General features: G+C 48.5%; 47 protein-coding genes and 1 pseudogene. 29 read left to right on the top strand and 19 right to left on the bottom strand.

Annotated features, from left to right (window positions below; all coding sequences use genetic code 11):
• The 15 genes and pseudogenes from GMA8713_RS27440 to torT form a co-directional block, all read right to left on the bottom strand.
• Window positions 1–113, bottom strand: a pseudogene (locus tag GMA8713_RS27440) (IS630 family transposase); the annotation flags it as partial.
• Between the two features lie 1431 nt (window positions 114–1544).
• Entirely contained in the window at window positions 1545–2630 is a 1086-nt protein-coding gene (locus GMA8713_RS18905) for a hypothetical protein (RefSeq protein WP_062713167.1), read from the bottom strand.
• A 249-nt stretch (window positions 2631–2879) separates the two neighbouring features.
• Window positions 2880–3149, bottom strand: coding sequence for a P-loop NTPase fold protein (locus tag GMA8713_RS18900; RefSeq protein WP_062713165.1), 270 nt, complete (start codon window positions 3147–3149; stop codon window positions 2880–2882).
• A 64-nt stretch (window positions 3150–3213) separates the two neighbouring features.
• Complete coding sequence (locus GMA8713_RS27430) at window positions 3214–3567, bottom strand: hypothetical protein (RefSeq protein ID WP_157515683.1); 354 nt, start codon at window positions 3565–3567, stop codon at window positions 3214–3216.
• An 858-nt stretch (window positions 3568–4425) separates the two neighbouring features.
• On the bottom strand, window positions 4426–6249 hold the full coding sequence (locus tag GMA8713_RS18890) for an FG-GAP repeat protein (protein WP_084387778.1): 1824 nt from the start codon (window positions 6247–6249) through the stop codon (window positions 4426–4428).
• 818 nt (window positions 6250–7067) lie between these two features.
• Window positions 7068–8336, bottom strand: a complete 1269-nt coding sequence (gabT, locus tag GMA8713_RS18885) for a 4-aminobutyrate--2-oxoglutarate transaminase (RefSeq protein ID WP_062713154.1) — start codon at window positions 8334–8336, stop codon at window positions 7068–7070.
• A gap of 16 nt (window positions 8337–8352) precedes the next feature.
• On the bottom strand, window positions 8353–8517 hold the full coding sequence (locus tag GMA8713_RS27425) for a hypothetical protein (RefSeq protein WP_157515681.1): 165 nt from the start codon (window positions 8515–8517) through the stop codon (window positions 8353–8355).
• On the bottom strand, window positions 8514–9497 hold the full coding sequence (locus tag GMA8713_RS18880) for a 5-oxoprolinase subunit C family protein (RefSeq protein ID WP_062713152.1): 984 nt from the start codon (window positions 9495–9497) through the stop codon (window positions 8514–8516). The genes GMA8713_RS27425 and GMA8713_RS18880 overlap by 4 nt, the downstream gene beginning before the upstream one ends.
• On the bottom strand, window positions 9487–10362 hold the full coding sequence (locus tag GMA8713_RS18875) for a 5-oxoprolinase subunit B family protein (protein WP_062713150.1): 876 nt from the start codon (window positions 10360–10362) through the stop codon (window positions 9487–9489). The genes GMA8713_RS18880 and GMA8713_RS18875 overlap by 11 nt, the downstream gene beginning before the upstream one ends.
• Window positions 10363–10371: 9 nt before the next feature.
• Window positions 10372–11784: an acetyl-CoA carboxylase biotin carboxylase subunit gene (locus GMA8713_RS18870; RefSeq protein ID WP_062713149.1), complete on the bottom strand. Its 1413-nt coding sequence runs from the start codon at window positions 11782–11784 to the stop codon at window positions 10372–10374.
• A gap of 28 nt (window positions 11785–11812) precedes the next feature.
• Window positions 11813–12052, bottom strand: coding sequence for an acetyl-CoA carboxylase (locus GMA8713_RS18865; protein ID WP_062713147.1), 240 nt, complete (start codon window positions 12050–12052; stop codon window positions 11813–11815).
• Between the two features lie 19 nt (window positions 12053–12071).
• Window positions 12072–12827 (bottom strand): 5-oxoprolinase subunit PxpA, encoded by a 756-nt coding sequence (gene pxpA / locus GMA8713_RS18860; protein WP_062713173.1) that lies wholly within the window; start codon window positions 12825–12827, stop codon window positions 12072–12074.
• A gap of 40 nt (window positions 12828–12867) precedes the next feature.
• Window positions 12868–13920, bottom strand: a complete 1053-nt coding sequence (locus GMA8713_RS18855; RefSeq protein ID WP_198159543.1) for an ABC transporter permease — start codon at window positions 13918–13920, stop codon at window positions 12868–12870.
• The gene (locus GMA8713_RS18850) at window positions 13910–15430 is read right to left on the bottom strand and encodes a sugar ABC transporter ATP-binding protein (RefSeq protein ID WP_062713145.1); all 1521 of its coding nucleotides are present in this window, start codon (window positions 15428–15430) and stop codon (window positions 13910–13912) included. Before GMA8713_RS18850 ends, GMA8713_RS18855 begins: the two co-directional genes overlap by 11 nt.
• Window positions 15430–16518, bottom strand: a complete 1089-nt coding sequence (torT, locus tag GMA8713_RS18845; protein ID WP_062713143.1) for a TMAO reductase system periplasmic protein TorT — start codon at window positions 16516–16518, stop codon at window positions 15430–15432. The genes GMA8713_RS18850 and torT overlap by 1 nt, the downstream gene beginning before the upstream one ends.
• A gap of 299 nt (window positions 16519–16817) precedes the next feature.
• Here torT and GMA8713_RS18840 point away from each other — a divergent pair, with 299 nt between their 5' ends.
• The 18 genes from GMA8713_RS18840 to GMA8713_RS18755 all read left to right on the top strand — a co-directional run bounded on the left by GMA8713_RS18840 (window position 16818) and on the right by GMA8713_RS18755 (window position 31792).
• On the top strand, window positions 16818–17741 hold the full coding sequence (locus GMA8713_RS18840; protein WP_062713142.1) for a LysR substrate-binding domain-containing protein: 924 nt from the start codon (window positions 16818–16820) through the stop codon (window positions 17739–17741).
• A 203-nt stretch (window positions 17742–17944) separates the two neighbouring features.
• Entirely contained in the window at window positions 17945–18463 is a 519-nt protein-coding gene (locus GMA8713_RS18835) for an Hcp family type VI secretion system effector (protein WP_002540653.1), read from the top strand.
• Window positions 18464–18549: 86 nt separating this feature from the next.
• The gene (locus GMA8713_RS18830; RefSeq protein ID WP_002540654.1) at window positions 18550–20556 is read left to right on the top strand and encodes a type VI secretion system Vgr family protein; all 2007 of its coding nucleotides are present in this window, start codon (window positions 18550–18552) and stop codon (window positions 20554–20556) included.
• Window positions 20556–21545, top strand: a complete 990-nt coding sequence (locus GMA8713_RS18825; RefSeq protein ID WP_062713140.1) for a DUF4123 domain-containing protein — start codon at window positions 20556–20558, stop codon at window positions 21543–21545. Before GMA8713_RS18830 ends, GMA8713_RS18825 begins: the two co-directional genes overlap by 1 nt.
• Window positions 21542–22393, top strand: coding sequence for an HNH endonuclease (locus tag GMA8713_RS18820; protein WP_002540656.1), 852 nt, complete (start codon window positions 21542–21544; stop codon window positions 22391–22393). Before GMA8713_RS18825 ends, GMA8713_RS18820 begins: the two co-directional genes overlap by 4 nt.
• Before the next feature lie 22 nt (window positions 22394–22415).
• Window positions 22416–22940 carry an SMI1/KNR4 family protein gene (locus GMA8713_RS18815; protein WP_062713138.1) on the top strand — a complete coding sequence of 175 codons (525 nt, stop codon included), beginning with the start codon at window positions 22416–22418 and terminating at the stop codon, window positions 22938–22940.
• A 38-nt stretch (window positions 22941–22978) separates the two neighbouring features.
• Window positions 22979–23557, top strand: coding sequence for an SMI1/KNR4 family protein (locus GMA8713_RS18810; protein ID WP_062713136.1), 579 nt, complete (start codon window positions 22979–22981; stop codon window positions 23555–23557).
• Window positions 23550–24107, top strand: coding sequence for an SMI1/KNR4 family protein (locus tag GMA8713_RS18805; RefSeq protein WP_232314488.1), 558 nt, complete (start codon window positions 23550–23552; stop codon window positions 24105–24107). The genes GMA8713_RS18810 and GMA8713_RS18805 overlap by 8 nt, the downstream gene beginning before the upstream one ends.
• On the top strand, window positions 24104–24778 hold the full coding sequence (locus tag GMA8713_RS18800; protein WP_039850300.1) for a hypothetical protein: 675 nt from the start codon (window positions 24104–24106) through the stop codon (window positions 24776–24778). Before GMA8713_RS18805 ends, GMA8713_RS18800 begins: the two co-directional genes overlap by 4 nt.
• A gap of 9 nt (window positions 24779–24787) precedes the next feature.
• Complete coding sequence (locus GMA8713_RS18795) at window positions 24788–25087, top strand: PAAR domain-containing protein (protein WP_002540662.1); 300 nt, start codon at window positions 24788–24790, stop codon at window positions 25085–25087.
• A 180-nt stretch (window positions 25088–25267) separates the two neighbouring features.
• Window positions 25268–26056, top strand: coding sequence for an ABC transporter ATP-binding protein (locus GMA8713_RS18790; protein WP_157515686.1), 789 nt, complete (start codon window positions 25268–25270; stop codon window positions 26054–26056).
• A 26-nt stretch (window positions 26057–26082) separates the two neighbouring features.
• Window positions 26083–27042, top strand: coding sequence for an ABC transporter substrate-binding protein (locus tag GMA8713_RS18785; protein WP_062713133.1), 960 nt, complete (start codon window positions 26083–26085; stop codon window positions 27040–27042).
• A gap of 71 nt (window positions 27043–27113) precedes the next feature.
• On the top strand, window positions 27114–28070 hold the full coding sequence (locus GMA8713_RS18780) for a FecCD family ABC transporter permease (protein ID WP_062713131.1): 957 nt from the start codon (window positions 27114–27116) through the stop codon (window positions 28068–28070).
• A gap of 193 nt (window positions 28071–28263) precedes the next feature.
• Entirely contained in the window at window positions 28264–28968 is a 705-nt protein-coding gene (locus GMA8713_RS18775; RefSeq protein WP_062713129.1) for a HupE/UreJ family protein, read from the top strand.
• Window positions 28969–28983: 15 nt separating this feature from the next.
• On the top strand, window positions 28984–29598 hold the full coding sequence (locus tag GMA8713_RS18770) for a hypothetical protein (protein ID WP_062713127.1): 615 nt from the start codon (window positions 28984–28986) through the stop codon (window positions 29596–29598).
• Window positions 29599–29694: 96 nt separating this feature from the next.
• The gene (locus GMA8713_RS18765) at window positions 29695–30054 is read left to right on the top strand and encodes a YciI family protein (protein WP_002540669.1); all 360 of its coding nucleotides are present in this window, start codon (window positions 29695–29697) and stop codon (window positions 30052–30054) included.
• A 3-nt stretch (window positions 30055–30057) separates the two neighbouring features.
• The gene (locus GMA8713_RS18760; protein ID WP_062713125.1) at window positions 30058–31302 is read left to right on the top strand and encodes an RNA polymerase sigma factor; all 1245 of its coding nucleotides are present in this window, start codon (window positions 30058–30060) and stop codon (window positions 31300–31302) included.
• Window positions 31303–31408: 106 nt separating this feature from the next.
• Complete coding sequence (locus GMA8713_RS18755) at window positions 31409–31792, top strand: DUF2541 family protein (protein WP_062713123.1); 384 nt, start codon at window positions 31409–31411, stop codon at window positions 31790–31792.
• A 71-nt stretch (window positions 31793–31863) separates the two neighbouring features.
• Here the strand turns inward: GMA8713_RS18755 and GMA8713_RS18750 are convergent, their stop codons facing one another.
• From GMA8713_RS18750 to GMA8713_RS18735, 4 genes are all read right to left on the bottom strand, one after another.
• Window positions 31864–32727, bottom strand: coding sequence for an ABC transporter permease (locus GMA8713_RS18750; RefSeq protein WP_062713115.1), 864 nt, complete (start codon window positions 32725–32727; stop codon window positions 31864–31866).
• A gap of 3 nt (window positions 32728–32730) precedes the next feature.
• Entirely contained in the window at window positions 32731–33591 is an 861-nt protein-coding gene (locus GMA8713_RS18745; RefSeq protein WP_062713113.1) for an ABC transporter permease, read from the bottom strand.
• 8 nt (window positions 33592–33599) lie between these two features.
• Window positions 33600–34706: an ABC transporter ATP-binding protein gene (locus GMA8713_RS18740; RefSeq protein ID WP_062713111.1), complete on the bottom strand. Its 1107-nt coding sequence runs from the start codon at window positions 34704–34706 to the stop codon at window positions 33600–33602.
• Window positions 34707–34781: 75 nt separating this feature from the next.
• A complete protein-coding gene (locus GMA8713_RS18735) occupies window positions 34782–35843 on the bottom strand; it encodes an extracellular solute-binding protein (protein ID WP_062713109.1) in 1062 nt (353 codons plus the stop codon).
• A gap of 561 nt (window positions 35844–36404) precedes the next feature.
• Here GMA8713_RS18735 and GMA8713_RS18730 point away from each other — a divergent pair.
• The 11 genes from GMA8713_RS18730 to GMA8713_RS18685 all read left to right on the top strand — a co-directional run.
• On the top strand, window positions 36405–36620 hold the full coding sequence (locus GMA8713_RS18730; RefSeq protein ID WP_062713107.1) for a hypothetical protein: 216 nt from the start codon (window positions 36405–36407) through the stop codon (window positions 36618–36620).
• 94 nt (window positions 36621–36714) lie between these two features.
• Complete coding sequence (locus tag GMA8713_RS27420; protein ID WP_157515679.1) at window positions 36715–36885, top strand: hypothetical protein; 171 nt, start codon at window positions 36715–36717, stop codon at window positions 36883–36885.
• Window positions 36886–37135: 250 nt separating this feature from the next.
• Window positions 37136–37492 (top strand): hypothetical protein, encoded by a 357-nt coding sequence (locus GMA8713_RS18725; RefSeq protein WP_062713105.1) that lies wholly within the window; start codon window positions 37136–37138, stop codon window positions 37490–37492.
• 26 nt (window positions 37493–37518) lie between these two features.
• Window positions 37519–37941: a GNAT family N-acetyltransferase gene (locus GMA8713_RS18720; protein ID WP_062713102.1), complete on the top strand. Its 423-nt coding sequence runs from the start codon at window positions 37519–37521 to the stop codon at window positions 37939–37941.
• Between the two features lie 3 nt (window positions 37942–37944).
• Window positions 37945–38343: a fosfomycin resistance glutathione transferase gene (gene fos, locus GMA8713_RS18715; protein WP_062713101.1), complete on the top strand. Its 399-nt coding sequence runs from the start codon at window positions 37945–37947 to the stop codon at window positions 38341–38343.
• A gap of 343 nt (window positions 38344–38686) precedes the next feature.
• Window positions 38687–39208, top strand: a complete 522-nt coding sequence (locus GMA8713_RS18710) for a transcription termination/antitermination NusG family protein (RefSeq protein ID WP_084387777.1) — start codon at window positions 38687–38689, stop codon at window positions 39206–39208.
• 187 nt (window positions 39209–39395) lie between these two features.
• Window positions 39396–39707, top strand: a complete 312-nt coding sequence (locus tag GMA8713_RS18705; protein WP_062713096.1) for a cupin domain-containing protein — start codon at window positions 39396–39398, stop codon at window positions 39705–39707.
• A gap of 190 nt (window positions 39708–39897) precedes the next feature.
• The gene (locus tag GMA8713_RS18700) at window positions 39898–40371 is read left to right on the top strand and encodes a 2TM domain-containing protein (protein WP_062713094.1); all 474 of its coding nucleotides are present in this window, start codon (window positions 39898–39900) and stop codon (window positions 40369–40371) included.
• 130 nt (window positions 40372–40501) lie between these two features.
• The gene (locus tag GMA8713_RS28530; RefSeq protein ID WP_306456060.1) at window positions 40502–40828 is read left to right on the top strand and encodes a TOBE domain-containing protein; all 327 of its coding nucleotides are present in this window, start codon (window positions 40502–40504) and stop codon (window positions 40826–40828) included.
• 271 nt (window positions 40829–41099) lie between these two features.
• The gene (locus GMA8713_RS18690; RefSeq protein WP_062713090.1) at window positions 41100–41435 is read left to right on the top strand and encodes a hypothetical protein; all 336 of its coding nucleotides are present in this window, start codon (window positions 41100–41102) and stop codon (window positions 41433–41435) included.
• Between the two features lie 100 nt (window positions 41436–41535).
• Window positions 41536–42169 (top strand): IS630 family transposase (locus GMA8713_RS18685; protein ID WP_157515677.1); only part of this gene is annotated, 634 nt, incomplete at its 3' end.

The following is a 42169-nucleotide window of genomic DNA, read 5'->3' as shown; positions in this document are numbered from 1 at the left end:
TGGAGTTGCATGAGAGCAATAAGTCTGCGGGCATAATCCTTGTCCTTGGTAGTCTGTATCGCTTTTTTCATCCTACGACGTTCGCCACGAGGTATCGGTGCTATGATGGCCATCACTCAGTCCTTTTTGTGGTTTTTTTCTGTTTGGCGATAGATCAGATCGCGCAAACTGGACTGAGTTTCTCTTACCTATGAGATCTACTATTAGGAACAGCTATTTAGATATATCTTCGTTAAATACTTGATTGAAAATATCAACAAAACCTTGATTTATACGCTGAGATGACATAGCAACTCCTCTTAACCGTAAGAAGAAAAACATAGCCTAGTAAATTTTCTAACGTGGCCTGAGTAGGCTCTAAATCAATACGGTTAGTAATTATGTTTTACATTCTAGATTTTAAGTTAGAAATATATTATCTATGAATGTATCTTAATACGAAATTGAATAAATATTATGAGTCATCAATTTCAATAGCGAATGTATCAGCAATGAAAAAATAGTATTAATTTGTCATGATTCAGGTGGGTTTTATGATGCAAAAGTCATTAAGATTCGTGCTAAAGTCAACTCGCCCTAAGGGAGGCCATCAATGCGCCCACTTCATCGTTAAATTCCAAGGAAATAGAACGACTATTCCTCGCGAAATTTGCCTCGAATTGAACGCATTGATGACCTCTGAATGTGAGCATCTTCAGGTTGTTTGTGTATAAGTATTCGAATTCGCAATGGTAACCGCTCGCGCCTCACTCATCTCTATCCAATACCAGTCCACAGAGCTTTACAACTCCTGCATAAGGTATAACTCGCTATCCCAATGGAAGGTGACGGGATAATGATCATTTGATAGCTTACCTACGGTCGGTTTGGCCAAATTCATTGCCTCCGGTGCCGGGATTGGTGCAGTAGATGCGGTGGACGGAGGAAATGTCGAATATGTACTATTGAAGTCCAACCACAAAAAAGCGGTGAGTCCGAGCGCCAATATGTGTACTACCCAGATGGCTTTATTTAATAAATTCATCATATATCCTTAAAGAACGAATTCACGTTACCGTGAATTGTGTTAAATCCTTTAGCCCAATCAGTACGAAACCGCGCAGGCGTGAAAAATTTGTATCGAAAAAATAAGCTAGTCGGGATATAGATAAATTCAATGGTGAAAATTGTGTATCATTGGTAATACTGAGACTCCGAAGGAATCAGATTGATATCTAAAGCAGACAGTTACAGAAATATAGCTGGTGAATTCATAAGTAAATTTTCATATGTGAAACACATGTGTCCTTTTAAAAATTGCGATCGACTTCAATACAATGATTTTCAACTTGTTAACAATCGCATCCGTGATGTTGGGACAGCATGTTATTGATGGCATTGAACAAGGCTTTGATGATGGGGTTATTGAGGCTGAGGGCGTCGTTGTTGGTTATATACGTATGCCTTTTAACTCGGGGTTGAGGTACTTGGGCTAAGAATATGATAACGCTTTTCGAGAAGGTAACCTCCCTTTGATATGGGAAGGTAAGCATAAAGGTTCAAAATCATATACCGACTGGCCATCTATCACTGACATGAGCGGCAAAATCTTCAAACATCAATGGATGAAACGTGCACTTCAATGTAAGGCCTTTTAAACGAGAATACTGATCGTATATTTCAAAATAATCACCTCTTGTATTATATTCGAAGAAATACCATCTCACGTATTCGTTTTGACGTATGTCAACATTTATCTGCATTATGTTTGGAGGGAGTATGTGTTTCAAGTTTTCTATCTGTCCCTCTTCACATGTGGCTTCAATACCAAGCATTCCAGATTGCCAAAGCCAGGAAAAAGCGTCCTGTTGGTTTATATTTGAATCAAATCTTTCATAAATATCTTCAGGTTTACAAGGAATCTTTAGTCCTTTTAGGCTAGCTGTTACCTCTTCCAATTTTCGAAAACGTCGATAAGATTCAATTTTTCTATCTCTGGAAGTTCCATCAACATAATCCGTAACCGCAGCGCGTATGTGACTACCACTAACTCTAATTCCCCCTACTCCTTTTAAAACGTCGTCATAATTTCTCCCGGTTTTATCTGCACATATCTCAACAGCCTTTCTCGCTATTCTCTGTACTTCTCTGGGTCTATAATTAGTATGCCGTAAAACATACGAAAAAGAGTCTTCATTAAATGCCACACGTGGATAATTATTATGTACCACTGATTCGAAAAGTAATTTCCAGGACTCCCCATGACGAGATGAATGTTGCCTTCCAACTCTTTTAAACTCCCATTGGATACGATTTTCGATAAAAATTTTTAATTTTTCTTTGGTCCACTGAACAAACGAAACATACTGTCGAACTTTTTGAGGAAGATTTACCTGAGAATTATGTGAAAATCTATGCCAAGGAACAGAAATTATTATATCTAATAGTTGGTTGTCGTCTGGCTGAAATTCTTGCTGAAATATATTTATGAGTTCACTGATCACTTCTTGTGCAAGGCTATTCTCCTCTAAATCTGAGAAAGGGGTCTCTATTGGCTCAATAGCAATGATAGGTAAAATATTTTCATTTTTGATATCTCGTAAACACTGCTGAACAAGATCCTGAATACGATCGCTGAAAATTTCTTTCATACCACTTTGTATACTAGTCAGATCTTCTTTTTTATTATCGTCAATTAACTTTAGAAGTGATAGTGCAGCTGGAAGTTGCTTCCAGATAGATTTTCCAGCAGTACTAGATGTGGCTATGCCTTTGATTTCTTGCCAGTGTAGCCCTTTTGCTTTTTCACCATAATGATCTTTTAAAGATGAAATAACAATTGAAGCTCGCCTATATATTTCAGCTTTCCAAATACTTTTTAAATATCTTTTAAATCTTTTTTAATCCAGATGGGAGTATGCTTCAACAATCTGGTCTGAATCTAAATCAGATTCGCTTACGTACCATAATTTTTTATGTTCTCGATGACTTTTCTCTAAAGTCTTTGCGAGTTCTTTAGTCGCATTAAACATGAATGCAGTTTTTCCAACACCCCACCTTCCTGTGATTATCTGAATTCCATTCGACATATTATCTACATAGCAATCTAAGACCAATGGATCTACTTCTGCATTTTCGTTTCCAAATATCTTTCTTCTATCACGAGGCATACCGTATCCTGACTATAATTGATAGTATTTCATTTTTTAAAGTGACCCCGAAGTATCCTCTGGGTCATGAATAAACGAAGAGTAGAGTGCCACATTCTTTTTTTCGCTTACTTCTTAGACGGGCGGCGACCTGCATCATCCTTTGTGGAGAGTGACTATGAGAGAGGATATCGCCGTTATAGGTAAATGCTCTGCCAGGGTGGTCAAGAAAAACCACTTTTCCCTCTTCAATTTTACGGAGAAGCCTGTCTTGTTGAACGTCTATATAACAAAACACGCTGCAGTATTGTTTAGTGCCCCGCGGTATATCGTGGGAGAACAGGAATTTCTGCTTAGCGATACTGACCCCAAAAAAAGGCGGAACGACGTTTGGCTGGTCTTCTACATAAAGCTCGGAATGTTGTCTGGCAATATACATGTTGGCTTCCCTAGGGTCTGTTGACCTTTGGTGGTTAAATTTTGTTCTCGCTATAAGCGTTTTAGGCGCGGCGAGGTGTGTGCCGCCTATTCATTCTAAGCAAATACACCTCAACAAAGCATAAAACGCTTAGAGTACGGGACGCGTAATCGAACCCTTCGGGCAGCGTTTGTGGGGAATTTCTGCGGCGTTATCGGCTTCTCATGTAGGCTAGCTACACCTCGAAGCCTCTGCCTTGCATAAAATCCCCACAAACTGCTGCAAAAATCATCACCAAAGGTCAACAGACCCTAGCACTTATTTTTGTCCTCTTGTCTATTTCAACGGATAAAGACGAGTAGAAAAAGCCAACCTTTGAGACAGAAGGAAGAAAACTATTCTGAGGAAGTTGAATGCGAACCTGTATGGCAGCGAAAAAGGAGTTGCCATCGGTAGAAAGAGTGTTGTTTCAGTAAGTCACCGCATAAAGGCAGATGAGTGTGATATACCCAAACAACCTGAAGATGCTCGCATTCAGAGGAACGCCGCGATCGCAACGCCAGTCAAACTCGCTGAATCCTGCATCTTCAGGTCATCTGGGTATATATGGACGTGCATCCGGCATTGATCTGCGCTTTGGTACTCCACCACAACGGTCGCCGATGACTGCTAGAAAAAGTCATCACTGATGACGCCTCCATTCACAATGAAAAGCAGGCGGGGGTGTTCACCTGTACCAAAAGCTAGAAACGTGTTCTTGGCGACATCAAACGTCAGAGTTTCAGAGCATCACTGACGCTCCCGATTAACGGTTTTCACCCTCTTGGTTTGGTGCAGATCGCTGTATTTGGACGCGTTGATCGTGAGTAATGGTATTGGCTAGAAGACGTACACCGCGCCGGAATTCTCTGCACCCGTATCATTATATTGTGCATTGTTGATGCCCCTGACATTTGAATCTTCTCCAGTCGCCCCCACCGCGAGGGTGTTGCCATCCCCTGACACCGATACCGAGAAGCCAAAATAGTCATCCTTTGCAGTGTTCGAGGCCTTGATGTAGATATCCTGTTCCCATTGACTATTGGCAAAGCGGTAAAGATATACTGCGCCGGAAGCAGATGCCTTGTTGTTGTCTGCACCGTCGATGCCAGTGGCATCTGAATCTTCCCAATGAGCTCCTACTGCGAGGGTGTTACCATCCCCCGACAAAGATACAGACCTACCAAAATAGTTATTTGCTCCGATATTTGAGGCCTTGATGTAGGCTGGCTCCTTCCAGCTACCATTGGCAAAACGGTACACATACACCGCGCCAGCACTGGATGCTTTGTTGTTGCTCTGGTCGCTAGGAGAATTTGACGCTTCCTTGTAAGCTCCTACCGCGAGGGTGTTGCCATCGCCTGATACTGATACCGAGGTGCCAAAATAGTCATCTTTTTCTGTATTCGAGGCCTTGATGTAGGCATCTTGCTTCCATTGGTTGTCGGCAAAGCGGTACACATATACCGCGCCGGAATAAGGTGCCTCGTTGTTGTCTGCACCGTTGGTGCCGATGGAATCTGAATCTTCCCAATGAGCCCCCACTGCAAGGGTATTGCTATCCCCCGACAAAGATACCGACCAGCCAAATTCGTCATGTTGCCCGACATTCGAGGCCTTGATGTAGGTGGGCGCCCCCCATTGCTTATGCTCATTGTCAAAGCGGTACACATACGCCGCGCCAGCACGAATTAAACTGTTGTTGTCTGGATCACCAGCTGAATTTGAAGCTTCTCCATGAGCCCCCACCGCAAGGGTGTTGCCATCCCCTGACAAAGATACTGAGGCGCCAAAATAGTCACTTCCTCCTATATTCGAGGCTTTTATGTAGACTGGCGCTCCCCAGATACCATTGTCAAAGCGGTATACATACACCGCGCCAGCATCAGGTGCGCTGTTATTACCCGGGTCTCTAGCGGAATCTGAATCTTCGTTAGGCGCCCCCACTGCGAGAGTGTTGCCATCCTCAGACATAGATACTGAGTAGCCGAAATAGTCACTTGCATCGATATTCGAGGCCTTGATATAGGCTGACATTTTCCAACGGCCTTTGGCAAAGCGATAGACATACACCGCGCCTGCATTAGGTGCTTTGTTGTCGTTCTTATTAATCGTGGAATTTGAATCTTCCCCATTAGCCCCCACTGCGAGGGTTTTGCCATCCCCTGACATAGATACCGCGTAGCCAAAATAGTCACCTGCCCCGGTATTCGAGGCCTTGACATAGCTTATCAAGCTGGCCAGGTCTTGTGGCGTTAAGGCTTTCTCATTAGACGCCGTTGAGCCTCCACTGTTAGTGGCTAACACAAAAAAATCAGCCAGATGTTTTTTTAGTGGACCACCCAAATTCAGAGTAAGAGACGCGCCAGACGTATTGCCCAGTGATTCACAACTATTGGGGCGTGTTTCATCTTTTCTACACAAGGTATAGCCTGTCGCATTCGCGGAGCTATCCCAACTGAAGGTAACGGGATAATGACCGTTTTTGAGCTTACCCACACTTGGTTGCGCTAAGTTCAGTGGCCCTGGTGGGGTAGTAGATGAAATATTCGCATACCTTTTTACAGAAGCGCCTGTCGTATTAGTATCCTCCTCCCCACATGCGGTGAGTCCTAGCGACAACACGGGCACCATCCAGATGGCTTTCTTAAATAAGTACATCATGTGTCCTCAAAAAACGACTTCAAATTACCTTGAGGTGTGTTGAATCCTTGAACTCAATCAACACGGCATGAAACCGGGTCAGCCCAAAAATTTCGTATCGAAAAATAAGTTAGTAGGGATAGAGGGAAATTCAATGACGAGAAATATGATTCACTAATAAGACTGAGACGCTAGGGAAATCAAATTAATATTTAAAGCAGACAGTTACCGAAATTTATCTAGCTAATGGAAAAGAAAGTTTCACATGTGAAACACACTTCTCTTTCAAAGAATGCGGCCCACTTCAAAATAATTCCTTTCGCTTTATTAATGATCGTATCAGCGCCATCAAATACTGCCTTTTAAAAAAACGGTGTGGGCGAGTAGGGTGGTCATAGCAGATATTGAATAAAACTTGCATTTCGTAAGCTGATAAAGCAATCGATTTAGTGGGAGTTACCCACAGATTCTGTGTGTAAAAAATGTGCAAAGCGCCGTGACGCTAAAGCCTGCGCACCGCATTTGAAACGTCACAAAGGCCTTGTGGCAGAGTGCAGGGGAGCGCAAGCTTATTTTTATCAGAAGGGTAGAGGGATACTCGAGCTAACCAGTCACTAGATTTTGCATCAAAGCTCTGTAAATCTTATAAACGGGGACAGTACAAAATAGGCGGGAGAGCGTTGTTTGATATGATTACGTTTGGCATCCCGGATTTGCTTTTCCTGTCAGGTTGACAAGTTCCAGAAAGCTCAACAGATAAAAGAGCGTGCACTTCAGGAGGGCCAATTGAGTGCTATTGAATCAGAAAGCCACCCCGCGGAGTGGCTCTCTGTTTTCCGTTAACGCAAAGAGAGTAGCGCTTTTCTCATGATGTCTATCGCTTCTTCAACGATGTGATTTTCCACGGTTAGCGGCGGCAGTAATCTAATCGCGTTGCCGAATTGCCCACAAGGCAGCAAGATAAGCCCTTTGTTACGACAGGCTTTCACAAAAGGTTGTACATGGCTGGGATCCGGCTTTCCGTTACAGACAAAGTCAAACGCGATCATGGCACCTTTGTGGCGGATGTGATCGATAGGTAGCTCTGGATTCAGCACTTTCATCTCGGAAAAAGCCTGATGTAGACGGTTTCCTAAGGACTCGGCACGGTCATTAAGGCATTTGGATTCCAATTCATCCAGCACAGCTAAAGCGGCAGCGCATCCCACTGGGCTGCCGCCATAGGTACCGCCAAGGCCGCCCGGCGTTGGGCTATCCATGATCTCGCGTTTGCCGATAATACCAGAAAGTGGATAGCCACCTGCCAGCGCTTTTGCCACTGTGATCAAATCTGGCTGCACATCGAAATGCTCGCTCGCGAGCGTTTTTCCTGTGCGGCCGAAGCCGGTCTGCACTTCATCGAAAATCAGCACGATGCCGTGTTCATCGCAAAGGGCACGAAGGTGCTCCATTAGTTCATTTGGCGCGGCATAAAAACCACCTTCACCCTGAACTGGTTCCAGCACAATGGCCGCAACGGAAGAGGGAGCAATGTCCGTTTTGAACAGTTTCTCCAGTTGTTGCAGCGAATAAGCGGTATCTATGCCCTGATAAGGCACAGGGAAAGGAATGTGGTAGATGTCATTCGGAAACGGACCGAAGCCTTCTTTGTAAGGAGCAATTTTTCCGGTCATGCCCATGGTTAAAAGCGTGCGGCCATGAAACCCACCGTGAAAGCCGATAACCCCACTTCGTTTAGTGTAATGACGGGCGATTTTCACTGCGTTTTCCAATGCCTCAGCACCTGTGGTCATTAAGATGGTTTTGGCATCTTCAATTGGGGCAATGGCGTTTAGCCTCTCAGCAAGTTCGATATAATTCTCATAGCCAGCAACCTGAAAGGCGGTATGGCTAAAATTCTTGATTTGCTCAGTGACTGCCTGTGTGACAGCGCGGTTGTTGTGACCGGTATTGACCACTGCAATTCCTGCCGCGAAGTCGATATACCGCTTGTCTTCCACATCCCAAAATTCTGCATTTTTGGCGCGTTTTACAAACAGAGGGGTAGCCGAAGCCACGCCTCTGGGAACCGCCGCATTGCGGCGTTCCATCAGTGACTGGTTGTTCATTTTGAACCCTTATTTGTTAGGAGAGTCCACCAAAGCAGACGTATTTGGTTTCGTTTTTACCCATCTCTGGCACATGGGCGATGATGTTCGTGTAGGCAGGGTCGAAAACGGGGTAGGTTTTCCCGCTTTCACTGTCGACCCAATCGCCACCAATGAATGCCTTATCTCGAATCAACGTCATCGTGCGGCCCCGCTTTTCTCGATATGCTGTTTGGCATATTTCAACAGCGCGTCATATTCCTTGCGGGCTTTCAGCGCATCTTCCAGCGAGACTTGCACAAACTGGGTTTGTGAATTGGGCTGCATCTGACCGATAAGGTCCATGTCTACCGACACCACAGTGCCAATCATGAAGTAGCCTCCGCCTGAAACGGCGTCTCGGTGCAACACAATGGGTTCTTTCCCTGCTGGCACCTGAATTGAGCCATAGGGATAGCAGCCGTCGACAATGTTGGAAGGGTCGGATCCGGCGCCAAACGGCTGCTCGCGCTCGACAAACTCTAATGGCGTGCCGTTTTTGAACCGGTAGCCAATGCGGTCTGCTTCCGGTGCTACCTGCCAGGTATCGTTGAAAAACTGCTCGCCAGCCGCTTTGGTGATCCGGTGCCAGTAAAGGCCGGGAACCACCCGCAACTGATTCAACCTTGGTCTGCGTAGAAAGTCGGGTAAATAGCGTTCTTCAAACGGCGCTTCATCGCTGCCGACAGGCAGTTCGTCCCCGGCTTGTAACAATCTGCCTTCAAATCCGCCCAGCGCTCCGAGCGTATAGGTCGAACGGCTTCCGAGTACCTCAGGCACATCAATGCCTCCAGCAATGGCGATATAAATCCGCGCGCCGCCTGTCAGATGTGAGAAGGAAAGAATCTGACCGGCTTTCACCTCAAAGCTTGCCCAATTGACCTGCTCTTCCCCATCAAGGATGGGGGTCATATCTGCTCCTGTAACGGCCACGGTGGCGTCCTGATTGAACGTCAGTTTGGGCCCCATAAACACCGCTTCCAACACTGCCGCGTTTTCGTCGTTACCAACCAGCCAGTTGGCGCAGCGACACGCGAATCTGTCCATCGCACCTGAGACCGGAATGCCAAGATGAAAATACCCTTTGCGGCCCAAATCCTGCACAGAGGTGGCGAGCCCGGGGTGGATAACATTAATGCTCATACAGCGCCTCCTGCATTGCTGCGTTATAGCCCGCCATGTCTTTTTCAAACTCAGACAGTGAGAATCGAACCGATTTTGTGCGAGGTTGGTAGGTACCGTCTTCGACCTGTTTGACAATCTCGTGATACTCACTTTCTGAGATAGGTTTGAACTTCACGATGTCGCCCGGTTGGAAGAACACCAGAAAATCCTTCAGGTGTGCCGCGTTTTGCGCCGGGTCGTAAATAGGGACAGGGGTGACACCAAACATCTGGTAGCCACCAGCACCCCGCACAGAGTAAATACAGGAGAAACAGCCGCCGTAGCCGACCGTCAACTTGGGTGTGTCGGTTCTGGGCCTGACGTATTTCGGTACTTGTATCTGTTTGTCGCGTTCAACCATTTGGAACATAAACGGCAGACCGGAAACGAACCCCACCATGGTGACAAACCAGGGGGCGTCGGAATGCGCCTGAATAAAGGCGTCAACAGAGTCATAGCCATTGATTCTGGCTGCGTAAGAGAGATCGGTGCCGTCTGGATCCTGATGGCGGTCACGAAACCGCATCAGGGTTTCATGGGTCCAGGGGTCTTGGTAGAAAACCGGCACCTCAACGATGCGGGTATCGATCTCTGCTTTTCCTGCTGCTTGCGCTTTTTCGATGTCCTGAATGGCGGCGAGCATGGTTTCGGGCGAACAAATGTCTGGGTTGTATTTCACCTGAAACGAGGCGTTTGCCGGACAGATTTCTTCTACGCCGGGCAGGTTCGCTTCACGGATGGCCTGGGTAATCGACAGGCTTTTGAAAAAGGCAGCGAGCGACATTTCTTCGCTGACTTCGACGAAAATATGCTCGTCGCCGCCGTATGAGTAGCGTGTTTTCATTGTCCTTCCTTAGCTTGCTTGTGGTAGCGAGCAATCCTTTTTGTTGTCGGGTTGAGCTTGTTCAGGCTTTGGGGTGTCGAGTGTCTCCAGCCATTGTTCAAGCCATGCCGTATGGAAATTGCCGTTAATTACGTCAGGCGCTTCACACAGCTTTTGAAATAGCGGTTGTGTGGTTTTCACCCCTTCAATCGACAGTTCGTCCAGTGCCCTTGCCATGCGGTGAATCGCGCTTTCCCTATCCTCGTCCCAGACAATCAGCTTGCCGAGTAAGGAATCGTAATAAGGGGGAATGGCAAAGCCGGAGTAGATGAGCCCGTCAAAGCGCACACCGCTGCCCAATGGCGGGGTGAATGATGTGATGACGCCTGGGAAAGGGAGGAAACCGTTGAATGGGTCTTCTGCATTCAGGCGGATTTCAATGGCATGGCCGCGACGGCGAATGTCCTCCTGTGCGAAAGATAGGTGCTGACCCGACGCGATCTGAATCATTTCTCGAATCAGGTCAACACCCGTGATGGCTTCGGTGATCGGGTGTTCTACCTGAATACGGGTGTTCATCTCGATGAAATAGAAAGACTCAGATTCATCATCGTAGAGAAACTCAATGGTGCCCGCGCCCTTATAGTTGACGCTTTTTGCCAGAGACACCGCTGATTGACACATGGCTTCACGCACCAAATCCGGCAAAACGGCGCAGGGCGCTTCTTCCCAGACTTTCTGGCGGCGGCGTTGCAGCGAGCACTCGCGCTCAAACAGGTGAACCGCATTGAGGCCATCCGCAAGGATTTGTACTTCCACGTGTCGGGATTGGCGAATGAATTTTTCGAGATAAAGCGTACCATCACCAAACGCAGACTGCGCTTCAGAAGATGCCTGATGGTATTGGGTCAGGAACTCGCTTTCGTCTTCAATCACACGAATACCACGCCCACCTCCGCCCGCTGAAGCTTTGATCATTACCGGGAAGCCGATGAGTTTAGCCTGTTCAAGTGCCGCTTCCGGGTTATCAGAGGGTGCACTTCCCGGTACCACGGGTACACCGGCTGCCATCGCGGTTTCACGGGCGCGGGCTTTATCCGCCATCTTGGTCATGGTTTGGCCTGATGGGCCGACAAAGATAATGCCTGCTTTACGCACGTCATCTGAGAAGCTGGCGTTTTCAGAAAGAAAGCCGTAGCCAGGATGGATAGCATCCGCGCCAGACTGCTTTGCCGCCTGAATGACTTTATCACCGCATAGATAAGATTGGTTTGCCATCGGGGCACCGATACAAATGGCTTCATCAGCCAGTTTTACTGCAAGGGACTCTGTATCCGCCTCGCTGTAGATCTGCACGGTATGGATACCCATTTCCTTGGCCGCGCGGATAATGCGTACCGCTATCTCACCGCGATTGGCGATGAGTAATTTTTCGATTGTCATACTGACTCCTTGTGTGCATTCAGAGCGCTTACTTCAGGCGGACAATAGGTTGTCCTGCGTTGACCGGGCTTTCGTTCTCAATCAGAAAGTCGTCAATCACACCGGATGTTTCCGCTTTGACTTCATGGAAGGATTTCATCACTTCCACCAGTCCAATTACGTCACCCGGTTCGATAGCGTCTCCCGGCTCTTTGTATCGGGGCTGCTCGGGAGAAGCCGAGCGGTAAAAAATGCCAGGTAATGGGCAGATAATTTCTTTGTCAGACATGGTTCACTCCTTCGAACGTCTATTCTTTTTCGGCGGTGCAGACATCGCTTTGGCGGGAAAGGTGAGGCTGTAACACCGCATTGACTGCTTTGGCGATATCCACCGCATTCGGGGTATCTGAATGCACACAGATGGTCTGGGCGACGACTGGGATCTCTTGACCATTGTTAGCCGTGACCTTGCCGTGTTCGACAGCCTTCAAAACGCGCTTGGCGGCATGGACAGGATCAGTGGCGTCATGGGTTTGGGTGATCACCAGATGCCCATCTTGATCGTAGTCGAGATCGGTAAAAAACTCGGGGATGAAGCCCGCACCGTGTGCGCTGTAAATGGTTTCGTGGCAGGTGCCGGAAAGCCCGAACACTGGCACTTGGTAATGGTGTGCGATGCGGGCAATGGTTTCAGCAATGTTCGGATCGGATGCTGCCATACCGTAGAGCGCACCATGCGGTTTGAGGTGGTTCAGCGGCATGCCGAGCATATCGAGGAAGCCTTTCAGCGCACCGATCTGGTACACAATCATGTTGTGCAGCTCGCCTTGACTGAGATGCATTTTCCGGCGTCCAAATCCCTGCAAATCTGGTAGCGAAAAATGTGCACCGACTTTCACGCCGTATTGCTTGGCAAGCTCTACGGTACGTTTCATATGATTGGGGTCAGAGGCATGAAACCCGCAGGCGACATTGGCTTCAGTGATGTAAGGCATGAGCGCTTCATCGTCACTGAGTTTGTAAATGCCAAAGCCTTCACCCATGTCGCTGTTGATGTTGATCATAGTGAGACCTTCCTTTTGAAATTTGTTTGCAGAGCACATATCAGTGGGCTCCCAGCTTGGCGCGCAATCGAATACGAACTTGGTCGACGATGACGGCAAATATCAGCAGCGCACCGATCACCACGGTTTGTAGGTAAGATTCCACGCGGGTCAGGTTCATGCCGTTTTGCACCAAACTGATAAACACTGCGCCCAAGACGACGTGTTCCACACGTCCGATCCCACCGCGAAGACTGACACCAGCGATGACGCAGGCTGCAATGGACTCAAGGGGCATGGCTGCACCTATGTTGGCCTCGCCAGTATCAAGACGGGCGGTGATCAGCATCCCTGCCATGGCAGCGAAGGACGCGCAGAGTAGGTATGCCAGAATCAGCGTTTTGTGGGTGTTGATCCCTGAGAGACGGGCGGCATTGATGTTTCCACCTACTGCATAGAAATAGCGGCCCAGACGGGTACGGTTGACGATGATCATCGCAAAAACCGTCATCAGTAAGGCAACCAGTATGGGGGTGGGTAAGCCAAAAATGTTGCCAAAGCCAAAGGTGTTGCCGAATTCCATCGGCATCCCATACACTGGCGATCCGCCTGTCATATAGAGGGCGATACCAAAACCAATGGAGGAGATGCCCAGCGTCATCACAAAGGGGGAAACCTGAAAATGCGCGACGCCGATGCCATTGATAAATCCGACGACCAAGCCAACGGCGACACCGGCTGCTATCCCCACAAGAATGGCGAGATACACAGATTCCGGGAAAGCCGCATAGGTTGCTGCCATGGTGGTGGCCCCAACCACCGATGAGAGGGCGATAATGGTACCGACGGAGAGATCAAATCCCGCGGTGAGTAACACAAACATCTGTCCGATGGAGACCATCACCAGATACGAAGACTGGCGAAGTAGATTCAGAAGGTTGCGCGCGGTCAGGAAGTTCTCTGATGCCGACGCAAAGATGGTCACGGCGATCACTACCAGAATAGGCAGCACACCCACCTTCACAAATAGCCGTGTCACGCGGTCTGCAAACTTCCTTTTTGAAGCGCCCAGTTCGGCGCCTTGGGAACTGGCCTTCACTGGCTCACTGTTCATTTTCTTCATACTCCATTGATTCAAAAAAGTGGCAGAGCGCCTCTGTTTCAGTGATCTCTTCGCCCTCCAGGTGGGCGGCGATTTGTCCTTCTCGCATGACGTAGAGCCGGTGGGAGAGGTGCACGACCTCGGGCAGGTCGGAAGAAATGATGACGACCGCTGCCCCTTGCTCGCATAAACCGGCAATAAAGCGGTAGATCTCCGCGCGTGTCCCGACATCTACACCCACGGTAGGCTCGTCGAATACATACAGCGAGACTTCGCGGGTCAGGCATTTCGCCAGTAGCACTTTCTGTTGATTGCCGCCGCTAAACTGGCCAACATCGCGCTCGGTTTGCATTGGGTAGAGCTTGAGCCTTGTTGCTAGGTGGCGGGTTTGCTCGCGTTCGTAGGCTAGATTCAGCGCGCCATGACGATGGGAAAAAGAGGAAGAACCCAAAGAAGGCAAGCTGATGTTTTCCCGGCAACTGCGGTTGAGCACCAAGCCTTCGTCTTTGCGGTCACGGGAGTTATAAAAAAAGCCCCGTTCTAGCATCTCGCGGATGCTGAGTCCTGTGACATTTTCACCGTTAAACACCACGCACCCGGCAGTGACCTCCTCGACACCAAAACACGCTCTAAGCGCTTCGGATTTGCCGCAGCCAACCAACCCGGCAAAGCCAACAATTTCACCGGCTCTGATGTGGAAAGAGAGGTCTTCGACCAGTCGGTTGTCAGTGGTCAGTGATTGCACCTCTAACACCGTTTCGGTGGGTAAAAAGGGTATGTGCGGGTAGATGTTGTCGATTTCCCTACCTGTCATCATGGTGATGAGGTCTTGTTCTTCGACCGTTTCTACCTCGCGTGTGCCTATGTATTTACCATCCCGCAGCACCGTAATTCGGTCTGCAATCTGGCGGATTTCGCCCATGCGGTGAGAGATATAGATGATGCCGACATCCTGTGCTTTGAGCTGATCGATTAGTGAAAATAACTGATTGGTTTCCTGGTGCGTCAAGGATGCTGTCGGCTCATCAAGGATCAGCACAGACAACTCGCTACGCAGCGCTTTAGCAATCTCTACCATTTGCTTTTCAGCGCGCGAAAGCTCGCTGACTGGCAGGTTTGCATCAAGGGCAAACCCCATTTTATCGAGCAGCGCCTGCGCTTCGGTGTGCAGGGTGGCGTTATCCAGAAAGCGTCCGCTCAACGGCTCTTCACCCAGAAACAGGTTTTGGGCAATGGAGAGGGTGTCGACCAGAGAAAACTCCTGAAACACGGCGCTTATTCCTTTTCGCCTCGCGTCGTAAACGCTTTTAAAGCGCACGGTGTCTTCGAAAAAGCGCATCTCTCCGGCCGTTGGCTGGTTGGCACCGGAGATAATGGAAATCAGTGTCGATTTTCCCGCGCCATTCTCGCCGAACAACACGTGAACTTCGCCGGGCTCTAGGGTGAAATCCACCCCGTCGAGCGCTTTTACACCGGGATACTGTTTGTGTATCCCGTGTAGGCTGAGAATCGGTGCGTCCATCACTGCGGCTTCACTGTAAACGTCGGTTTAAAGTTCGCTGGTGCGAGGGAGCTGTTACGATCAAAGCTGTTGATGTTGGTGTCATCAATGACATAAAGCTGCGGTCCCACATGTTTGGTGTAGGGCTTGCCTTCGAGGATACGGATAGCCTGATCAATCGCGACACGGCCTTGGATAACCGCTGAATCGGTTGGCGCTGCAACGATAAGATTACGTTTGATCCCCTGATGAACACCGGGGGTGAAGTAGTAGGAAAGGACACCGATTTGGTCAGTGAGACCACGGGCACGAAGCAGGCTGGTGGCGGCTTCAGCGGTCACTGCTGTACCGACGATGTAATCCAGATCCGGATGTGCCTCGAGGGTATCTTCCACCAGTTTTAGCTGCACTTCCTTACCGGTATCGCCGTATTTGGTTTCTACTACGTCAATGTTTGACCCTTCTACGGCAGACTGAAAACCCTTGTTTCCGGCTTCAACCCAACCTGCACCCGGAGGTCCGGGGAACCAGCCAACTTTGACTTTATCTTTATCATTCTGGTGGCGCTCCGCAAGATACTGTCCGGTCTTCGCACCCATCTCGCCAAATGAGACCAGAGACTTCGCTGAGATATCTGGCGATGACATGCCGTTGACGATGTCGATAACCGGGACACCGGACTGGGTGATATTCTTCACCAGATTATTGAGACCATCGTAAGAAATGGCGCCCACTATCACGGCGTCTGCACCGGAAGCCACACAGTCTTCAATCTGTGAAAGCTGAGTATTAAGGTTGGTGTAACCGCCTGCCTCCACCAACTGCATTCCGACACCAGCACGTTTTGCCTCATCCACAACGCCGTAGTTCACTGCGGTCCAATAGGCATCTTTGAGGTGCGGGAAGGAGACGCAGATATCCCACGCCTTGCTGGCCTTTTCGACGGGCTGATATTGCATCACTTTGCGGGCACTGCTCATGTCGAACGGTGTAGTCCAGACATCAACCGTGTACGGGTACCAGTTTTCGCTGTTTGCAGCGTTGCTTTGAGCCAGCGCCATTGCACCGACCAAGGTTAACCATGGGACAGCAGAAGGTTTGCCGTTCATGTTTCTTCTCCCTGTTACTTCAACCAATGTTTGCAATGGTCATGACGGTAAACGCCGGATTTGACTATTGCTCGATGTGTTAATAACAGGTTAAATTTGCATCACTGGTATGTAAATTATAGAGTTTTGTCTAGTGTTATCAGAAAAACAGATAATAAAAAGCGATGTGATATCACTTAGTGAAACTTAGTTATTTCATTGATATATAAATTTTAAATAGGTTGGTGTGGTTCTTTTTCAAACATATCATCAGCCCTTGATATCAGAAGAACGGATACGAGGCTTAAGGAAAACAGAATATGCTCCCAACCATGAAACAGATTCGCTATTTCATCGCGACGGCGGACACCGGACAGGTCTCTCAAGCGGCCAATGCTATGCACGTTTCCCAGTCGGCGATCACCACCGCCATTAAGCAGTTGGAGGAGATGCTGAATGTGAACCTGTTTGTGCGTCAGCCTCATGGCATGTTGCTGACCTATGAGGGGAACCAGTTTTACCAACATGCCACGCACATTGTGAAGGAGCTGGAAGAAGCCATGTTACTTTCGCACCGCTCCGCCAATCAGGTTGAAGGCACAATTACCGTCGCCATGTCTTACACCGTGGCGGGATACTTTGTGCCACCCTACCTCACCCGGTTTCAGCGCAGCTACCCCAATGTGAACCTGAAGCTGGTGGAAGCCACCCGGGGGGATATCGAAGAAGGCGTGGTGTCAGGGGAATTTGATGTTGCCTTTATGCTGACGTCCAACCTAATTAACCAGGAAGACATCAGTTTCCAAACCCTGTTGAGTTCCCAGCGTCGATTGTGGCTCAGCTCCAGTCATCCTCTGCTGGAAAACAAAATGGTGACCTTCCACGATGTCGCTCAATATCCCTACATTATGCTAACGGTCGATGAGGCAAGTAATACCGCTCTGCGCTATTGGAACCAAACGCCCTATCAGCCCAATACCATTTTCCGCACCTCTTCCGTGGAATCCGTGCGCAGTCTCGTCGCCAATGATTACGGCATCACCATTCTGTCAGACATGGTTTACCGGCCCTGGTCATTGGAAGGGAGAAGGGTGGAAGTGCGTCCACTGGCTGATCATGTACCGCCGATGGATGTTGGTTTGGTTTGGTCGAGAAAGCGCGAGCGTAGTGATGCGGTCACCGCATTCTGTGAATTTATGGAGCTTTCAGTGACGCCGGATAGCGGTTTTTCGCAACGGTACTGATCAGTTTCTAAGGATTAATCTGGTTTCACCTTTCAGGCCAAAAATTACCCAACGGGCAAGAATTGCGTAAATTTTGAGCGGTTTTTTGCCCGGGTATTTGGTTGAAATTCTCAAGTGTCTGTTTATCTGAAAAAACCTAATTGGCATATGTGTTGCTTGTGTGTATTGGTCGATACATACACTCGCTGCAGAAGGAATACGTAATGCCAACTCCATGCTATATCGCGATTGAAGGTCAAACCCAAGGCAATATCACTGCCGGTGCATTTACCGCCGATTCTGTCGGTAACATCTATGTTGAAGGTCATGAAGATGAAATGCTGGTTCAGGCATTTGATCACATCGTGACCGTTCCCACCGACCCACAAAGTGGTCAGCCGTCAGGTCAACGTGTCCACAAACCATTCAAGTTCACCGTGGCGCTGAATAAAGCGGTTCCCCTCATGTATAACGCGTTGTCATCGGGTGAAATGCTGCCGAAGATTGAACTCAAGTGGTACAGGACATCAGTAGAAGGTAAGCAGGAACACTTTTTCTCGACCATTTTGACAGACGGCACCATCATCGATATTGACTGCAATATGCCGCACTGTCAGGACTTAGAGAAAAAAGAGTTTACTCAGCTAGTGACCGTGTCCGTGGCTTACCGAAAAATCGATTGGGAACATACCGTCGCAGGCACATCAGGTGCCGACGACTGGAGAGCGCCAATCGAAGGGTAAAAAAACTGGGTAAGCGTCTACTCAGTTGATGCTTACCCGTTATCCATCGAACAGATACCGCACAAGCGTCTAGGGATGGTTTAACGATGGCGAACGCGACAGGGCTACAGTTCACTTTTCAGACCAGCAGTCTGGATCTTTCATTGTTTGGTGTTCTTGGCTTTTCCGTTGAGGAGGGGCTTTCGACGCCCTTCGTGGCAAAAGTTGAGCTGGTAAGCCGTGAAGCAGGCGTTTCGCCTGACCAACTGGTAGACAAAGACGGCTTACTTTGCGTATGGAAAGACGGTGTGCTGTACCGGCAATTCCATGGCATCGTCAGCCGTTTTACCCGCGGGGACACCGGTCATTCGCAAACCTACTACTTTCTGGAGCTGGTTCCTGCGCTGAAGCGGTTGAGCTTGCGCCAGAATAGCAGGATCTTCCAAAGTGCAGATGCCGTTCAAATCATCTCTACGCTGCTGGAGGAGATGGGCGTTGATGATTTCGCATTCTCACTGACACACACGCCCGCTACCCGCGAGTATTGTGTTCAATATCGAGAGTCTGATTTAGATTTTGTCGAACGCTTGGCAGCTGAAGAGGGCATGTTTTACTTCTTTGAGCAATCAGGCGGTAAGCATTCTCTGGTGTTTGCGGACGACAGCTCCGTACTATCTGCTATATCTACCCCACTGACTTACGAGCCAAACATTGGCGGCGTGGCTGAATATCCCTATATCCGTAGCTTCAAACCCTCCAGCGAAATGGGGGCGTCCAGTGCAACTCTCAAAGATTACAGTTTTAAAAAACCCGACTATGGGTTGGTGCACAGCCACACAGGGACAGATCTCAGCTTTCAGCGGGCGAGTTATGAACACTACGACTATCCCGGACGGTTTAAAGACGACGGTTCGGGGAAACCTTTCACTCAGTTCCGGCTTGAATCTCTGAGGCGCGAAAGTCTGTCCGCTTCTTTGCTAAGCAATATTCCCGCCATCTCACCGGGTCTGAAAATGACGGTTGAAGGGCCTGAAGAAGCGTCTGACGTCAACATGGAATGGCTTGGTGTCAGGGTTATTCATATAGGTACCCAGCCTCAGGCAGCACAGGAATCGGGGGGCGAAGGCCAAACGACCTACAACAACGAGGCTTTGGTGATTCCGGCAACCAGAACCTGGCGTCCGATGCCGAATATCAAACCCCGTGTTGATGGTCCTCAAATTGCGATTGTCGTGGGGCCAGCCAATGAAGAAATCTTCTGTGATGAACATGGGCGGGTCAAAGTCCAGTTTCCTTGGGACCGAGTGGGGGAATGGAACGAAAACTCCAGTTGCTGGGTGCGTGTGGCACAGGGTTGGGCAGGGGCGAGCTATGGCGCTGTGAGTGTACCGAGGATCGGTCACGAAGTGATTGTCAGTTTTCTAGAAGGAGACCCGGACCAGCCGATTGTAACGGGAAGAACCTATCACGCTGCCAACCTTGTTCCACAGTCATTGCCAGCACATAAAACACAGACTGTGTTGCGGACGCAAACCCACAAAGGTGATGGCTTTAACGAGCTGCGCTTCGAAGATGAGTCAGGCAAAGAAGAGATTTATGTCCATGCTCAGAAGGATGTTAATCGTGTTATCGAAAACAACGAAGGTGACATTGTTGGTAATGACAGGCAAAGGGACGTTAAGAATAACGAAACGGTAAAAATCGGTGATACCCAGAAGATCAGTGTCGGCAATGATCAACACATCAAGGTCAACCGCTTCTTGACTGAAACGGTCGGGATAGCCAGCACACTTACGGTGGGCGGTGCGTATCAAGTGACCGTCGGAGGGGCAAAAAATGAATCGGTCGCGTTGGTTAGCGCAGAGCAAGTTGGGACGATTAAATCCATAGTTGCGGGTAAATCGATTCACTCCAACACCAAGAAATACGTCGTTCAAGCGGAGAAAATCGTGCTCAGTACAAAGGGTGCCATGATTGAAATGGATGCATCCGGCATTTTGATTAAGGGCAATCAAGTCAAAATCAAAGGCAACGCAATTGATTTTTCGAGTGCGGGCGGTGGCGACAAAGAGGACAAGCCATTTAAAGAAAAATGCACCAAGGGGAAAGGGTAATGACAGTAACAGAAACCCTCAGCGCATCCTTACTCAAAGCCAAAAATCAAAGTGAAGAATGTCGCCTTTATGTCCTTCTCGACCCTTCACACAACGAGCAGCTCATCGCCGCGGTTCAGGGCATGTCGACGCGTCATCGTTGCCTGTTTGTCGGGGAAGATTTAGAAGAATTTCAGGAAGAATCTCCCTGGATAGCTGAAATTCTTCATGGAGAGCCGCTTTTTGACTGGCTACTCAAAGAAACCTTTGGCAAACAGCAGGCACTGTACTTTGTTAGCAATCAGGGGGTAGACAGCCTCTTCACCAAACTTCAAAGGGTCAAAGAGGTCGTCGAGCCGAGTGGGGAGTTGGTTTATTTCCGGTTTTACGATGCCAATACGCTGAACCGTTATTTACCTGTGTTTTCAGAAGGACAGCGACGTGAGTTTTTCAGCGCCATGAACAGTGTTTACGCTGAGGAAGGGGAAGAGGGCTTCTTCACGTACACGCTGAATGCGGACGCGACCATGAACTGGTCGGTATCTGGCAACATTGAAGATTCAGGCATTTACCCACTTCCGGGATTAAAAACCGAAGAACATGACCCGTCTCTACCTTGGTTTTTCACCGAGGAGCAGCTTCAGTATCCGTTGTTCGCCCATCGCGACGAACTGATCGATGACTTGATTGAATACCTGGAGTATGAAGAAGTCGAAACGGTGCGCTTCTATCCAAAAGGGTTTGTCCGAGCCATGGTTAATCAGGGCATAGGGCACTGTTTTACTTACAAAGTTCTGGACCTTATCCATATGCGGCTTTTCATTAACCTGATGTGGACGATCAACCCCCAGTTTCATCTACAACCCTCCATACATCAGGTGTTATCCCAATCATCCAGCACAGAAGAAAAGTTCGATACGCTGCTGTCTGATGACTTTGAGGAAGTCTGGATACGTGCTGGCGCAGAAAAATACAAGGATTGGTGGCCTGAGGGTGAGGGGGCGTCATGAGTAACGAATATACGCGTTTGTTAGAAGAAGCCAGAGACAAAAAGCTATGGGAAGAAGCGGGAGAGATTGCCAAAAACAACCCGCAGATCATCACAGATATCACAGGGATTTTTGACCCGACACCGGCAAGTGATGGGATTTCTGCCGTCATTTCGGCGGCAAAAGGGGACTGGCTCGGAGCCGGTTTGTCATTAGTTTCTATGATCCCTTATGCGGGGGATGCACTGGCAAAGCCTGCTAAGTTTGCCAAATATGGGAGCAAGGTTCAGGGACTGGTCGGGCTGATGTTTAAGAAGTTCGACAATGTCGCCTCGATGACCAAGTCTTATGAAAGCGTCTTGTCCGCTACACAGGTGATGAAAGCTAGGATGCAAGCGCTGAGAAAAGCCAGAGCTCAAATGATTGATGCGCGTAAAAGGGCCTTTAAGTGCAAAAAATGCGAGCAATTTAAGCGCAAACACAAAATGCCATCTAACCGAAAAGGAACATGGAATCCACCCGGTGCCAATGACCCGAAAAGCCCGAATTTTGGCTCAGGGAAACTGACGTTTAACAAACCTGTGGACCTTCCAAACCCGCCTGGTGGTCAGGTTAAATCAATCGATTATCAGGATGGTTTTCCTGTATTTAAGGACAAACACGTTCATGGCAGGGTGAGAGTTACTGATTTGAGCAACAACGTCGCAACTGACAGCGCATTGTTGAAGCAACAGGGGATCACGGCTCCCGGTAAAGATTGGACTCTACACCATTTTGAAGATGGTACGCTGGGTTATGTCCCTTCCAAGCTACACTCCAAAGCAAGCCACACAGGTAGCCGTTCAATCATGGACACGGATGCGTTCTAGCGACGAATTAATGAGGAAAGATATGCCGTCGAACATTGAGACACTAAGTCAGCAAATCGTTTGGAAGCCTATTGATGCTGAGGACGGGGAAACACCCGAGCTGTTTTGTTCGACTGAAGAACAAGTGCTAGCAGTGGAAGCATTTCTCAATACCAAGTTACCCCAAGATTACAGATGGTTCCTCAGAAATGTAGGGAGACGCTTGATTGAGGATCAGAGAATTGAAGTCAGAGTGAACGGTATATCGCTGGAATTTTTAGACTGGTTTCGGGATGCCGTTGATGTATTGACATTCACCATGATGGCAAGCGATGTCGATGATGATGGTGACGCCCGCATCCCACCGAATTTAGTGGTGATGGAAAGCTCCATTTCCCGAGACTTATTGTTGCTTGATGTCTCCGAGAACAACTACGGGAAAGTCTGGTACATGAATGGCTATCAAGGCGAAAAAGACTGGTCTGGACACAATTACGAAGGACTTGTGCTTTTGGCTGACTCATTCACCGAGCTGTTGGAAAAGATTGTCCAATATGAACCCAACTGAAATCAGCCAACCAACACCTGTTTCACAAGGAGACGCAAATGAACAAAGAGAAACTGTTGTCGTTTTGGAAGCAGGAAATAGTTAGCACGGAAGACCTGGGTGACCGTTTGTCTTCTCAAGAAGCAATATCGGATTTTGAGGCCAAGCATGGTGTTGTGTTACCAGAGGGGTTCAAATCTTTTCTGACAGAATACGGCGCGTGTAGTTTTAATGACCTTGAACAGAACTTTTGCGTTTATATGTTGGATGTAGGTGAACGCAGTGTGCCGGGTTTTGTGGCGCATAACTTCATTTACAACGTGGATGATATTGAAGATACGCTGTTTGAGTTGAACGAGGAACTGCCTGATTTCTGGGAAACGGATGCCGCGTTGATCCCACCCACCATGATCCCCATTGCTGACAGCTTGGCCGATGACAATGGCTACCTTCTGATGAACTTGGCGGAGAAACATTATGGCTCTTTGTGGCATTGGCGGTTTACCCAGAATGCATGGGGAGACAAGGGAAATGATTCCATCATCTTGATTGCCAATAGCTTCGAAGACTGGCTTGAAAGTCTGGTGACGTATGAAGAAGCCGAATTGATCGTGGCTCAGGGTGGGAGCAGTGTCTGATTCCAATCATGTGATTGAGCAGCTATGTAAAGATATTTCTTGGAGTCCAATAGCCGAAGAGTGTGAAACGAAAGACGTTTATTGTGCAATGGAGCAAGAGCTGGTCGCGCTTGAAACGTTTCTGAATCGTAAGCTACCGAAGGATTATCGATGGTTTATGAAAAGCTATGGGATGCGTAGCTTCGAAGATGAAAGAGTTCATCTCAAGTTGAGTGGAATTTCGCTATCTTTTCTCTCTGCATTCCTGGCTGCCGACTCAGCACTTGTTGTCACCCAAATGTACTCTGATGATGGTGAAGACAGAAGAATCCCGGATGAAAGTTTGATCATTGCGGATTCTATTTCCGGTGATTTTTTAGTGATGGATCTTTGTGACGAGCGATTTGGCTTTATCTACTTTCTCAGCAATCTGAAGCCATGGGGAGCTTTTGAAGACAGTGACTACCTTGTTTTAATTGCCGAGTCGCTGACAGATTTGCTGTTAAAGATTGTAGAGAATGACTCGGTTGAGGAGCCTGCTTTCAATATCCCTGACGAAATGATTCGATGAAACAGCTGGAAAAAATCGCCAAATGTTCAACAGCAATCATCGCGACAGAATATGGAAATCTTCCCGATGTTTTCCAGCGTCATTATTTTCAGCAACCGGCAGCGACACTGGCGGTTTCAAGTGAGATTTTGTTAGCAGGGCTTTCGAACAATACGAGTTACCGCCGTCTTTCGGGGCTACCTAAAAGGGCGGTGAGATTTACGGCTGATTGCATCATCGAGCCCCAAGATTACTTACCCAAATTAGGCGTAGTGAGTTGGAAAGATTGCGTTGGAATGGCAATGCTGCCCAAAGGGTTGCTTCACCCAGAAAGTCAAAATGAAGTGCTATCGTGCTGGCTGACAAACCTATCGGACCGAATGGCTCAGGTACTTCATGCGTATGTCGCAGACCAGGTAACACCGAGGCTGTATTTGTTTCCGTATCATGACTTTTCTGCGCGTTCTGAATACCGACTGGCAGTTTCCGGAGGGGCATTATTGGACGCTCGTTGTTATCGGCAACGGCAAGATTTTCAAGCCGGTTACCGAGAAGCGATAAAGAAGTGGTGGCTCGGCCTTGGGGATCATGTGGCGCAACTTGAACAACCTTTACTGATTGATGTTGTTTTGGATACATCGAGAGGGTTTGCGATCATTGATGTGAACCCAAACCTTCAATTATATCAATGAGGTATTGCTATGGGTAAACCTGTTTCTTTACTTGGCCATATGCACGTCTGCCCCAAGGTAGAACCCGGCCCAGTTCCTCATGTGGGAGGTCCAATCATCGATGCTGGCCAATCGCTAGTGAAGGTCAATGGTATTCCTGTCGCAGTGGTCGGAGGCAAGGCAATTTGCACCGGTGTAGGTATGCCTGATGACCTGAAGCAAGGCTCCTCTTTGGTGAAAATTAACGGAAAAGCCGTGGTGAGAATGGGAGACGGTTGCGCGCATGGTGGTCAGGTGGTGCAAGGATGGCCGACCATTACCATGAGCTAACCTGAAAGACTCTTTTCTCAACGTACTTTTGTGCGGCTTTGTTCCTTTCAACTTTTCTGGGAATGGGCGCTGCCATTCTCTCTTTTATGACGCTCGGAAAGACTCATTTTCCTGCCTATTGACAAGTCTACTTATATAAATGTTATGTTATAACATATCAATTTAATCCGCGGGCATATGATGAAAGGAACTCATCAACCCATACTCTCATTGGCTGACTTCTGTGCTGATAGCCTCTCAGGTTGGCGCGCGGTGTCTGACGTGACGTTTTCTGTTTCCGCAAACGAATGCATCGCTGTTATCGGACCTAATGGCAGTGGGAAATCGAGTTTGCTTAAAGCCATCACAGGTGAATACCGGAAAGTGGCGGGTGAACTCTGGCTTGAAGGCTGCGCTGAAGAAAATCTGAATCGCTTATACCGGGCGAAAAGAGTGGCGGTGGTTGCCCAGCATGAACATGTCGACCCAAGGTTGAGTGTGAGTGAATATGTCGGTTTGGGTCGGGTGCCACATACCTTCTGCTGCACTGAAAAAGAGCATCAACGTGCCGTCAAACAAGCCATTCATGACACAGGTTTGTCTGCCAAAGAAAATCGCCTGTTCGGCTCTCTATCCGGGGGTGAAAAACAACGTGCCAGCATTGCCCGCGCATTTGCTCAGGAACCCAAGCTTTTGCTTCTGGATGAGCCTACCAATCACCTTGACCCATTGGCGCGTCTTGAGCTGCTCGACTTGATTAAACAGCGCGGCATTGCGTCGATTGCAGTGCTGCATGATTTACCTCTAGTCGCGCCTTTTGCGGACAAAGTAATTTTGATGTCCGGGCAGAAAATGGTGACCTGCGCGTCCCCCAACGAGGTGTTGCAGGACGCATTCATTACCCCCGTTTTTGGTCTTCGTGTATTTCCACTCAGCCATCCCCAAATCAACAACACGGTGCATCATTTTGAAGCCGCACCGTCCCATTAAGCCATGCCATTAATAGGAGCTGCACAATGAAGTGGTCAGTCGCATCGACGCTGTTCTTCCTTTTTCCCATCGCAATCGCTAATGCCAAAAGCACGGAATATCCGGTCACGGTAGATAACTGTGGGAGTCCACTGACAATTGAAAAGCGCCCGAATGCTGCTGTGTTTCACGACATCAACATGACGGAGATGGCTTTTGCACTTGGCTTGGAAGACAGCATGGTGGGTGTGACAGGCATTACAGGTTGGTACAAGATGTCTCCTTCTTTTGAAAAAACACTGGGCGACATTCCTGAACTGGCACCCAAGTATCCTTCGCTGGAAACCCTGATTGCGGCTAAAACCGACTTCTTCTTTGCCGGCTGGAACTACGGGATGAAAGTCGGTGGCGAAGTGACTCCGGAAACCCTCAAGCCTTATGGCATTGACACCCTTGTACTCTCGGAAAGCTGTATTCACACCAACAAGCTGGAGCAAGGCGCCAGCATGGCGTTGCTCTACGATGACATCGAAAAGCTGGGTGTGATTTTTGACAAGCAGGATGAAGCGGCAGCTTTGGTGGAAGCCTGGCAAGCCAAAATGAAAACGGTCACTTCTCAAAGCAACGCAGAAAATAAAGCGCCTAAGGTCTTCCTGTTTGATTCCGGTGAAGACAAGCCATTCACCGCGGGTAAATTCGCGATGCCTAGCGCAATGATCAAAGCGGCGGGTGGGGAAAATGTCACTGATGGCATGGAAACCAGCTGGGCCAGAACGTCATGGGAACATGTCGCGACAGAAAACCCTGATGTGATTATCCTTTTAGATTATCAAACCGCCAGTGGCGCAGATTCATTGAAAACCTTCCTTGAACAACACCCTTTGATGAAACATACCAATGCGGTGAAAGATGGTCGCTATGTGAAGCTGCGTTATGAGCAGTTAACGCCGGGACCCGCCAATATTCAGGCAATTGAAAAGCTCGCTAAGGCTTTCTATCCGCAATAACCTAGAAAGCAACTAGATTGATTGCAGGAATCAACAAGTATCGCGCAGCATGGCTACTGGGAATCAGTGCCATGCTGATTGCTTTTGTGTTGAGTTTGCAGTTTGGAACTGTGCCGCTTTCCTTGGAGCAGGTGCTTATAGGCTTGGGCGCGTTCAACGAAGACGACGCCAGTATGATAAGCCGTATCCTAATGGATTTGAGGTTACCCAGAGCCATACTCGCACTGATTGCAGGCGCTGGTTTAGCCTTGGTGGGTGCACTGCTTCAAACCACCACACGCAATGATTTGGCGGATCCTTTCCTGTTTGGTTTGTCTTCCGGTGCGTCGGCAGGGGCGGTATTGGTGATTACCAAGCTTGGTGATGCACTTGGCATATGGTCTCTGCCTATTGCTGCATTTGCAGGAGGAATCGTCTCAGCCGCAGCGGTGCTGATGCTCTTTTCCCTCCAGAAAAAGCAAGGCGACAACAACATTGTCCTGTGTGGATTAGCCATCTCCTTTTTGTTTGGTGCTGTGACCAGCTTTCTTATCTATTCTGGTGACCAACGTGCTGCGAGCTCAATTTTGTTCTGGACGATGGGCGGACTGGGTTTAGCCCGTTGGGATAACCTGATTTTTGCCGCTGTGGGCGTGCTCTGCTTGGTGGTTCTGATTCTGGTGCGATACCGGGAGTTGGATACCTTGCTTGTCAGCGAGCAAACGTCCCACTCGCTGGGTATCAATGTTCACAGGCTGCAAAGTGAAGTATTCCTGTGCTGCGCTTTTTGTACAGCTTCGATTGTTGCACTCACCGGTGTGGTTGGCTTTGTGGGATTAATGGTGCCTCATCTGGTGCGCCCATTTTCAGGGATGACCCACAAGCGCGCGTTGCCCCTCATTGCATTGTGGGGCGCGGTGATCTTAACCCTTGGTGATCTTGTTAGCCGCACCATTCTGGCACCACAGGAACTGCCAGTCGGTATTGTGACAGCGGCCTTGGGCGGTTTGTTTGTGCTCTATCTTGTGTGGAAGAAGCCAGCCCGTTGAAAGAATAGAGAATGTGGTCAAGTTTTCCTCAATACTGTTGAGAGCGCAAAAACTGTAATGACGACGATCTCACTGTTTTGTTGTTTTCTTGACCATTTGGTAAATGAAGACGCTAAGCTCCTCGGTTAAATGGCATCTCGAAGAGGCAGCAAACGACGTATTGCTTTTTCAACGGAACAATCACGGAAGAATTATGCAAAGAAAACCGCTCTCAATCATGTTCAGCACAGTGGTGCTGTTTTTGGCTGCTATCAGCAGCTCAGAGGCGTTTGCGCACGCCGTCGCGGAAGGCGACAAAGGTTATATTCAGGAAATCACAGGCACACATATCTTCGCTTTTATGTACCTCGGTGCAAAGCATATGGTGACGGGTTACGACCACATCCTCTTCCTGTTAGGCGTTATCTTCTTTCTCTACAGACCAAAGCACATAGCGCTTTATGTCAGCCTGTTTGCCTTGGGGCATTCAACCACAATGCTGCTGGGCGTCTATTTCAACATTGGTATCAACAGCTACATCATTGACGCGATTATTGGCTTGTCTGTGGTGTACAAAGCCATGGATAACCTCGGTGCTTTTCAGCGCTGGTTTGGCGTCCAGCCGAATACCAAACTTGCCACCTTGCTATTCGGCTTCTGTCACGGCTTTGGTTTGTCATCCAAAATCATTGATTACGATATCTCACCTGATGGACTGGTTCCCAACCTATTAGCTTTCAACATCGGCGTTGAACTTGGTCAACTCTTGGCTTTGGGCGCGATATTGATTCTGATGGGGTTCTGGCGTCGGCATACCCACTTCTATCGCCATGCATACTCCGCCAATGTTGTGATGATGAGCCTGGGTTTTATGCTGATCGGATATCAGTTAACGGGCTACGTTGTGGCGCAGCATTAAGAGAAGGAACTCAACATGTATAACTCCGATATGCCCACCCGCGCAGAATTACCCACGTCGAAACAGCTTATCCGCTCAACGCTGATTGCGCTTGTCATCGCGATCTTCTTGCTGGTGACAGTGATTTTGCCTGCGGAGTATGGCATTGACCCAACGGGTATTGGCCGGGTGTTAGGGCTTAAAGAGATGGGTGATATCAAAACGCAGTTAGCCCAAGAGGCAGCAGCAGATAAAGCCACCAATAGCTTAATTGTCACGTCAGATATCAAGGAAGTAGAAACACCTGCTATCACCGAGTTTCAGGGCGAAAAACCCGTCTGGAAAGATCGGGTGCTGTTGGCACTTAAACCCGGACAAGGGGCGGAAGTGAAGCTGATGATGAATAAGGGAGAGCAAGCGATATTTGAATGGAAAGCCAAAGGTGGAGCTGTGAATTTTGACGCACATGGCGATGGAAATGGTCATGCGGTCAGCTATGAAAAGGGTCGCGGGGCGATCGAAGATCAAGGTGTGTTAACGGCTGCATTCACGGGCAACCATGGCTGGTTTTTCCGTAATCGCAATGACCATACTGTGATGGTGATATTACGCACCAGCGGTGAGTATGCCGAAGTTAAGCGAATCTTTTGAGCAGCAGGTGACAAAATTTTTTTCCCATACATGTCGAAAATTGCGGGTTGGGATCGTCCTTGTAGCGAGAACCATCATTAAAGAAGGAATTTGGAAATGAAATACATGCTACTGCTATACGCTGCACCGGATAAAGAGCCTCAATACGGGACGCCGGAATTCGATGAAATGATGGCCGCATTTGCCGCAACCAGTGAAGCCTATGAGAAAGATGGGGTGCTGGTGGGTGGTGAAGGGCTGCAAGATATCGAAACAGCGACGTCTTTACGGATAAAGTCCGGCAAGGTGGAAATTATGGATGGTCCTTTTGCGGAAACCCGTGAGCACTTAGGCGGCTATTACGTGCTGGACGTTGCGGATCTGGATGCAGCCTTGAAATATGCCGAGATGATACCTGTCGCCCACTTTGGCACCATTGAGGTGCGGCCTTTGTTGGTCTTTGATCAAGAGAGCTGACAGATGAAGAGCGCCGCCCCCAAAGCTATCGCGGTAGGTCATCTCATTGATGAGGTATTACGCCGCGATCGGGGGCGGATTTTGTCTGGGTTGATTGCCAGACTCGGTGATTTCCAATTGGGCGAAGATGCGCTGCAGGAAGCGTCAATGTCTGCTCTCAAGCATTGGAGCCAAGAAGGCATTCCGCGCGATCCGGTTGCGTGGCTGATGAAAGTGGGGCTGAACAAAGGGATAGATCAAATCCGTTCCTCCCAACGCGAAGCTCAGAGAAAAAACGATCTCGATTTAGTCGCCCAAGACTCACAAGAACAAGCGGGTTTAGATGTTGCGGAAGTCTTCCCTGACGAACGCCTGCGATTGATTTTCACCTGTTGCCATCCTGCGCTTGAGGAAAAGTCCCGCGTTGCGTTGACGCTGCGTACTGTTTGCCATTTAACGACCCGAGAGATTGCAGCAGCCTTCCTCGATAACGAGCAGACAATGGGACAGCGCTTGTCCCGAGCCAAAGCGAAGATTCGATCCAAAGGCATCAGCTTTTCTGTTCCCGAAAAAGGGATATGGACGGACAGGCTGGACACAGTGCTGTCCACGATATACCTGATTTTCACCACTGGCTATGTCACAGAAGACAAGGGGCCGAGATACCTATGTGAAGAAGGCATTTTTCTGATGCGTATTTTGCACAACCTTTGCCCGAACGATCCGGAAATCGAGGGTGCGCTTGCCTTGATGCTGCTTACCGATGCCCGGCGGATTGCAAGAATCGATGCCGAGGGGGCTTTGGTGCCAGTCGAAGAGCAAAACGAAACGCTTTGGTTAAGTGATGCAGTGACAGAGGCGAGAAGTATCCTTGAAAACGCCATCGAGCGTGGGCAATCTGGCCCTTTTCAAATCAAAGCCGCCATCACGGACTGTCATATGATGCGACCTAAACCAGACTGGCTGCAGATAGCCTTTCTCTACAGAGCGCTTTGGCACTTTGAACCCACACCCGTTGTCGCGCTGAATTGGTCTGTGGCCATGGCCGAAACCGGTCAACCTGAACTCGCCTTACAAAAAATGGATGAGCTGGCCGCCGAGCTAAAAAACTATCAACCCTGGTACGCGGCTCGCGCCCATGTGCTGGAGAAGCTTGGTGAGTTCAGTAGCGCTCGTGAAGCTTACCTGCAAGCGATTGAGACAGCACCAAACGACGCTTCCCGGAAACTGCTGGAGCGAAAAGTAGGCGCGTTGCGTCAATCCTGTTAGCCACACTCTCACTGTTGAAAAATTAACACTCCCCTGTCTTTTCATCTCCCGTTGGGCGCTACACTCCGCGTCCTTCGGCGACGGGCCGATATTGAGAGATTGAAAGATGAAAATGAAATCCTGGTTTTCTGTGGTTTGTCTGTCTTTGGGCTTATTGGGTGCGAGTGCAACAGTGCATGCAGACGACGACATCACGCTGGGTCGCACGATTGTGTTTGAAAACACTGATTACGGTGCACCGATTCCACTGCTGGTTTGTCGCTGTGTCGATGCTATTCAGGTAAAAGCTGACCGCGACATGTATTTGCGAAAGGTGGTGGCAACATTTAAAAACGGCGACACCAAAACGTTCCGTTTTTACCGAAATATCAAAGAAGATGACACCACGGACTGGCGCGAACTGCCGTACAAACGTTGTGTGAAGAAGCTGGAAGTTTTCGGTGAGTCGAAAAACTCATCGGCGGGTGTGAGAGTTTACGGACGCACCTAGTTGCCACACAAAACTGAAAACAGCAGCCATATACAGCTGCTGTTTTTGTTTTCAAAACCTTGTTGCTCCGGCTATTCAGTTTTTGCTGACTTCGATGAAAACCAGATGCTGGCGAGTGCCAAAAGACCCGAAGCGACCATCAAAAGCAATGACACTGCATTGATGACAGGCGTCGAGCCTTCGCGTAGGCGGTCGAACATGGCAATGGTTAGCGGTGCATCCGAGCCGACTAACATCAGTGTGGTGTTGAAGTTTTCAAAGGACATCAAAAAGGCAATGATCGCCGCCCCAATCAATGCGGGCTTTAAAAATGGCAGGGTGATAGTGACCACCGCTTCCATTTTGGTGGCGCCCAAATTCAAAGCGGCCTCTTCCAGGCTGATATCGAATTTCCGTAGTCTCGCTGCAATCACCAAAGTACAGATGGTGGTGATGAACGCAAATTGGCCTAACACGACCAAGACTAACCCTGGCCGCATCCACTCAATATCCCACCCAATACTGTCTTCGATGCCATTGGCGATGGTGCTACTCATCAAAAGGATCGATACCCCTAAAATCACGCCAGGGATCACCAGCGGTAACAACAGCAACACATAGCAAAACCCTTTAAAGCGAAAGTCAAAGCGCTCAAACAGAAAGGCGTTGGTGGTAGCCAGAAAAAGTGAACAGACTGTCACGGCAATAGCGACAAACAAACTGACGCCAATACCGTCGGTCAGTTCCCTGTCGTTGAATATGCCTACCTTTGGCTCGCTGTCGCCAAAAAACCAGGAAAGGGTAAAGCCGTTCCAAGGCAGTGATGGAAACAGACTATCGTTAAATGCAAACACGGCGACAACAACAAGGGGCAACATCAGGAACACAAAAAATAGAGCAATATATCCCTGATAAATGCGTGAGAATGGCCGGTTGGTGGGCAATGAAGGAATCATGGTTCACCCCATGGTTTTCACGAAAGACTGACGGGTTATTTTTAGCCCGCCCCACACCATCATTGAAGAGAGTGCGAGCAGCAAAATGCCGAACGCTGAACCCTGCTCCCAGTTAAACCGGGTGATGAACTGGGTGAAGATCTGTTCGGTAAACCACAGGCTGTCTTTGCCGCCAAGGAGCGTTGGCGTCAGGTAGTTACCCAGCGTCAGCATAAAGACCACAATGCAGCCAGCAACAATGCCGCTCATCGCATGGGGGATCATCACTTCGCGCAACACATCCCAACTGCTGCCGCCAAGGTCATAAGCCGCTTCGATAAGACTGTTATCCAGACTATCGAGCGTAGTAATAAGCGGCACGACCATAAAGAGCATGGAGGTATAAACCAAGCCCAGCATGATGGTGGCGTCATTGTAGAGGAGCTCGACAGGCTGATCTGCAAGCCCGAGATATTGAAGCAAACCGCTGACAAGGCCAGACTCGCGAAGCAGGATCATCCAACCATAGGAACGCACCAGTTCACTCACCCAGAAAGGGAGCAGGCAGGCAACAAACAGCAGGCTTTTGGTTTTACCCTGACACACTTTGGCGATGTAAAATGCCACTGGAAAGGCAATCAGCAGCGTCAGTGCGGTGGCCAATAGCGACATGATGGCGGTTCGGGCAAAGGTTCGCCAATACAAAGGTTCGGTAAAGAAGGTGGCGTAGTTATCCATGCTCAGGACTTTTTCGCCACCTACTACACGATCGTGAATAGAGATATTGAACATCTGCACGTGAGGCAAAATGATCAGCAGTGTCAGCCAAAGTAAGAATGGCGTCAGCAGCAGGTAGAGAGCCAGACGGTTTCCGCGTTCTATCATGTGCCCTCCTAACTCTGGACGGGCAGACAGCGAGAAACCGCTGCTTGCCAGTGAATAAACAGCGGATCGCCGGGGCGGATAGTGCGAAAGCTTTCTGTTTGTGGCAACTGCACCGAAAAAAGATTTTGGTTTGAGGCACTTTCTACCACCAACTGGCTGCGTGAGCCGTCAAACAGGATTTCTTTTACCTGCACACCAAACCCGTTTTCCGCCTGTGGTGGTTTTTGATCGGGCAGCGCGATGCTGATGGCTTCCGGCCGGACGAAGACGTCTACGTTATCGCCCACCTTCATCGTTTGGTTGGCGTTGGCCATCAAGCGTTCGCCATATTGGCCCGTGATGGTGACAGTCTGCCCGTTAACGTCTGCAACTGTACCTGAGCGGTGATTGTTTTCACCCACAAACTTGGCGACAAAGGCGGTGGCTGGGGAGTAATAAAGATCCTGTGGCGAACCGAGTTGTTCGAAGCGACCGTTATTCATCACGGCGACTTGATCGGACATTACCAGTGCTTCCGACTGGTCGTGGGTGATATACACAAAGGTGGTGCCGAATTCCTGCTGAAGGTGCTTGAGCTCCACTTTCATCTGCTCGCGGAGTTTGAGATCCAGAGCGCCTAAAGGCTCATCAAGCAGCAGTACGTCGGGGTTGAGAACCAGACAGCGCGCAATGGCGATACGCTGTTTTTGTCCACCGGATAATTGGGATATTTGCTTTGGCCCACTGCCGGAAAGCCCGACTCTGGCGAGGACTTCATCGACCTTGCTGTCTATTTCATTCTTCGGTGTTTTTCGGCGGCGAAGACCATAACCAATGTTTTCAGCTACCGTCATGGTGGGAAACAGCGCCAGATGCTGGAACACCATGTTCACTGGACGACGGTTGGGAGCAATGTCGTTAACACGGCTACCTTTGATGATGATGTCACCCGACGTTGGTTGTTCAAAACCGGCCAGCATTCTCAGTAGGGTGGTTTTTCCGCAGCCAGACGGGCCAAGGATAGAAAAGAAACTGCCTTTGGGCACGGTGACATTGATGTTGTACACTGCCGTGAAGCTGCCGAAGGACTTGTTGAGGGAGCGGCATTCCAGATCGGGAATCGGGTTTTCTGACATAGAAACAACGCCTGTGAAATTTAAAAGAAGAAAAACGGCCTGCATGATGCAAACCGTCTGGGTACATTGAGGTGATCAGTTTGCTGCTTTCACGCGATCCAGCACCAGACCTTCCATTTCCTCCAGACCGGCAGGAACGGTTGGGTACCATTTGATATTGTCGATATCAGCCTGAGGGAAGCTCGACTGGAACTGGGCTTTCGCCGTATCATTTACGAAATTGTCTGCACCTTTAGAAGCAGTGAAATTACCCGCAGATTCGGTGATTTTGGCGGCAATTTCCGGCTGATTAACGAAGTTAATCCATTTGTAAGCAGCATCGACAGCTTTTGACTTTCTCGGAATCGCGAAGGTGTCAATCCAACCCAGCGCACCTGATTCAGGTGCCACAAAGGTGATGTCGGCATTGTCACGGTTCACCTTCCAGCCGCCCGCATCCCAGGCCATCGCGCCCACAACTTCACCGGATCTGACAAGGTTCAGCAGCTCATCGCCGCCTGACCAATAGGCCTTCACGTTCGGTTTGCACTCGATCAGTTTGGCCTGCACTTTATCGAGAATCGCCTGATACTTGGCAGGATCGCTGTAGGCAGCAAATGGGTCTTCACCCATTGCGAATGCAAAGCCGATAAGAGTTGGGCGTTTCAGGCGGTAGGAAACCTTACCCTTGTAGGCATCATTACAGAGGTCCGTATAATCTTTGATGCCCGAAGCACTCTTGGTATCGACAACCAGACCGCTGGTGCCCCAGATGTGAGGAACGCCATATACCGCGCCCTCCAGTCCGGTATTGTTTTTGGTCGCTTCCAACATGGAAGGGATTAGCAGACTGGTGTCAATTTTTGACAGATCGATTGGTTGGTAAATATTGAAGTCGCGCTGCGCACCTGTGATGCGATCCTGGCTGGGTTGGACGAGATCAAAGCCTGCGCCTCGGGTGGCGCGGAGTTTTGAGATCATGTCCTCGTTGTTAGACTTGGTGACCTTAACGTCAATACCGGTTTCCTTTTGGAATTGGTCAATGACTTCCTGTGGTGCGTAACCACCCCAGGTGAGTAAGCGGAGTGTTTCAGCGTTGGCAGTTTGAGCCAGCAGAAGGGTGCTGGCAGCCATGACAGTCAGTTTCATGCTGTTCATCTTGTTTCCCTTTCGTCCTGTTTCCGATTTATTTGTTGTTTGGGTAGAGAGCCTAAAAAACCAAACAAATCTAGATAGCTTAGGTTCTGGTGTAGTCTCCCACTACACCTGCTCGCAATACCGGTACAGTGGGACTTCGCACCGAACGTTACGAGTGATTTGTTATAAATTTATTGCACAAAAATAAAGATAGCGTGACACAAAGTTCGGAAAATGACGCACTTAGGATATTTTCGGTCCTGAAAAGATCCAGAGATATGCACCTGCGTGATATGACTGCCTGCTTCAAAAATAGCGAGACCAAAACGTCCATTTCGACAAAGATCTCCGAGAAGACGGCTTGATCGATTGCATGACAGGCTGTAAAAGTCTTACGTGGATGTGACTGGAAATTTACGGTGAATCGAAGAATTCCTTGTCATGTATTCGCACTTACGGAATAACTTAGTGGTACATCGAAGTTATGTGATGTCCTAATTTTGATTCAATTATTCGTCACATTTGCCTGCTAGCCTCGGAATTGGGTTTACGGAAAAACCTGAACGACGAGAGGTATGCAGTATGAAGCTGGTGAATGTACTTAGCGGCGATATCGTCAGAGAATCAGACAGTCTGGAAGAGCTCAAAGCCCTAGGGGTTAGCATCGCATTACGCGACGGTGCCAAAGCGACCCATTGGAGCTTTGAAGACGCTTCCAACCACCGTATATCGGGCAAACGGGCGCTCAGCCTGAGAGATGAAGAAGGCGCGATATATCGTATCTTCCTCCCCAAATAGAATGTTAAAAGGCAGCGTATACGCTGCCTTTTTTGTGCCTGATTGGTCGTCAAGCAAAGCCCAATAATATCCAAATATTCAAAGAGTAAGGAAAGTGAACTGGCAAGCTGAATTCTCGGCGAGATTCACAAATCACCTTTCATTTCTGGCATATGATGAAGTCATCCAAGGTCGACATGAGGAGTGTATGGAAGCTGTTGTAGGTTTGATTATCCCGACTGGTGTTGACGACTTTATTATGCGAAAAGCGGGTCTCCACGGCTGACTGGGAAACCAAACAATCACAGAAACGTGAATAAAATAAACATCGCTTTTTGGTTTATTCGCTTTTACCTCTTTACCTCGTAATCAAAGGCCACCTGCAAAGGTGGCCTTTTCTCATTTTGACTCACACTTCGTAACAACAAATTGGGTGAGGCTGACGCACGGCATTCAGACTCGCGCTGCTCTTCTGATATTATCGGGCAAATGGAAAGCGTGTGCTTTCGACAAGATGTTTTTGGGAGAATCTCTGAATGGATCTGAAAGGTCTGGAAAAATACCTGGCGCTGAACCACATCGACTTTAAATCAGCGACTGATAACGATGGATTGCTAATCAATCTTGGTTTTTTGGTGGGGCGCGTGCATGTGCGTTACGAAGAAGACAGCAAGACTTTTGATTTTAATGACAAGCCCCGCTGGGTTATCCAAATCGTACTAATGGCTTTGATGCTGTATTTTCTGGCGACCAACTTTACTATCTACTCCCAGCTTCAGCTTTATACCTGTATTGCTGTTACTATCGCGATGTTCGGTATCTTTGGCTATAAAGAATCCCGCATCAAAAAGCTGAAAAATGCGATAAAGGAAGATTCACAACCAATCAGCTAGCACTGAATTGAGCTCAGGGAGAAGTGATGGAATATCAGGTTGTTGCCAACCCAACAGAGCAGGACATCATGGACGTGCGTGGCGGGCTTCGGGCGTTCAATGACCCTTTCGTCGAGCATCTGAATGAAATGCAAATGGCGGTCTTTGTTGTTGATGAAAGCGGCCAAAGGCGTGGTGGTATTGTCTCGCGCTTCTGGGGTAACTGGATGCACATCCTGTTCCTCTGGATTGATCCTGCGCTGAAAGGGGAGGGTATCGGCAAAACCCTGATGCAGAAGATGGAAGCGGAAGCAGTCGGCAAAGGGTGTAAATCTGCCATGGTCGATACCTTCAGTTTTCAGGCCAGACCATTTTACGAATCTCTGGGTTATCAAAACCAAATGACACTAGATGCCGTTCCTGGTGATGAACATCAGCTCCACTTCCTCACTAAAAAATTGGTAGATTGAGTCATGTTAAAGGGGCTCAACCACATCACGCTGGCAGTGTCTGACTTGGATACATCACTGGCGTTTTATCTCGATGTACTTGGCTTTAAAGGCCATGTCAGGTGGGGCCGTGGCGCCTACCTTTCATTGGAGGAACTCTGGCTTTGTCTCTCTATTGATGAGCTCTGTGAGAAAAGTGATTACTCACATATTGCGTTTAGCATTGGGAGTGAAGACTTTAATGCGTTTGCTTTATCTATACGCAGAAAAGGTGTGAATGAATGGAAAGAGAACCGAAATGAAGGTCACTCTTTGTATCTTCTTGACCCCGATGGTCACAAGCTCGAAATCCATTCCGGAAATTTGCAAAGCCGACTAGAAAGTCTCAAAGAAAAACCCTACTCAGGGTTAGCTTGGTTGTAGTGCAGCTTCGTCCTTTTACCAGCGAACTTTAGCGGTTTTATCAGGATGTGCGAGCCACGCCATGAAGCAGTAGATATAAGTTGCAACCACTTCACGCTAGCGCCCACTCCTGCTTTCTTGTCGCTCTTAAAAAAGATATGATTCGCACATCAACTTTGTGCATTTTGGTGTGTGTTTTAAAGCACTGGGTTTTGTTGGCAAACCCACAATTTCGCGTTGGCAAATTACTCTAATAATCTCTTCTATTGCTCTGCGAGATCCAACATCAAAAAGTTTGAGTTGATTGTTTTCACGTTCGAATGATTGTCGGCGTGGCTTTTATATTTTATTGGAGAGATTCGAATTGCATTACTATCGATGGTATGCAGTTTATACCCATTTCAACGAGGAAAACCTTCTCCGCGATTATCTGCTTTCACAAGGGTATGAAGCCTATTTACCTGAGCGCAGGTTTTGGGAAACGGCTGGCAATAAGCGAAGAGTTGCTTACGAGCCCCTGTTCAAATGTCACCTCTTTGTGCGAACTACGCAGGCTGGTCTGCAGAAAGTGAAACAGGCACCTGGCTTCTCGCATTTGGTGCGTCACGGCAAGTATGTGGCGACCATTCCTGAATCGCATATTGTTAAAATCAAGACGATTCTTTACTACTACGAAGACGCGACATCTATTTCCAACAACAACGTTGATGGCGTGACCGTGGCAGTGGTAAGCGGTCACCTGACAGGTATGACAGGCATTCTTCCCCATGGAGAGGGAGAAAGGCCGGTTTCGATGGAAATTGACCACCTTGGCTACTCCATCAACGTCAAGGTGCCAATGGAAACGATTTTCCAAACCAAAGTGCCTTCACTCGTGTCCTTCTAAAAAAGCCAGCAGGGAATATCTGCTGGCTTCACAATAAAAGTGTCAACCTATTTTAGGACTGGACACGCCAATACCTTTCTTCAAGTTTTCCTTTGATAAATCCCGCTTTCTGCGCAAGTTGGTATAGATTTCAGCGCAATGCTCATGACATCCAATTCGTATTGTTCAACTTATCAAGGATGTGATCATGAGAGTGATTCGAAGCGCGAAGTTCACCGCGGAGAATACCTGGGGAGCGATGGATATCGCTAATATGAACGGTATCACCACCAGACTGCACTGGACCGACAAACCCTACAAATGGCACATCAACGAAGGCCAGGAAGTCTTTGTGGTGCTCAACGGCATGGTTGAAATGCATTTTCGTGAAGAAGGTGACGAGAAGTCTGTGATGCTTCAGGCAGGAGATATTTTCTACGCTTCTGAAGGCACAGAACACGTTGCCAAACCTTTGGGTGAAGCGCGGGTGTTGGTGATTGAAACCGATGGCAGTGTGTAATTTTTTCCTCTGAATTTCCTTCCTGACGGGTGTTTGTCGCATCGATGACGCCCCGATTTGATAAACGACAAGATCACGCTAACCTACTGTTTTAAAAGTACTGTCATGTATGTGTCGGGTGAATGACGTTCCTGACAACAAGGAAGGTTCTGTAAATTTTGAAGCGTTCACAGCGAAAAGGAAAAACAAGATGATTGTCAGGAAATTACGATTGCAGCGCGGCTGGTCGCAAGAGCAACTTTCTGAAATGAGCGGTCTCAGTGTCCGCACCATTCAGAGAATTGAACGTGGCGATAAAGCAGGTCTGGAATCGCTGAAGTCTCTGGCGGCTGTCTTTGACATCCAAGTTTCAGGCCTTCAAAAAGAACCGGAGCCCGACATGACAGAAGAAGTGAAATACACCGCCGAAGAAGAACGTGTGATTAATCAGGTGCGAGAAATTAAAGGGTTTTATTCCCACCTGACTACCTACGTGCTGGTGATAGGATTGCTGTTTGTGATCAACTTCCTTACCAGTCCAGGTTACATTTGGGCATGGTGGCCAGCGATGGGCTGGGGCATCGGTATTACTGTCCACGCTTTGAGCTCATTCGAAATCCTGAACTTCTTTGGCCCAGATTGGGAAAAGAAACAGATCGGAAAGCGTCTCGGTCGCAAGCTTTAATCTCACCCCACAAACTGCTGCAAAAATCATCACCAAAGGTCAACAGACTCTAGCATTCTGCTGGCCTTTTGCTTTTCTGAACCCTGTTTGTCGCGCAGTTTATCGGCAGCCCTAAGATGAATATCATGCCCTGCGTGACAGAAGGGGGAGAATATGGGCTGGCAGGCGGCAAGGGCGGGGATTATCCACATACTCGTTCGCAACCCAGCTTGGTATCCGACCAGAGGCAATAAATCTGGTTTCTCCGCAAGAAGGTAACTGTCAGGGCATCGTAGATGTGACTGAATACCTTGGTGCGGATATCTATGTAGTTGTTGATTGTGGTGAGCTCGGTAACATAACCGTTCGCACCGATGGGGAAAGCGAGGTAAGAGCTGGCGACAACGTGGGTCTCCAGTTTCATACCAACAAGCTGCCCTTCTTCGACGCGGAAGGATTATCTGTCGCGCAATCATGATCAAGTGTCTTCTGTTTTTCGAGTTTACTGAAGGCACACATTCTCCATTTGATGCAGTTCTTTCTTCCAGTGAACTGCAAAACACTCCCCCGACATTTTCTCCTTGGATGTCGGGATTTTTTTGCCACTTTAGTGGTGGGAAAGTATTGATATTCTAATTTTTCTCACTTCAAAAACAAATTTATGGTGATGATTTCCATACCCTTTCTGACAGCTAAAGGAGTGGCTGGCTGAGATACGAATAAAAGAATAAAACGACAAAGGAAATCTGATGAACCTTAAACAGTTAAAAAGATATAAAGGGATGGTGGGGAGCCTTGGCTTGGCGTTTTTCTCCGCTACTGTATTAGCAGGAAATTATACGCCAAGCGATTTTCCCGACGGGCAGTTACCAAACAACGACACTAATATCACCTTTACTACTTACAACGGTAATTGGGTTGGTGAAATAAAGTTCCCTACTGCACCGCAGGATAAAACCATCGTTAATCTGGTATCCAAAGCGGGCTTCGCTTCTTCCATCAGCCACGACTCATTGGATTTTGAAACCGTTTATCTTTACACCAATGATGCCGTGACTTTCCGTTATGACGCACACACTAAATAGCTGTTCCTAATAGTAGATCTCAAAGATAAGAGAAACTCAGTCCGCTTTGTGCGATCTGATCAATCGCCAAACCGAAACATACCGACAAAAGGACTGAGTGATGGCCATCATAGCACCGATACCTCGTGGCGAACGTCGTAGGATGAAAAAAGCGATACAGACTACCAAGGACAAGGATTATGCCCGCAGACTTATTGCTCTCATGCAACTCCACGAAGGCAAAACGATTGTCGATGTCTGCCGTATTATCAGTGCAGCCCGCTCCTCAGTGGGTAGGTGGATTGACTGGTTTACTCAAGGTGGTATGGATGCCCTGCACGCTTTGCCTGTTGGCAGACCGCCAACGCTTCCCGTTAGCGAAATGTGTGCGATGCTGACTATTCTGGTTCAGTTTTCCCCGCAGGATTTCGGTTATCAGCGAAGCCGCTGGAGTACAGAGCTTTTAACGATGCAGCTCAATGATGTATTCCAAAGTACAGTGGCGGCTTCTACGGTCAGGCGTTGGTTACCGAAAATCGGGATCGTCTGGCGTAGGGCGGCACCTACCCTCAATATTCGAGACCCTGACAAGGAAGAAAAGCTCGCTCAGATAAGTGAGGCGCTGGAGAAATGCAGTGTTGACCATCCGGTGTTTTATGAAGACGAAGTTGATATCGACCTTAACCCCAAAATTGGGGCTGACTGGACGGTAAAAGGCCAGCAGAAAAAAGTGGTCACACCGGGACAGAACTGCA

This window comes from Grimontia marina, assembly GCF_900060185.1.
In the GTDB taxonomy this organism is placed as follows: Bacteria; Pseudomonadota; Gammaproteobacteria; order Enterobacterales; family Vibrionaceae; genus Enterovibrio; species Enterovibrio marinus.
Note: the sequence above shows the minus strand (reverse complement) of the source record. Positions and strands in the feature narration are given on the sequence as shown.

Excerpts from the sequence above, each read along its gene's own strand:
- GMA8713_RS18905 (WP_062713167.1), bottom strand. The coding sequence starts at position 2,630 with ATGAAAGAAATTTTCAGCGATCGTATTCAGGATCTTGTTCAGCAGTGT.
- GMA8713_RS18900 (WP_062713165.1), bottom strand. The coding sequence starts at position 3,149 with ATGCCTCGTGATAGAAGAAAGATATTTGGAAACGAAAATGCAGAAGTA.
- GMA8713_RS27430 (WP_157515683.1), bottom strand. The coding sequence starts at position 3,567 with ATGTATATTGCCAGACAACATTCCGAGCTTTATGTAGAAGACCAGCCA.
- GMA8713_RS18890 (WP_084387778.1), bottom strand. The coding sequence starts at position 6,249 with ATGATGTACTTATTTAAGAAAGCCATCTGGATGGTGCCCGTGTTGTCG.
- gabT (WP_062713154.1), bottom strand. The coding sequence starts at position 8,336 with ATGAACAACCAGTCACTGATGGAACGCCGCAATGCGGCGGTTCCCAGA.
- GMA8713_RS27425 (WP_157515681.1), bottom strand. The coding sequence starts at position 8,517 with ATGACGTTGATTCGAGATAAGGCATTCATTGGTGGCGATTGGGTCGAC.
- GMA8713_RS18880 (WP_062713152.1), bottom strand. The coding sequence starts at position 9,497 with ATGAGCATTAATGTTATCCACCCCGGGCTCGCCACCTCTGTGCAGGAT.
- GMA8713_RS18875 (WP_062713150.1), bottom strand. The coding sequence starts at position 10,362 with ATGAAAACACGCTACTCATACGGCGGCGACGAGCATATTTTCGTCGAA.
- GMA8713_RS18870 (WP_062713149.1), bottom strand. The coding sequence starts at position 11,784 with ATGACAATCGAAAAATTACTCATCGCCAATCGCGGTGAGATAGCGGTA.
- GMA8713_RS18865 (WP_062713147.1), bottom strand. The coding sequence starts at position 12,052 with ATGTCTGACAAAGAAATTATCTGCCCATTACCTGGCATTTTTTACCGC.
- pxpA (WP_062713173.1), bottom strand. The coding sequence starts at position 12,827 with ATGATCAACATCAACAGCGACATGGGTGAAGGCTTTGGCATTTACAAA.
- GMA8713_RS18855 (WP_198159543.1), bottom strand. The coding sequence starts at position 13,920 with ATGAACAGTGAGCCAGTGAAGGCCAGTTCCCAAGGCGCCGAACTGGGC.
- GMA8713_RS18850 (WP_062713145.1), bottom strand. The coding sequence starts at position 15,430 with ATGGACGCACCGATTCTCAGCCTACACGGGATACACAAACAGTATCCC.
- torT (WP_062713143.1), bottom strand. The coding sequence starts at position 16,518 with ATGAACGGCAAACCTTCTGCTGTCCCATGGTTAACCTTGGTCGGTGCA.
- GMA8713_RS18840 (WP_062713142.1), top strand. The coding sequence starts at position 16,818 with ATGCTCCCAACCATGAAACAGATTCGCTATTTCATCGCGACGGCGGAC.
- GMA8713_RS18835 (WP_002540653.1), top strand. The coding sequence starts at position 17,945 with ATGCCAACTCCATGCTATATCGCGATTGAAGGTCAAACCCAAGGCAAT.
- GMA8713_RS18830 (WP_002540654.1), top strand. The coding sequence starts at position 18,550 with ATGGCGAACGCGACAGGGCTACAGTTCACTTTTCAGACCAGCAGTCTG.
- GMA8713_RS18825 (WP_062713140.1), top strand. The coding sequence starts at position 20,556 with ATGACAGTAACAGAAACCCTCAGCGCATCCTTACTCAAAGCCAAAAAT.
- GMA8713_RS18820 (WP_002540656.1), top strand. The coding sequence starts at position 21,542 with ATGAGTAACGAATATACGCGTTTGTTAGAAGAAGCCAGAGACAAAAAG.
- GMA8713_RS18815 (WP_062713138.1), top strand. The coding sequence starts at position 22,416 with ATGCCGTCGAACATTGAGACACTAAGTCAGCAAATCGTTTGGAAGCCT.
- GMA8713_RS18810 (WP_062713136.1), top strand. The coding sequence starts at position 22,979 with ATGAACAAAGAGAAACTGTTGTCGTTTTGGAAGCAGGAAATAGTTAGC.
- GMA8713_RS18800 (WP_039850300.1), top strand. The coding sequence starts at position 24,104 with ATGAAACAGCTGGAAAAAATCGCCAAATGTTCAACAGCAATCATCGCG.
- GMA8713_RS18795 (WP_002540662.1), top strand. The coding sequence starts at position 24,788 with ATGGGTAAACCTGTTTCTTTACTTGGCCATATGCACGTCTGCCCCAAG.
- GMA8713_RS18790 (WP_157515686.1), top strand. The coding sequence starts at position 25,268 with ATGAAAGGAACTCATCAACCCATACTCTCATTGGCTGACTTCTGTGCT.
- GMA8713_RS18785 (WP_062713133.1), top strand. The coding sequence starts at position 26,083 with ATGAAGTGGTCAGTCGCATCGACGCTGTTCTTCCTTTTTCCCATCGCA.
- GMA8713_RS18780 (WP_062713131.1), top strand. The coding sequence starts at position 27,114 with ATGCTGATTGCTTTTGTGTTGAGTTTGCAGTTTGGAACTGTGCCGCTT.
- GMA8713_RS18775 (WP_062713129.1), top strand. The coding sequence starts at position 28,264 with ATGCAAAGAAAACCGCTCTCAATCATGTTCAGCACAGTGGTGCTGTTT.
- GMA8713_RS18770 (WP_062713127.1), top strand. The coding sequence starts at position 28,984 with ATGTATAACTCCGATATGCCCACCCGCGCAGAATTACCCACGTCGAAA.
- GMA8713_RS18765 (WP_002540669.1), top strand. The coding sequence starts at position 29,695 with ATGAAATACATGCTACTGCTATACGCTGCACCGGATAAAGAGCCTCAA.
- GMA8713_RS18760 (WP_062713125.1), top strand. The coding sequence starts at position 30,058 with ATGAAGAGCGCCGCCCCCAAAGCTATCGCGGTAGGTCATCTCATTGAT.
- GMA8713_RS18755 (WP_062713123.1), top strand. The coding sequence starts at position 31,409 with ATGAAAATGAAATCCTGGTTTTCTGTGGTTTGTCTGTCTTTGGGCTTA.
- GMA8713_RS18750 (WP_062713115.1), bottom strand. The coding sequence starts at position 32,727 with ATGATTCCTTCATTGCCCACCAACCGGCCATTCTCACGCATTTATCAG.
- GMA8713_RS18745 (WP_062713113.1), bottom strand. The coding sequence starts at position 33,591 with ATGATAGAACGCGGAAACCGTCTGGCTCTCTACCTGCTGCTGACGCCA.
- GMA8713_RS18740 (WP_062713111.1), bottom strand. The coding sequence starts at position 34,706 with ATGTCAGAAAACCCGATTCCCGATCTGGAATGCCGCTCCCTCAACAAG.
- GMA8713_RS18735 (WP_062713109.1), bottom strand. The coding sequence starts at position 35,843 with ATGAACAGCATGAAACTGACTGTCATGGCTGCCAGCACCCTTCTGCTG.
- GMA8713_RS18730 (WP_062713107.1), top strand. The coding sequence starts at position 36,405 with ATGAAGCTGGTGAATGTACTTAGCGGCGATATCGTCAGAGAATCAGAC.
- GMA8713_RS18725 (WP_062713105.1), top strand. The coding sequence starts at position 37,136 with ATGGATCTGAAAGGTCTGGAAAAATACCTGGCGCTGAACCACATCGAC.
- GMA8713_RS18720 (WP_062713102.1), top strand. The coding sequence starts at position 37,519 with ATGGAATATCAGGTTGTTGCCAACCCAACAGAGCAGGACATCATGGAC.
- fos (WP_062713101.1), top strand. The coding sequence starts at position 37,945 with ATGTTAAAGGGGCTCAACCACATCACGCTGGCAGTGTCTGACTTGGAT.
- GMA8713_RS18705 (WP_062713096.1), top strand. The coding sequence starts at position 39,396 with ATGAGAGTGATTCGAAGCGCGAAGTTCACCGCGGAGAATACCTGGGGA.
- GMA8713_RS18700 (WP_062713094.1), top strand. The coding sequence starts at position 39,898 with ATGATTGTCAGGAAATTACGATTGCAGCGCGGCTGGTCGCAAGAGCAA.
- GMA8713_RS18690 (WP_062713090.1), top strand. The coding sequence starts at position 41,100 with ATGAACCTTAAACAGTTAAAAAGATATAAAGGGATGGTGGGGAGCCTT.